Source organism: Bradyrhizobium sp. (genome assembly GCF_047605465.1).
In the GTDB taxonomy this organism is placed as follows: domain Bacteria; phylum Pseudomonadota; class Alphaproteobacteria; order Rhizobiales; family Xanthobacteraceae; genus Bradyrhizobium.
Genome location: NZ_JASGFS010000003.1, coordinates 1 through 56057 on the forward strand (window position 1 = coordinate 1; position 56057 = coordinate 56057).

Genomic DNA, 56057 nt, shown 5'->3' on the forward strand with positions numbered 1-56057 from the left:
CGGGCATGATGGACACGGTGCTGAACCTCGGCCTCAACGACAAGACGGTGCTGGGCCTCGCCAAGTCGTCCGGCGACGAGCGCTTCGCCTGGGACAGCTACCGCCGCTTCATCCAGATGTACTCCAACGTCGTGCTCGACGTCGGCCATCACTATTTCGAGGAAGCGCTCGAGATCAAGAAAGAGGATCTCGGCGTCCAGATGGACACCGACCTCAAGGCCGCCGACTGGCGGTCGGTCGTGGCCGAATACAAGAAGCTGGTCGAGAAGCGCACCGGCAAGCCGTTCCCGCAGGAGCCGCGGGAGCAGCTGTGGGGCGCCGTCGGCGCGGTGTTCGAATCGTGGATGAACCAGCGCGCGATCACCTATCGCCGCCTGCATTCGATCCCCGAGAGCTGGGGCACCGCGGTCAACGTGCAGGCCATGGTGTTCGGCAACATGGGCGAGACCTCGGCGACCGGAGTCGCGTTCACGCGCAACCCCTCGACCGGCGAGAGCAAGCTCTACGGCGAATTCCTGATCAACGCGCAGGGTGAGGACGTGGTGGCGGGCATCCGCACGCCGCAGGACATCACCGAGGACGCGCGGAAGGAGTCCGGCTCCGACAAGGCGTCGATGGAATCGGCGATGCCGGAGGCGTTCAAGGAGCTGACGCGCATCTACACGCTGCTCGAGAAGCACTACCGTGACATGCAGGACATGGAGTTCACGGTCGAGCAGGGCAAGCTCTGGATGCTCCAGACCCGCGGCGGCAAGCGCACCGCCAAGGCGGCGCTGCGCATCGCGGTCGAGCTCGCCAACGAGGGCCTGATCTCCAAGAAGGAAGCGGTGACGCGGATCGATCCCGCCTCGCTCGACCAGCTTCTGCATCCGACCATCGATCCCAACGCCAAGCGCGACGTGATCGCGACCGGCCTGCCGGCTTCGCCGGGCGCGGCCTCCGGCGAGATCGTGTTCTCCTCGGACGAAGCGGCCAAGCTCCAGGCCGACGGGCGCAAGGTCATCCTGGTCCGCATCGAGACCAGCCCGGAAGACATTCACGGCATGCACGCCGCCGAAGGCATCTTGACCACGCGCGGCGGCATGACGTCGCATGCCGCGGTGGTTGCGCGCGGCATGGGCAAGCCCTGCGTCTCCGGCTGCGGCACCATCCGTGTCGACTACGGCCGCGGCACCATGAGCATCGGCTCGCGCACCTTCAAGACCGGCGACGTCATCACCATCGACGGTTCGCTCGGCCAGGTGCTCGCCGGCCGCATGCCGATGATCGAGCCGGAGCTGTCCGGCGAATTCGGCACGCTGATGAACTGGGCCGATCAGGTCCGCAAGATCGGCGTGCGCGTCAACGCCGACACGCCGGAGGACGCGCGTACCGCGATCAAGTTCGGCGCTGAAGGCATCGGCCTCTGCCGCACCGAGCACATGTTCTTCGAGGAGACGCGCATCCGCACGGTGCGCGAGATGATCCTCTCCGAGGACGAGCAGTCGCGCCGTGCGGCGCTGGCGAAGCTGCTGCCGATGCAGCGCGCCGACTTCGTCGAGCTGTTCGAGATCATGAAGGGCCTTCCCGTCACGATCCGCCTGCTCGATCCGCCGCTGCACGAGTTCCTGCCGCACACCCATGCCGAGGTCGAGGAAGTGGCGCGTGCCATGAACACCGACCCGCGGCGCCTGGCTGACCGCGCGCGCGAACTGTCGGAGTTCAATCCGATGCTCGGCTTCCGCGGCTGCCGCATCGCGATCGCATACCCCGAGATCGCCGAGATGCAGGCGCGCGCGATCTTCGAGGCGGCGGTCGAGGCGCAGCGGCGCACCGGCAAGGCCATCGGCCTCGAGGTGATGGTGCCCCTGATCGCGACCAAGGCCGAGCTCGATCTCGTCAAGGCGCGCATCGATGCCACCGCGCAGGCGGTGATGCGCGACACCAACACCAAGCTGGCCTACCAGGTCGGCACCATGATCGAGCTGCCGCGCGCCTGCCTGCTCGCGGCCGAGATCGCGGAGAGCGCCGAGTTCTTCTCGTTCGGCACCAACGATCTCACCCAGACGACGTACGGCATCAGCCGCGACGACGCGGCGAGCTTCCTCGGTCCTTACGTCGCGAAGGGCATCCTCGCGGTCGATCCCTTCATCGCGCTCGACCAGGAAGGCGTCGGCGAGCTCGTCAAGATCGGCGTCGCGCGCGGCCGCAAGACGCGCGCTTCGCTCAAGGTCGGCATCTGCGGTGAGCACGGCGGCGATCCCGCCTCCGTGGCCTTCTGCCACAATATCGGCCTCGACTACGTCTCCTGCTCGCCCTATCGCGTGCCGATCGCTCGCCTTGCGGCGGCGCAGGCCGCGCTCGGCAAGGCCGTCGCCAGCCAGGCGTAGGCGAATCGAGATCGCGAGATGCGAGAGAGGCGGGGCCAAACCCCGCCTCTCTCTTTTCGTGCGCCGTTCGCTCAACGCCGTCATTGCGAGCGCAGCGACACAATCCCGAGTCTTTCCACCGTTGACGATCTGGATTGTCGAGCTTCGATCGCAATGACGAGACTACGGTGCGTACGCTTTATTCTCGCAATCATCGTGCGGTTTGACCGAGCGATCCAGCACGGCGAGACGCGAGCGATTGAATCGAGAAGCTGCGGCGTGCCGGATGCCCCCGCCTGTTGCGGGGCACGACAGCGCGGCCGCAAACAAGAGAATCACGCGCGTCCCGTAATGAGACGCGCCATCAAGGGTTCCTTCACCATTCCTGTTGACGGGATGTTTACCGCTTCGCGTGAGGCGGCATTTACCAACGATCCCGTTTGCAAGCGGAAACAGCGGCGATTGCTTGAGTGTGCCGCGCACGCAACGTCGATTAACGCCCCAGCAACCTAAATTAGATACTGACGGAAAGGATCGAATTGCACGGATGTACTGGGTTCGGTCAAACCAGCGTAAGCGTTGCGTGAGCGTATCGATGTTTGTGTTGCGTAACCATCCGAAGGGCGCGCGGTTCGCGTCCTTCGGACTCGGTCTCTGCATCTTCGCATTGATGCCGAGAGAGATCGGATATCAGGATATTGGGTCGCTGCTCGCGCGCCAGCCCGGCGTTGCCGAGCGCTGGCAGCGTCAGGTGTTCTCCGCGGCGTCCTCCATTCAGCTCGCCACCTACAGCTTCTCGCGTCCGATCGGAACCTCGGTTCCGCAGAGCGCGATGGTTCGCCTCGCAAGCCTCGACGGCCGCGACGTCACAGGCGCGATCACGCGCAATCCGGCGCTTCAGGCGCCGCCGCGCTACCAGGCCTCCGATTTTCCCAAGGTCGACCGCGCGCTGAAGGGCGATCGTCTCACCACCGTTACGCCTGCCGCGACGCCTGATGCGGTCGCACCCGCCGCCGCGCCGGCGCAGCAGGATCCCGCGACCTCGAACAGCTCCGTGTTCGGCGCCAAGACCGTCGCTCTGCCCCAGCCGATGTCGCCGGAGTCGGCGGCGGCGCTCGATCCCGAGCTTCAGGAGGCCATGCGCGCACCGCCGCTGCCGCAATATTCCGACGCGCCGAAGGCCGACGATGCCGCACTCTCGATGGCGGCCCAGCCGCTCAACGCGTTGAAGCAGGCCACGGAGGCCGCCGCGCCGCCGCGCGATCCCTTCAGCGTCAAGACCTCCAACCTGTTCTTCGGCAGCTCCTCGCTCGGCGGCAATCTCGAAAGCATCGAGAGCTGGCAGCCGGGGGCCGAGCCGCTGATCGTGACTCCGGATCCCGACATGAAGGTGACGGCGTCATTGGCGCCGGCGCTGGAGGATGCCGCCAAGGACACCGAAGGCGGCGAAAGCGTTGCGCCGAAGGGCGAGGTCAATGCCGACAACCAGCGTGCCAAGTCGCCCGCGGAGCGGCTCGCGCTCGACGACAAGGCGCGTTCGAAGTCCGAGAAGTGCCTCGCCGAAGCCGTCTACTTCGAGTCGCGCGGCGAAGCCGTGCGCGGGCAGATCGCGGTCGCGCAGGTGGTGATGAACCGCGTGTTCTCGGGCAAATATCCGGAGACCGTGTGCGGCGTCGTCTATCAGAACAAGTACCGCCACTTCGCCTGCCAGTTCACCTTCGCCTGCGACAACAATCCCGACGTGATCCGCGAGCCCGAGATGTGGGAGCGCGCCAGGAAGATCGCCAAGGCGATGCTCGACGGCCAGATCTGGCTGCCCGAAGTCGGCAAGTCCACGCATTATCATGCCTATTGGGTGCGTCCGTCCTGGGTCGCCGAGATGAAGAAGATGTACAAGTTCGGCGTGCACACCTTTTACCGGCCGCGCGCCTGGGGTGACGGTAGCGAGGAGCCGAGCTGGGGGACCCCGGCGCAGACCGCCGCGCTCTCCGCCGAACTCGCCCAGGAAGCGAAGAGCTCGGCCGAGATGGGCGTGACGGAGCGGCGGTAAGCGGTAGGGACGCCACGACGCGAGCCTGCTCCCTCGCCTCGCTTGCGGGGAGAGGGTTGGGGTGAGGGGGCCCTCCACGGGAAGGGTGAGACTTCAGTGTGCGGACACTCCCGCTCACCCGGAATCCGCGAGACGCGCACACCCGCCGCAAGTGGGGAGAGGCGAAGAGTTCACGCCGCGATATCAAGCGCGCAGTCGAAATTGGGCGCCGAATGCGTCAGTGCGCCGGACGAAACGTAGTCGACACCGGTCGCCCCGATCGCCGCGATCGTCTCCAGTGTGACGCCGCCCGATGCTTCCAGCGTGAGGCGGCCCTCGTTGAGTCTCACCGCTTCGCGCAGCGACGCGAGATCCATGTTGTCGAGCAGAACCGCATCGGCAAGCCCGGTGTCGAGCACCTCGCGCAATTGCGACAGCGTGTCGACCTCGATCTCGAGTTTGACGAGGTGGCCTGCATGGGCGCGGGCCCGCTCGAGCACCGGACGGATGCCGCCCGCCACCGCGATGTGGTTGTCCTTGATCAGGAACGCGTCGTCGAGCCCGAAGCGATGGTTGAAGCCGCCGCCGCAGCGCACGGCGTATTTCTCCAGCGCGCGCAACCCCGGCGTGGTCTTCCGCGTGCAGCAGATGCGCATCTTCGTGCCTTCGGTCCGGGCGACGTAATCGGCGGTCAGCGTCGCGATGCCCGACAGGCGTCCGACGAAGTTCAGCGCGGTCCGCTCCGCCGTGAGGATGGCGCGCGCAGGACCGGAGATCGTCAGGACGTGCTGCCCGCGGGCAACCCGCGCGGCATCGCGGACATGCGCCCGCACCTCGATGCCTAACGAAAGCTTTTGCAGGGTCGCCAGCGCCAGCGGTAAACCGGCGATGATGCCGGATTGGCGCGCGACCAGGATCGCCTGCGCCGTCGTGGCTTCCGGAATCGTCGCCAGCGAGGTGATGTCGCCGGCGCGGCCGAGATCCTCGTCCAGCGCGCGGTGCACGGCCTCATCGATTGCGAGCGGTGAGAGGAAAGCGTCGGGATTGAGCAGAGACGTCGGGATGATCATGGGAGCTCCTTAGGCGATCATGGATTGCGCGGTGCGCGGCAATGGGTGGTCGGTCAAGGTTTCCGCGACCTCGCGTGCGGCCGCGAGCGTGGTCGTCGTTCTCTGCGCCAGTGCGGGCACGGCCGCCGGATGATCGGACCGGAAATGCGCACCGCGGCTCTCGCGGCGGCTCCAGGCCGCGGTGGCCACGAGCAGGGCCGACGTCGCCATGTTGCGCAGTGCCGGACTTGAGGCCTCACGTTCCAGCGCGCCGAAGTGACGTACGGCTTCCGCAAGCCCGTCCTCGTCGCGGATCACGCCGACCTGCGAGCTCATCATCGCCCGCAGCTGATTCACGATCGCGGCGGCCGCAGCGCCATTGCGCGGCGTCACCAGTCCATCGGGAAGGCGGGCAGGCGAGGGGATCGCGCGGCCCGCAATGTCGTTGGCGATCCGTGCGGCATAGACCACGGCTTCGAGCAACGAATTCGACGCAAGGCGGTTGGCGCCGTGCGCGCCGGTGCACGACACCTCGCCGCCGGCCCACAAGCCGTCGATCGAGCTGCGGCCGTGCTCGTCCACCGCAACGCCGCCCATATGGTAGTGCGCGGCCGGTGCGATCGGGATGGCCTGCGTGACGGGATCGATACCGGCGGCGATGCAGCTTGCATGCACGGTCGGAAACCTGTCGGCGAAACGCGAGCCCAGGGCCTGACGCGCATCGAGAAAGGCGCCGCGCCCGGCCGCAATCTCGGCAAAGACGCCGCGAGCGACGATGTCGCGCGGCGCGAGTTCGGCGAGCGGATGGAGCGTCTCCATGAAGCGCTCGCCATTGCCATTGATCAGCGTCGCGCCTTCGCCGCGCAGCGCTTCCGTCGCGAGCGGAGCGGGGTCGCGGCCGGCCATGATGGCGGTCGGGTGAAACTGCACGAATTCGGGATCGGCGATCACCGCGCCGGCGCGCGCCGCAATCGCGAGGCCGGATCCGGCGGCCTCGTGCGGATTGGTGGTGACGGCATAGAGATGACCGATGCCGCCGGTCGCAAAAACCACCGCGCGGGAGGCCAGCAGCACAGGGCGAGTTGCCGCATTCCCGACCTCCCGCAACTGGAGTCCGGTGACCGAGCCATCCTCGGTCAGCAGGGTTTCGGCGACGAGGCCTTCGATCACGCGGATCGACGGCGTGCGGCGCACGGCCTCGCTCAGCGCGGCAATGATCGCCGCGCCGGCGCCGTCACCGCGCACATGCACGATGCGTCGTGCCGAGTGCGCGGCTTCGCGGCCGACTGCGAGCCGGCCTTCGAGATCGCGATCGAAAGGCACGCCGTAGGCGAGAAGGTCGTGGATGCGCGGGGCCGCCTCGCGCGCGATCCCGAGCGCGACCGTATCGTCGACGATGCCGCCGCCGACGGCGATGGTGTCCGCGGCATGCGCTTCGGGCGTGTCGCCCTCGGCCACCGCGGCCGCGATACCCCCTTGTGCCCAGGCGGAGGATGCTCCGTGTCCGAGCGGTGCCGCCGAGATCAGGGTGACCGGACGCGGCGCGAGCTTCAGCGCGCAGAAGAGGCCGGCGAGTCCGCCGCCGACGATGACGACGTCGTCGCTGGTACGGGTGAGGTTGTGGATGTTGTTTGTCATGATTGTTCCTTGTGCTCCGTCTTCGTCCCGGCAAATGCCGGGACGGTGGTGAGTCGTGGCTAGTTCTTGAGATTGATCATCCGTTCGACCGAGCGCCGGGCGCGCTCCGCAAGCGCGGGCTCGATCGTCACCTCCTCGCGAAGCGTCAGCAGGCTGTCGAGGATGTTGGGAAGCGTGATGCGTTTCATGTGCGGGCAGAGATTGCAGGGACGCAGCATCTCGACGTCCGGCAGCTCGGCCCGCACATTGTCAGCCATCGAGCATTCCGTGATCATGACGAGCCGCCGCGGCCGCTTTTCGCGCACCCAGTTGATCATGTGCGCGGTCGAGCCCGTGAAGTCGGCCTCCGCCAGCACGTCCGGCGGACATTCGGGATGCGCGATGATCTGCACGGACGGATCGGCCTCGCGGTAGCTGCGCAGCTCTTCTCCGGTGAAACGCTCATGCACTTCGCAGGCGCCCTTCCAGGCGATGATCTTCACGTCGGTCTTCGAGGCCACGTAGGTCGCGAGATAGCGGTCGGGCAGGAAGATCACGCTGGGCGCACCGAGGCTCTCGACCACCTGCACGGCATTGGACGAGGTGCAGCAGATGTCGACCTCGGCCTTCACCTCGGCCGATGTGTTGACGTAGGCGACGACGGGCACGCCGGGGAATTTCTCGCGGAGCAGCCGCACGTCGGCGCCGGTGATGCTGGCGGCCAGCGAACAGCCGGCGCGTGTATCGGGGATCAGCACTGTCTTGTCCGGGTTGAGCAGCTTCGAGGTCTCGGCCATGAAGTGCACGCCGCACTGAACGATGATGCCGGCCTTCACCCGGGTGGCTTCGACGGCGAGCTGGAGCGAGTCGCCGCCGATATCCGCGACGCAGTGGAAGATCTCCGGCGCCTGGTAGTTGTGCGCGAGGATCACCGCGCCACGTGCCGCCTTCAGCTCGTTGATGGCCTTGATGGTCGGTGCCATCAGCGGCCACTCGATCGGCGGGATGACGTGTTTCACGCGCTCATAGAGCGGCGCGGTGGCCCGCTCGACCTCGGCCGTCCATTCCAGCGGCGGCATCGGCAGCGCCGGCGCGAGTGCGGCAGCGGGTTTCCGCGGCGAGGGAGCGATATGATCGTGCGGGCGGAGGGCAAGGTCGTCGCGGCCGTAAATTCCGGTGATGGGCATGGGAGCCTCCCGTGCAAATCCATATATGCTCATATTGAGTATATATGGAGCCTGATAAATCCGGCCGTGAGGCCGGTGTTTGCTGCTGGCAGCCTGCCCGCATTCGCGAACAGGTCGGCCTCATCCATATATGCTCAGAATGAGTAAATCAAATCTATCATCTGCGGCGCGCCGTCGCCAGCTCGTCTCGGACACGTTTCCGTCAATCCATGCCGGTCGAACCGTGCGTGCTCGCGCCGCGGGACTCGCGGAAACGCAATGCTGCGCCGGCAGCTCTTCGTGGAACGCAATGATTTTTGACTTGGGATTTTCATGCAGTTGCATTAAACGGCTTGTTGCGGCTGCCTATTCCGGATCCGCCAGCGACAGATGAGGAAGCGCATGTCGACACAAGTGGGCGAGCTCGGTCCGGCCTCACGATCCTCCAGCTGGCGGACGCCGGGGATCATCATCCTGTGCGGCTGCGCGATCGCCATGCTGGGCTTCGGTCCGCGCTCCACGCTGGGCTTCTTCGTGCAGCCGATGAGCCACGAGTTCGCCTGGGGCCGCGACGTATTCGGTCTCGCGATCGCCGTGCAGAATCTGCTGTGGGGATTGGGCCAGCCTCTGGCCGGCGCGGTTGCCGATCGCTTCGGCCTGTTCCGCGTGATGTTCGTCGGGGCACTGCTTTATGCCGGCGGCCTGCTCTTGATGCGCTACTCGGCGACGCCGATGTCGCTGAACATCGGCGCCGGCGTCATGATGGGCTTTGGTCTGGCCGGCTGCTCGTTCAATCTGGTGCTGTCGGCATTCAGCAAGCTGCTGCCGCCCGAGAAGCGCGGCCTTGCGCTCGGCGCGGGCACCGCGGCGGGTTCGTTCGGGCAGTTCCTGTTCGCGCCGATCGGCGTGGCGCTGATCGACAATTTCGGCTGGCAGCAGGCGCTCACTGTGTTCGGCCTCCTGATGCTGCTGATCATCCCGCTGTCGCTGGCCCTGTCCACGCCGCGGGTCGAGAGCACGGTCAATGCCGCGCCGGCGGACCAGCTCTCATTCACCAGGGCGCTCACGGAAGCCTTCGGCCACCGCTCCTATGTGCTGCTGGTGCTCGGCTTCTTCACCTGCGGTTTCCAGCTCGCCTTCATCACGGTGCATCTGCCGGCCTTCCTCGTCGATCGCGGCATCTCGGCGCAAACCGGCGGCTGGGTCATCGCGGCGATCGGCCTGTTCAACATCGTGGGATCCCTGAGCGTCGGCTACCTCCAGAACTCGCTGCCGAAGCGCTACATCCTCTCGACCATCTATTTCACCCGCGCGCTCGCGACGCTGGCCTTCATCTCGTTCCCGATCACGCCGTTCTCGGCGATCGCGTTCGGCGCCGTCTCCGGGCTGGCCTGGCTGTCGACCGTGCCGCCGACCTCGGCGCTGGTGGCGCTGATGTTCGGGACGCGCTGGCTCGCCACGCTCTATGGCTTCGCCTTCGTCAGCCATCAGGTCGGCGGCTTCCTCGGCGTCTGGCTCGGCGGCATCGTGTTCGAACGTTTCGGTTCCTATACGCCGATCTGGTGGCTCTCGATCCTGTTCGGCGTGCTGTCTGCGCTGATCAATCTCCCGATCGTGGAAAAACCCGTTCAGCGGGCGGTTGCGCAGCCTGCCTGATCGGCTAAACATCCCCTGAAACAAGTCAGGGAGTTCAGCCGTGGCCACATTCAAGGCGATCCGGATCGACAAGGCGGACAAGGGCACCACCGCCGCGCTCACGCAGTTCGACGAAGCCGAACTGATGGAAGGCGACGTCACCATCCGCGTGGAATGGTCGACGCTGAACTACAAGGACGGTCTCGCGCTCACCGGCAAGGCGCCGGTGGTGCGCCGCTTCCCGATGATCGCCGGCATCGACTTCGCAGGCACTGTCGAGCAATCCTCGCATCCGCAATGGAAGGCGGGCGACAAGGTCATCTGCACCGGCTGGGGAATGGGCGAAACCCACCTCGGCGCCTATGCCGAGAAGGCGCGGGTGAAGGGGGACTGGCTGGTCGCATTGCCGCAGGGCCTGTCGGCGCGCGACGCCATGGCGATCGGCACGGCGGGCTTCACCGCGATGCTCTCGGTGCTGGCGCTGGAGAAGCATGGCCTGTCGCCGAAGAGCGGCCCCGTGGTGGTGACGGGCGCGGCCGGCGGCGTCGGCTCGGTCGCGACAGCCGTGCTGTCGAAGCTCGGCTATCACGTCATTGCTTCCACCGGCCGGGCCTCGGAAGCCGACTATCTCAAAGAGATCGGTGCGGCCGAGGTCATCGACCGCAATGAATTGTCGGGGGCGGCCAAGCCCCTTGCCAAGGAACGCTGGGCGGGCGGTGTGGACAGCGTCGGCTCGACAACGCTCGCCAACCTGCTGTCGATGACCAAGTATGGCGGCGCCATCGCGGCCTGTGGTCTGGCGGCTGGCATGGACCTGCCGTCATCAGTCGCCCCGTTCATTTTGCGCGGGGTGTGCCTTCTCGGCATCGATTCCGTGATGTGCCCGATCGAGCCGCGGAAGGCCGCCTGGCAGCGCCTGGCGTCCGATCTGGACCGGACCAAACTATCTGAAATCACTCAGGAAATTTCACTCGACCAAGTCTCGGATTGGGGCGCCAAAATCCTGGCGGGCCAGGTCCGCGGCCGCATCGTGGTAAAAATTGTCTAACGACGTTCAGACTTTACCAACCAAGCTGCTTCAATGTCGCCATGGTTAGTATGGTAAGCAGCGGGTAAAGAGATCAGGCATCGCCCGCCGCGGGGTTCGTTCGGAGTTTGAGCATGCTTGCGCGTATTGTGTTGGGGGCCGTCACGGCGGCAGCGGCAATTGTGCCGGCCGTCGCAGGAAGCATGAACGCCGATGAGGCGCGCCGCTTCGTTGCCGGCAAGGTATTCGCCTTCACCTGTTTCGATGGGACCCGCGGCGCAGGCCGTATCCTGGACGACCTCGGCGCAGCCGGCGCAGTGCAGTTCTCCGGCGCGGGCCCGGTCCGTCATCTCCGCCTGCCCGGGAACACTCTCCAGATTCGTGGCCAGAACGTTTGCGCCTCGATCAAGGGCATTCCGTTCGAGCCCTGCTTCAACCTCGAGAAGACCGACGACCGCAGCTTCCGCGGCTCGGTATCGGGCATGGGCTTCGCCTATTGCGACTTCCACCACCAGGGCGGCAACCAGATGCTGATGGCGCGTGCCGTTGCGCGGCCGCGCTCGCTGCGGGCGCCGGAGCGGACCGGCTCGGTCGGTCCGTCGAGCACCGAAGTCGCCGCGCGCGTCGAGACGCCTCGCGTCGAGAGCAGCCGGATCGAGCCGGTGAAGTCGGAAGCCAAGTCGGAAGCCAAGTCCGAGCCCGCCAAGAACGAGGGCGCGCTGGAATTGCGCCGCTCGACCGAGTGATCCGGCTGCGCGGAAGCTTCCGCGCATACCATCTCTGAAGACTGATTTCCGCGGCTTGCCGCCCGTGCTTGTTTTCGAGTGCGGGCGTGGCCGTCGTGCGCGCCGATGTTGCGGTGCCGCGACGAATGCCGCGCACGGTTAACTTTCCAGAAAAACGAAGCAGGCATGATCTGCCCAATTTCCCGGCACCGCCTCGTGCCGCCCTGACATTTTCATCGCAAGCACATTGGGAGCTCGTCAATGAGCGGCCTTTCCATCCGCCTCACCCACAAGGTCATGGCGATCGGACTTTTCGGCCTCGTCGGTCTCATTGCGTTCGGCGCGATCTACGAGATCGGCAATCTCTCGCAGGACAGCTCCCGCGCCGCCGCCAACCGCGCTCGCGCGATCGCCGATCTCAACAAGCAGCTCTCGATCGAGATGCTGGAAGCGCGCAGCAACGAGAAGAACTTCCAGCTGCGCCGGAACGAGAGTTACGCGAAGGCCCATGCCGAGCTGATGGGGCCGATCAATCGCGATTTCGACGAGGCCGGGCGGTTGATGTCGGCGGGCGGCATGAACGCCTTGTCCGACAGGATGAAGCAGGCCCAGGACGGCTTCAGGCGCTACGCGTCCGATTTCAACGCGCTGGTGGCGGCGGAGGTCAGGCTTGGCCTCAACGAGACGCTCGGCCTGTCCGGATCGCTTCGCGCTGCCGTGCACGACATCGAGGCCAAGCTGAAGGAGATCGACAATCCCAGGCTGACGAGCTGGATGCTGACCATGCGGCGGCACGAGAAGGATTTCATGCTGCGGCGTGATCCCAAATATGTCGCGGAGCTGAAGAAGGCCGCAGCCGAGTTCTCCAAGGCGATGGCGGGCGCGAGCGTATCCGCGGACGCGACGAGCGACATCGCGGCCAAGCTCCAGAAGTACCAGTCCGAATTCGCGGCGTGGGCGGAAACCGCGCAGCAGAGCGCGGCTCTCGATGCCGGCATGGTGAAGACCTTCCGCGAGCTCGAGCCGGTGATGGTCGAGGTGCGGAGCGCTGTCGAGGACCTCTACAAGCAGGCCGACGCCGCCGAGGCCGCGACGCGTGATGCCGTGCGTCTGTGGATGATGATCGCATTCGCCGTCACCGTCGTCGTGCTTGCGGTGGTGGGCTTCATGCTGGGCCGCTCGATCTCCAGGGCGCTGTCCGCGATGGTCGATGCGATGACGCGGCTCGCGCGCGGCGAGCTCTCGATTGCCGTTCCCGGCAGCGGACGCAACGACGAGATCGGCGAGATGGCCGGCGCGGTCGAGGTGTTCAGGAATAACATGGCGGAGGCCGAGCGGCTGCGCGCCGAGCAGTCGGAAGCGGACGCGCGCCGGCGCGCGCAGCGCAAGGCCGACATGCAGCGTCTCGCCGATGGTTTCGAGGGCGCGGTCGGCGAGATCATCGAGACCGTCTCGTCGGCGGCAACGGAGCTCGAGGCATCCTCCAACACCTTGACGCAGGCGGCCGAGCGTTCCAACGGCCTCGCCACCACGGTCGCGGCTGCGTCCGAGGAAGCCTCCACGAATGTGCAGTCGGTTTCGTCCGCAAGCGAGGAAATGACGACGTCGATCTCCGAGATCAGTCGCCAGGTGCAGGAATCGGCGCGCGTCGCCGACGTCGCGGTGGAACAGGCGCAGCGCACCAATGCGCGCGTCGCCCAATTGACGAAGGCGGCCGCACGCATCGGCGACGTGGTCGACCTGATCAACAGCATCGCCGGCCAGACCAACCTCCTGGCGCTGAACGCGACGATCGAAGCGGCGCGGGCCGGTGATGCCGGCAAGGGCTTTGCCGTGGTCGCGGCCGAAGTGAAGGCGCTCGCCGGGCAGACCGCGAAGGCCACCGGCGAGATCAGCCAGCATATCGACGCGATCCAGGCGGCGACCCAGGACTCCGCCGGCGCGATCAAGGAGATCGGCGACACCATCGCGCGCATGTCCGAAATTTCGTCGACCATCGCCGCCGCGGTGGAGGAGCAGGGCGCCGCGACGCTGGAGATCTCCCGCAACATCCAGCATGCGGCGCAGGGAACCTCCGAGGTCTCGGCCAACATCAACGATGTGCAGCGTGGCGCCGGTGAGACCGGGGCTGCTTCGGCGCAGGTGCATTCGGCCGCGCAATCGCTGTCCCGCGAGAGCAACCGGCTGAAGAGCGAAGTGAGCCGTTTCCTGGAGTCGGTACGGGCGGCCTAAGCCGCCAAGCATGCGCCTGCGGCGGCATGACGCGGCCGCGGTTCCCGCCCGGAGACGATTGCAATGTGTGGTTGCGACGAATTGTCGATGCCGACGATTCGGATATTCGTAGTTCTACCCAGTTCTTGTTAACGGCTGTTTGCAACAATGAGCGCAATCTTACCCGACAAGAACCAGCCAGCATTGTTGAACCGACCCCCGTCCCGTCATCCGTCGCGATGATGGCGGCGCGGGTGATTTTTGCGCGTTGCCAAGCATCTTCCATTGACCGGGGTTTTCGTGATGTCGAACTTGTCGATCCGATTCAAGATCTTGACCGTCCTCAGCATCCTCGTGCTCTCGCTCGCGGGCGTCGGCGTGATGGCGATCGGTACGATGCAGACCATCAATGCCCACACTGTCGAGATCGCACAGAGCTGGCTGCCGAGCGTGCGTGCGCTCGGCTCGCTCCGTGCCGACATCAACGAACTGCGCGTCGCGCTCCGCCTGCACCTGATGCAGGACGGTGCCGAAGGCAAGGACGCGGCCGAGAAGCGGCTGGCCTCGCTGCGCGACCGCATCGAGCAGACCCGCAAGGTCTACGAGCCGCTGATCACCTCGCCTGAAGAGCGCTCGCTGTACGAGCAGTGGGCGAAGGCGTGGGCGGAATACCTGAACGGCGTGCAGGACGTGATGGCGCTGTCGCGCAAGAGCCCGGGACGCTTCCCGACCGATGCCAACGAATTGCTGCAGACCAAGGTCGCGAAGATGGCCCAGGCGGCCGATCCGCTGCTGCTGAAGGATATCGAGCTCAACAACCAGGGCGCCGAGACCGAGACGAAGCAGGCCGCCGAGAGCTACACCACCATCTTCCGCGTGCTGGCCGGCGTCATCGTGCTTGCGATCCTGGTCGCGATCGGTGCAGCCTATTATCTCGTGCAGGACGTCTCGCGCGGCATCGCCTCGATCATCCATCCGATGCAGGCGCTCGGCGAAGGCGAACTCTCGGCCGAGGTGCCGCATCGCGGCGAGAAGACCGAGATCGGCTCGATGGCGGATGCGCTCCAGATCTTCAAGGAGGCGCTGATCGCGAAGAGGGCCGCCGACGAGGCCGCCGCGCGCGATGCCGAAGCCAAGATCGAACGCGCGCGCCGCGTCGATGCCATCACCGGCAAGTTCGAGGCCATGATCGGCGAGGTCGTCGGAACCGTGTCGGCGGCATCAACCGAACTCGAGGCATCCGCGACGACGCTGAGCAGCACCGCGCAGCGGGGACAGGAACTCGCGACCGTCGTTGCCGCGGCCTCCGAAGAAGCGTCCACCAACGTCCAGTCCGTGGCCTCCGCCTCGGAGGAGCTGTCGTCGTCGATCACGGAGATCAGCCGGCGTGTGCAGGATTCGGCACGGATGGCCGCTGAGGCCGTCGAGCAGGCCGCGCGGACCAACGACCGCGTCAATGCGCTGTCGCAGGCTGCGTCGCGGATCGGCGCCGTCGTCGAGCTCATCAACACGATCGCGGGCCAGACCAATCTCCTTGCGCTGAACGCGACCATCGAGGCGGCCCGTGCGGGCGAAGCCGGCCGCGGCTTCGCCGTCGTCGCCTCCGAGGTCAAGGCCCTGGCCGAGCAGACGGCGAGGGCGACCGGCGAGATCGGTCAGCAGGTCGCGGGCATCCAGGCGGCGACGGAAGAATCGGTCAGCGCCATCCAGGAGATCGGCGGCACCATCGAAAGGCTGTCGGAAGTGTCGTCAGCGATCGCCGCCGCGGTCGAGGAGCAGGGCGCGGCGACCCAGGAGATTTCGCGCAACGTGCAACAGGCCTCGGTCGGCACGCAGGAGGTCTCGTCGAACGTCACCGACGTGCAGCGCGGCGCGGTCGAGACCGGTTCGGCTTCGACCCAGGTGCTGTCGGCCGCGAAATCGCTCGCGAGCGACAGCACGCGTCTCAAGGTCGAAGTCGCGCAGTTCCTGGAGTCCGTCCGCGCGGCCTGATCCTTTACGCGCTCGTCTGCGGAGCCGGCGGCGGGACCTGCCGCCGGAACAGGATGCGCTGGTAGAGCCAGCCGATCGCGACGAGCACGATGCCGAGGCACATGAACGACAGTGCGCGGTAGACGCCGGTCAGCGTCGACATGTCGATCACGAAGGCCTTCAGGATCGTCAGCGCGATGACGGCGGCGGATGCCAGCCGGGCGCGTTCGGAGTTGACGAGGATGCCGACGCCGAGCAGCACCACGCCGAAGGCGAGCCAGCCGATCGAATAGGTGTACTGCTCCGCCCCCGAGGTCCCGCCGCTGGTCAGGATCGGGCCGTGATAGAAGCGGCGGATCTCCAGCGTCAGGTAGGTGAGCGCGAATACCAGTGCTCCGCCCGCGATCGCGTTCGCATAGGCTTTGCCGCGTCCGCCGACGGCCGCATAGGACAGCAGCAGCATCAGCACCGCCGGCAGCGCATAGCCGAGCAGCAGCAGATTGAACACCGCGCCGCCGACATCGATGCGCCAGAGCAGGGGGTTCTCCAGGAACAGCAAGCCGAACACGCAGATGACGCCGGCGATGGCGGTAAGCGCCACGGCGCCGACATTGTGCACGATGCTGCGGCTCCTCAGCTGAAGCCGCTCCAGTCCGATCGCCATGGCGAGCGTCACGCACACCTGGAGCGCGCATTCGAGCAGGGACGGCGGTGATGTCATGTTGCCGCCGGTCGCGAAGTGGCGAACCTCCATGAAGGCGAGAAGCGCAGTGAAGAGGATCGCGGCCGCTTCCACCATGCGCAGCGGTGCGTCATCGCCGCGGCGGCGCAGGAAACGGCTGGCCGTCCAGAACGAGAGCGCCGGCAGGCCGTAGCCCCACAACAGCCAGTTGAAGATCGGCGTGGTCCCGACGGCGTCGCCGACGATGCGGGGATCGTAGGCGATGCGTGCGGTGACGATGGCCGCGAAGATGGCGGCCAGCCAGCGCAGGAACGGGATCGGTCGCTGCATCGAGATCCAGGCGGTGCCGAGCGACATCAGCGCGAGCGCGATGGTGAGCCAGCCCTTCTCCAGAGCGAAAGTCAGCGCCAGAGCCAGCGCGCCGAGCGTGCCGGTCGCGAACAGCGCGGCGGAGATCGCAACGCCGGGCCGGGTCTCGCGCCGGGTCAGCGCTTCCGTCGCGGCGCCGAAGGCGGCGGCGAGCAGCACGGCGAGGATCGCGAACGGGATCGAGCGGTCGAGATGCGCGATGCGTGCGTAGAGCGCGACCAGGAGCGCGATCGGCGTCGCGACCGCGGTCGCGGACCACACCACCGGGATGATGGCGGAGTTCGAGCGACCCTGCGCGAGGAATCCGGCAATGCCGAAGCCTGCCGCAAAGACCGCTGCCGTCACGAGGTGCAGCGTCACGGAGCCGTCGGTTGCGGTCGGTCCGATGCCCGGCAGCGGACCGCCCGGCAGCACCAGCATGTCCGGATTGGCACGAACCGCCCATTCGGCGAAGACGATGAAGACGGTCGCCGCGGCCGCACCCAGCGCCCCCGTCGCAGCCGGAGCGCGCCAGGCGACGAACGGCGTTGCCGCGACCAGCAGCGTGAAGGCGATCAGCGCCAGGTCGGCATGCGCGCTCGACAGCACGATCAGCATGGCGCCGAACAGATAGGCCCCGAGCGCACTGGACGAGACCGGCTCGATCTCGCCGTCGTCGATGGTCGGGCCGAACATGAAGCCGCAGACGACGAGGAGCGCGGCGAGAACGAAACCCGCGATCGCATGGAAGGCGTGCGGAGCCACCAGCAACTCGCCGAGATCGAGCCCCGGGAAGATCCAGAGCACGGCGAAGACGATGGTGGTCACCGCGAGCCAGCGCCACAACCGGATGCGGGCGAGGCCGAAGCTCGCCGCCGTGACGATCGCAAGATAGATGTAGAGCGCCCAGTAGTCCGGCTTGTCGCTGGAGACGAGGATCGGCGTCACGAACGCGCCGGCCACCCCGAGGCCTGCGAGCGCGGGCCCGTGCAGCAACGCGGCCGCAAGCGTGCCGAGTGCGACGAGGCCGAGCAGCACGAATGCGGTCGCAGGCACCAGGAAGCCGTAGAGCGCGTAGGCCGCATAGACCGTCGCGAACGCGACGGCCGTGCCGGCAGCGGTGAGGATCGCGGGGATGTTGGCGATCGGCAGGGCCTGGATGCTGGACAGGCTCTCCTTGCGCCGGGTCCATTCGCCGGCGCCGAGCAGCGCGAGGGCGAACAGGCCGCCGAGGAATACGCGCACGCCGGGGCCGAGGAGGCCGGCTTCGATCGAATAGCGCACCATGAAGAAGCCGCCGAGCGCGAGCGCAAGGCCGCCGATCCACACCACCCATCGCGTGCCGAGACGCTCCTCGAAACCGGGGGCGGGCGCGGGCAGCGAAGGCGGCGTGACGGTCGCAGCCGCGCCCGTCTCGAGTCGTGGCTCGACCGGCTCCGGTGTGGGCGGCGGTGCGGCCTCGGGCGCGAGCGGGGGAGGCTCCACGGCTGTCGTGGCGGATGCCGCGGCCTGATCGGGCCCGGGCATCAGCGGCGGCGGCTGCACCTGCACCGGCTGCACCTGTGCCTGTCGCTGCGCGTACAGCATCGCCTCGAGCGAGCTCAGTCGTCGCCGCAGGTCGGCCGCCTGGCTGGAGGCCTTGATCGCGATCAGGAAAGCGACGATCGCGATGATCACCGCATAGACGTCAAACGGGCCGTCGAACATGAAGCCTCCAGGCAATCGGCGCGCGGGGTCCGATCGCATGTCATTTGGTTTAGCGCCGCGAGCGGACGCGCAAGCCGGGCGCCGGCCGCTCCTGCAGCACGTCGCGGCGGAAGCGGTAGAGCGCCGCCGGACGTCCACCCGTCTGTGTCGACGTCACCCCGGTCGGTTCGACCAGGGCTTCCGTTTCAACGAGGCGGCGGAAATTCTGTTTGTGCAAGTGCCGGCCGGAGATGGCCTCCACCGTGTACTGCAATTCGGTAAGTGTGAATTCGGCGGGCAAAAGTTCAAAGACCACAGGGCGATACTTCAGTTTCGCGCGCAGCCGCGCGATCGCCGTGGCGAGAATCCGGCGATGATCGAAGCGCATCGAGATGCCGAGCGCAGGCGGCGTCTTGCGCGCCAGGGCGGCAGGTCGGCCATCCCGCCGCGCTTCCTCGATCAGCCCGGCTTCGTACAACAGCTCGTAGCGATCGAGCACGCGTTCCTCGTCCCAGGGCGCGCCGTCGAGGCCGAAATAGAACCGCACGCGATCCTTGCGCGGCAGCGCGCGCGTGGTTTCCGGCGTTTCCTGCTCGGCCCATCTGGTCAGCGCGGGGATGATGTCGCGGGCGATGATCGCTGGCGGCTCCTCGCGCCGGTCCTCCCAGGGGAAGAAGCGATACCACGGCTCGAAGCTCGCCCCCGTCGCGGCGAGTTCGCCGTCGACCGCGCGCGTCAGCGCGAGATAGCCGATCGACACCATGTGCGCACCGGTGTCGCCGGCCTCGGCGTGGCGGCCGCGATCGCCGAACGTATAGAGCTGTTCGACATAGCCGAGCCGCAGGCCCGCCTGTTCCTCGACCCAGGCCCGCAAGCCGATCTCGAAGGTGCGGTGGGCGAGTGCATCGAATGGACCGAAGGGCAGGCCGGCAAGTCCGTCGTCGCCGCGAGCGGTGAGAATCAGGGGTTCATGGTCCTCGATCGCGACGATCGCGGCCGTCAGGCCGATCTCGATCGGCGTCAGCAGCGTCTCGCTCATGCGGTGCGGATCGCCGGTGTCATCATTCGAGCTCGATCACGAAGGGGCGTCCCTCGACCATCATCGAGCCGGGGCCCATTTCGTCGAGCGCACGCAACATGCGGCCGTTGCGTCCGAGCGCGCGGTCGGCGAGGCCGACGATGCGCCGGTTCGGCGAGGCGATCGGGGATGCCGCGCGAATTTTCCTGGCGATCTCGATCTCGTCGCGATCCGGATTGAGCGCGCATACGGCCGCGAACGCACTCGCGGTGGAGCGGCTGATGCCGGCATAGCAGTGCACCACCATCGGCGCGCTGCGGTTCCAGCCGCGCACGAAGTTCAGCACCTGATCGATATGCGCTTCGGACGGCGCGACGAAACCATCCATCTCCTCGGTGATGTCGTCCATCGACACCTTGAGATGATTGGCCGGCAGCACGGACACCGGCCGCGCCACCTGCTCGACATTGGCCATCACCGTCAGCACGTGGCTGGCCCCGGTGAGGCGGACGGTCTCAGGAAGTGCGGCAAGGGAACAGACGTGGATCATGATGGACCTTTTTCTTGATTATAGCCGTGGTCGCGGGGTCGGCAAAGCGCCTCTACGGCGTCGTCCCGGCGAAGGCGGGGCACCCATGACCACGGGCTCGATTGCTCGGGAGACGGCGAGGGAAGAGCGAAAGGCGCCACCGGCCCATCATGACGATCACGCAAACACGGCGTTGAACCGTTCCAGAAATTGCTTCTCGGCCCGCGCCGCCGTCCAGGGCGTCAGATAGTCGCGCCGGATGCTCTCGGACAGCCCGGGATCGCGGCCGAACAGGCGCCTGGCCTCGCTCTCGCCGAAACCGGCGAGGTCGGTCGCCTCCAGATAGGCCGCGCCGCGATCGGCGGCCTTGACGGCGAGGGTGATCTCGTCCGGCAGCACCGGCGGCAAGCCGAAGCGGACGTGGATCGCGCCGAGCAGGCGCTTCTCGACGGCCTTGTAGTGTCCGTCGAGCACGGCCTTGAACGGCGAGATCATGTCGCCGATCACGTATTCCGGAGCGTCGTGCAGCAGCGCCGCGAGCCGCATGCGGTCGTCGGCGCGTGGTGCTTCGTGCCGCATCACCGTCTCGACCAGCAGCGTGTGCTGCGCGACCGAGAAGATGTGCGCACCGGTGGTCTGGCCGTTCCAGCGTGCAACGCGCGCAAGGCCGTGCGCGATGTCGGCGATCTCGATGTCGAGCGGCGAGGGGTCGAGCAGGTCGAGGCGCCGGCCGGACAGCATCCGCTGCCAGGCGCGGGATTGCGCGTCGCGCGTCGTCTTCTTCGCGGTCATCTGGCCTTGAGGCGCGGCTTGCGCTGCGTCTTGCCGCAGGTCGCATGGCAGTGGCAGTCGACGAGATGATCGTTGACCATGCCGGTCGCCTGCATGAAGGCATAGACGATGGTCGGGCCGACGAACTTGAAGCCGCGCGAGGACAGCTCCTTGGAGACCTGCACGGAGAGCGGCGTCGAGGCCGGCACGCTCGCGCTGGTCTTGAAATGGTTGATCTTGGGACGGCCGTCGAGGAAGTCCCACAGCAGATTCGAGAAGCCGGGGCCCTTCTCCATGATCTCCAGATAGGACTTCGCACTGAGGATCGTGCCGTCGATCTTGGCGCGATTGCGCACGATGCCGACGTCGTTCATCAGCGCATGGACCTTCTTGGCATTGTAGCGCGCGATCTTCTCCGGCTGGAAATCGTCGAACGCCTTGCGGAAGTTGTCGCGCTTGCGCAGGATCGTGATCCAGGACAGGCCGGCCTGGAAACCATCGAGGATCAGCTTTTCATAGAGCGCACGGTCGTCATATTCCGGCACGCCCCATTCGGTGTCGTGATAGGCGACGTAGAACGGATCTTCGCCGGGCCAGGGGCAGCGCGTCAAACCGTCGGGATGCAGGCGGGGCGCGCGGCTCATGCGATGGGCTGCTTGGCTGGAATGCGCACGACCTCGGGTTCGGCGAGTTTCACGGCGAGGCCGCCGGCGGTGAGCGGCTGGCCGGCATCGAGCGCGTCGGCGACGCGGTCGATGCGCACCAGCGCGATGCCCTTGCCGCGCGCCGACGAACCCATCGTGCCGACCGGCTTGTCGCCGGCCAGAACGCCGATGCCCGGCTCCGGCGCGAGGTCATCGAGCAGCACCCTGACGCTGCGGGTGCGCGCGGTGCCGCGATGCTGCATGCGCGAGACGACCTCCTGGCCGACATAGCAGCCCTTGTCGAAATCGACACCGGCGAGACGATCCATGTTGGTCTCGTGCGGGAACGCATCGCTGTACATGAAATCGAGCCCGCCCCGCGGCACGCCGAGCGCGATGCGGTGCGCCTCATATTCGGTGGCATCGACCAGTTCGGCGCCGATGAGGTCGGAGAGCTTCTGCTTGAGATCTTCCGGAATCAGGATGCGATAGCCGAGCGCTTCGTTGCGCGGGTCGGCGAAGGCGAGATCGGGCTGAGCCGCAGGCTGGCCGTCCCAGGCCGCGAGCACGCCGAGATCGTCGGAGAGGTTTTCCACCGTCACCTTGGCGCGCAGCTTGTAGAACTTCAGCTTGGTGGCGAATGTGTCCGCCAGGGCCCTCGGGCAATCGATCAGGAACCCGCCGCCGTGGCCCGCGGGCGCCTCGGTGATCAGGAAATCCACGATGATCTTGCCCTGCGGCGTCAGCAACGCCCCGAATCGGCCAAGGCCCGGCTTCAGCCTGTCGACATCGGTCGTGATCAGGCCGTTGAGGAAGTTGCGCGCATCCTCGCCCGCGACCTTGACCACGCCCCGGTCGGGAAGAAACGCTGATTTCATGCGAAAATCTCTTGCGACATGTTGCTCCGGAACGTAAGCCCGCAAGGCAAAAACGACAAGACCTCGAGCCCTGCGCTTGGGGATGAGAGAGGCCCATAGCCATGACCCAGCGTTTCGATGTGATCCTCAAGGGCGGCACCGTGGTCAACCAGGACGGCGAGGGCCAGCGCGACATCGGAATCGCGGGGGGCCGCATCGCCGAGATCGGCGCGCTGTCGCAAGCCTCCGCGGCCGAGGTGATCGACTGCAAGGGCCTGCACATCCTTCCCGGCGTGATGGACACGCAGGTGCATTTCCGCGAGCCCGGGCTGGAACAGAAGGAAGATCTCGAGACCGGCTCGCGCAGCGCCGTGATGGGCGGCGTCACGGCCGTGTTCGAGATGCCGAACACATCTCCGCTGACGGTGACGGAGGCGACCTTCACCGACAAGGTGAAGCGCGCGCATCACCGCATGCATTGCGATTTCGCCTTCTTCATCGGCGGCACCCGCGAGAACGTGCAGGATCTGCCGGTGCTCGAACGCGCGCCCGGCTGTGCCGGCGTCAAGGTGTTCATCGGTTCGTCGACCGGCGCGCTGTTGGTGGAAGACGACGAGAGCCTGCGCCGCATCTTCCAGGTGATCCGCCGCCGGGCGGCGTTTCACGCCGAGGACGAGTATCGCCTCAACGACCGCAAATCGCTCCGCATCGAGGGCGATGCGCGCTCGCATCCGGTCTGGCGCGACGAGACCGCGGCGCTGATCGCGACGCAGCGGCTGGTGAAGCTCGCGCACGAGACCGGCAAGCGCATTCACGTGCTGCACATTTCGACCAAGGAAGAAATCGAGTTCCTGCGCGACCACAAGGACGTCGCCTCCTGCGAAGCGACGCCGCATCATCTCACGCTGGTCGCGCCCGATTGCTACGAGCGGCTCGGCACGCTGGCGCAGATGAATCCGCCGGTGCGCGGCGCCGATCACCGCGCCGGCATCTGGCGCGGCATCGAGCAGGGCATCGTCGATGTGCTCGGCTCCGACCACGCCCCGCATACGCTGGAGGAGAAGTCCAAGACCTATCCGGCGTCGCCCTCGGGCATGACCGGCGTGCAGACGCTGGTGCCCGTCATGCTCGATCACGTCAATGCCGGCCGGCTGTCGCTCGCCCGTTTCGTCGATCTCACCAGCGCCGGGCCCGCACGCCTCTACAACATGGCCTGCAAGGGCCGCATCGCCGCGGGCTACGACGCCGACTTCACCATCGTGGACCTGAAGCGCAGCGAGACCATCACCAACAAATGGGTCGCCTCCAAGGCCGGCTGGACGCCGTATGACGGCTTGCGCGTCACCGGCTGGCCCGTCGGCACCTTCATCCGCGGCCGTCGCGTGATGTGGCAGGGCGAACTCGTCACGGCCTCGCAGGGCGAGCCGGTGCGGTTCCTGGAGACGCTGAAGCAGTAGGGAGCTGCGGATTCGTCATTGCGAGGAGCAAAGCGACGACGCAATCCGGCATCCTTCAGCGGTGGAATTCGATTGTTTCGCTGCGCTCGCAATGACGAGGGGAGAGGTCTACACTTCCTCTCGAACGGAGTGCGATCCAATGTCTGAGCCGACGGCCCTCATCTCGACCGAGCAACTCGCGGCTCGTCTCGGCGATCCCGATCTACGCATCTACGATTGCACGACCTACAACGAGCCGGTGCCGCCGGGCAGCGACGTGCCTTATCGCGCGGTGCCCGGCGACAGGACCTTCGCGGCCGGCCACATCCCCGGTGCCGACTTCCTCGACCTGCAGGGCGAATTCTCCGATACGTCGGTGCAGCAGTTCTTCATGATGCCGGGCGTCGCTCAGTCGGAGGCTGCCTTCGGCCGCCATGGCCTCGATGCGTCCAAGACGATCGTGCTCTACAGCATCGGCACGATGATGTGGGCGACGCGGTTCTGGTGGATGCTGCGCTCGCTCGGCGTCGACGCGCAGGTGCTCGATGGTGGCTTCGACAAATGGAAGGCCGAGGGCAGGCCAATCGAGACCGGTGCGGCGAAGGGCTATCCGGCCACGACATTCAAGGCCGAGCCGCGCGCCGGTTTCTTCGTCGACAAGGATGCCGTCGCCGCGCGGATCGGTGATCCCTCGACCGTCATCGTCAACGCGCTGGGACCGCAATTTCACAGCGGCCTCGAGCCCAGTCGCTATGGACGGCCGGGCCGCATTCCCGGCAGCGTCAACGTGCCGGCTGCGATGCTGGCGAACGCCGACAAGACGCTGACGAGCCTTGCGGATGCCGAAGCGAAATTCGCAAGCCAGGGCCTCACGCGTGACAAGAGCATCATCTGCTATTGCGGTGGCGGCATCTCGGCGACGATCGATCTCTTCCTGCTGACGCAGCTCGGCTACGGCAAGCTCACGCTCTACGATGCCTCGATGGGCGAATGGGCGAAGGATCCGAAGCTTCCGATCGAGACGGACTAGGCCATTCCCGATCCTGACGGGAAATCGTCCCGGTCATGGGCCGACTAATGCTTGTCCACGGCCGATGGCATCCGTGCGATAAACGGGGGGAGGCTTGGCGACCTGTTCGCCTGGTCATTCATCCGTAGACTGGCCCCGTCCGCGAGGCGGGGTCATTTTCGGCGGGTTACTGTCTTGCGACCCCGACCGAGAATTCGCCGTTGCGGATGCGGCCGGGAAAGCCCTCGACGAATTTCGCCACCGCATCTTCGCCGTAGGTCCCGACGAGTTCGGCGAGCGCGGCGAACAGGCTGGCCTGCGCCAGACAATCGCCATCGACGCCGTCATGGCGCGCCTCGGCCCAAGCCTCGTTGAGATAGCTCAGCGCGGCCTGTTTTTGCTCGTGATCGGGCAGCGGCGCGCGGGCGGGGGCGTAAGACACTGAATGGCTCATGAAACTCGACAGGGCTGGGGCGCGATCCACGGCGATGCGCTGCACATGAGGTGTAGCACGCGTATTAACGCCCGCTAGGCCACATCTTTAAGAACGGTTAACGGGTGTGAACAAAGACGATGTCGTTGTTCCCGGTGAAAGGTCCGCCTCGGATGGCTCCGGCGCATCGGTTCGGCCGCATCCGCCGCGACGTGCGTTCCGCGCTCCTCGGGGCGAGGGGTTTGCAGGCGTTGAAAGCAGCTCAGTTCGCGTAGCGAGCCGTGAGGTCGCGCGAGATCTTCGAGCCTTCCTCGATGTAGCGGCGAATCGCGACGGTGGCCGCGGGCGTGCAGCTCCGATAGGTCTGCTGGAAGCCGTTATAGCCGCGGTTGAAGCCTGCGATCATGCGGGTGCGGCGTTCGCCGGCGGGGGTTTCGGCGTCGATCAGCGCCTGCATCTCGCTGCGCCATTTGTTGCCCTCGTTGGACCCGCAAATTCCGCGCAGGTAGTGCAGTCCACCGAGTATCTCGGCCAGCCGCTGCAGATCGGCGTCAAACGGGGCTGCGACGTCCTGGGCCCGGGCGGGCAGGGCGGCGCAGGCGAGAATCACGGCAAAAATGGCCAGAAATCGCTTCGACATCGGCCGGTGTATGCCCCCTCGGGGTGACGGACGCAAGGCGGACGGATCGGCCGTCAGGGACCGATCAGCCGGCCGGCCGACTGGATGACCTCCTCCAGCCCCCCGGTGAGCTTGAGGTCGCCGAGATTCGCCAGCGCCTCCGGGGCGATCCAGCGGTAATCGTCGAGCTCGTCGTTGAGAGCCGGTTCCCTGGCCACCCAGCGGCTGGCGAAGGACATGATCAGGTAGTGCCCGGTCCCGTCCGCCGTGGGCAGCACCTCGCGCCAGCCGGCGAGGCCGACGATCTCGATGGCGAGCCCCGTTTCCTCGTCGACCTCGCGCGCCAGCGCCTGGTGCAGCGATTCTCCGAACTCGACCCGGCCGCCGGGCAGCGAGTAGAACCCCTTGCCCGGCGAGCGGGCGCGGCGGACCAGCAGCACCTTGCCGTCGCGGAAGATCGCGGCACTGACGGCGAGCTGGGGATGGGTGGGCTGCACGACCGGGCTCAACGCTTCACCTGTCCGCGCTCAGTTCGCCATGATGGTGTCGACGTCGGCTTCGGGGCCGCCGTTGATGATGCCGCCGCAGGTCGCGATCAGCGGCTTGACCCAGAGCGCCGCCTGCTCGGCGAGGCGAACGCGGGTCTTGTCCTTCTCGACTTCGCGCATGGCCGAGCCGACCGCCGTCAGGATCGACGTCATGGTTTCGGTGACGTGGTCGAACTGGGCGCGCACGCCGGGATCGGCCTTCTCATAGGCCTCGATGGCAAGATCGCGCGCCTTGAAGTTCGAGGCGGTGAAATGCTCGGCATAGGACAGCGGCGTCCAGGTCAGGAAGTCCTCGGCGCATTCCGGCATGTCCGGCACCATTTCGAGCAGCATCACGGCTTCATTGAAATGGTTGAGATAGTCCGTGGCAAGTCCGGTTCGCGGGTTGATGTTGGCCACGCGCAGCCGCTCGGCCCAGGCGGCAGCCTCGGGGCCCGTCTGTACATGCGTCCGCGCGGGGTGGGAGGCCGTTGAGCTCATCTGTCGCAGTGTTAACGTTCGGGGTTAAAAGGACCTGAACGGACCCTATATAGGCCCCAGGATGTGTGGACGCTTCGTCATAACTTCGGCCCCCGCGGCTTTGCGGCAACTGTTCGGCTATATCGAGCAGCCGAACTTCCCACCGAGGTACAACGTGGCGCCGACGCAGCCGATTCCGGTCGTTCTGGCCGAGAAGGACGCGCGGCATTTCCGCTTGATGCGCTGGGGTCTCCTGCCGAGCTGGGTCAAGGACCCGCGCGGGTTCACGTTGCTGATCAACGCCCGCTCGGAGACGGTGCTGGAGAAGCCCGCCTTCAAGAACGCGATCCGCCGCCGTCGCGGCCTGATCCCGGCCGACGGCTATTACGAATGGAAGGCGACCGACGGCCGCAAGCAGCCGTTCTTCATCCATCGCGCCGACGGCGAGCCGCTCGGCTTCGCTGCATTGTTCGAGACCTGGGTCGGGCCGAACGGCGAGGAGGTCGACACGGTCGCGATCGTCACGGCGGCGGCGAGCGGGGATCTCGCCGGGCTGCATGACCGCGTGCCCGTGACCATCAGTCCCCGCGATTTCGAGCGCTGGCTCGACAGCCGCGGCGACGAGGTCGACGCGATCCTGCCGCTGATGATCGCCCCGCGCATCGGCGAATTCGCCTGGCGCCCGGTCTCCACCCGCGTCAATCGCGTCGTCAATGATGACGAACAATTGCTGCTGCCGATCAGCGCGGAGGAGATGGAGGCGGAGGCCGAAGCTGCAAGGCCGAAGAAATCGGCGCGGAAGGTCGCGGCGGGCGCAGGCGACGACGGACAGGGGTCGTTGTTCTGATCGCCCACACCGTCCCGCAGGGTGGCAAGGCATGCCCCGCCATCGCGAACGCAGCAGATGGTGAGCGCGCTGGGCTGCATCCAGCGGCAGCGAAGTTCTAAACGATCTCCCGCGCCCGCAGCGCCGCGATCTGCGCCGCGTCGAATCCCAGCTCGCCCAGCACCGCATCCGTGTCCGCGCCGAGCTCCGGCGCCATCCGGTCCAGACGGCCGCCGCCGTGGGCGAGCCTGAAGCCGCTGCCGGCGAAGCGCAGGTGGCCATAGGCCGTGTCCAGCTCCTGGATCGCGCCGCGCGCCTTGATCTGCGGATGATCGATGACCTCCTCGACCTTCCAGATGCTGGCGCAGGGCGCGCCGGCGTCCTCCAGAATTTGCTCCCATTCGCGCGCCGGCTTCGCCGCCAGTGCATCCTCGATGATGGCGCGGAGCGCCGGCTCGTTTTCGTTGCGCGAGAACCAGTCGGCGAAGCGCGGATCGGCGAGCGCATCTTCGCGCCCGAGCGCGGCCATGAGCGCGCGATACTGCTTCTCGTTGTTGACGGCGAGCAGGATGTGGCCGTCACCGCATTTGAACAGGTTCGCGGTGGTCCTGCGGCTGACCGCCTGGTTGCCCGAAAGCTGCTGGCGATGGCCGGCGACCGACCAGTCCGCGATCTGCCCCGAGAGGAACGCCATGGTTGCCTCCAGCATGGAGACGTCGACGAGCTGGCCCTTGCCGGTGCGGTCGCGCTGGTACAGCGCGCTCGAGACGCCGAACGCGGCCGTCGCGCCCGACAGCACGTCGCAGACCGCGAAGCCGGCGCGCGTCGGCCCCGTCTCGGCATGGCCGGTGATCGCCATGATGCCCGACAGCGCCTGCATCTTGCCGTCGTAGCCGGGCCGCAGGCGATCCGGGCCGGTCTGGCCGAAGCCGGACACCGCGCAATAGATCAGTTTCGGGTTGATCGCCGAAAGCGCCTCATAGCCGATGCCGAGCTTGTCCATCACGCCCGGGCGAAAGTTCTCCATGACCACGTCGACCGTCGCCGCGAGCTTCTTGACGATGGCGATCGCATCCGGCTTCTGCAGGTCGAGCGTCAGGCTGCGCTTGTTGCCGTTGACGGCCTGGAACGCCGGCGCGAGCCCGCGTTCGGCCCATTCGCGCGACAGCGGCGTGCGGCGCATGTCCTCGCCCTCGCGCCGCTCGACCTTGATGACATCGGCGCCCAGCAGCGCGAGCTGGTAGCTCGCATAGGGACCGGCCAGCACTTGCGTGAAATCCAGGATATTCACGCCCTCGAACGGTCGCGTCACGTCGCTCTCCCCTGTTGGTTATCGTTGCCGGAGGATGTCAGGCGGCGCGGTTGCCGCGCGCGATCTCCTTCTGCTTGTCGAATTCCGCGCGGCGGCGCGCGAGCTCCTCGGGCGAGAGTTGGGCGACGTTGTTGTAGTCGAGCTTCCAGGAGGCATCCGCGCTCCAGCGCAGCGGCGACTGCACCGTCGTCTGCGGACCGCTCGCGGTCTCCAGCAGCCTGAGCGCCAGTTCGAGCGTCTCGGCCTGCGACGCGCCATCGTGCGGTCGGCCGGCGGAGTTGCCGAGCGGGAAGTCGGAGAACAGGAAGCGCGGCACGGCGGCGTGCTCGATGATGTCCTTGGCGCAGCCCATGATCACGGTCGGAATGCCGTTGGCTTCCAGGTGCCGCGCCACCAGCGCCGTCGTCTGGTGGCAGACCGGGCAGTTCGGCAACAGCACGGCGGCATCGACCGCATCGGCGAGGCAGCGCGCCAGGATTTCCGGCGCATCGGTGTCCAGCGTGACCCGATGGCTGCGGTTGGTCGGCGCGCCGAAGAAGCGCGGCGCGACCTCGCCGATGCGGCCTGCCGCGCCTGCCTTCAGGAGCTGAGGCAGGGGAAACCAGGTGCCGTTGTCGGTCGCCGAGGTGTGCTTGCGGTCGTAGCCGATATGCGAGATGCGCAAATCGTGCTGCTTCGAGGTGTCGCCGTCATAGACCTGGTAGAACTTCGCGCTGCCGTTATAGGCCGCGCCCGGGCCCTGGTCGCCTTTGGCCGGGTCGTACGGCGCGGCGGTGGTGATGATCGTGACTCGCGATCGGGCCAGCGGCTTCTTCAGCGGCTGGAACGGCGCCTCGGTGTAGTGCGCCCAGCGATACGGCGTGGTGTAGCCGATCGCCGTGTAATAGTCGCGCGTGCGCTGCATATAGGGGACGGGGGAATCGTAGTCGGGCGCAAAGCCGAAATCGTCGTCGCGCGGGGCGGACATGGGCGCGTCTCCTGGTTCTTGGTTGGGGCCAGATTAGAGATAGTCGGCGGACAGCTCAACAGCGCGCATGGCGACGCAAGCCAGACCTGCGGCTCGCGGGCCGCAGCGTCGGCTGGTCGTTCTTGCCGCACGTGATTTTACGGAGCTTCGCGGCGTGCGGAGAGTCGAACTGTGGAAGTTCGGCAACAACCGTGAAGCGAAGTTGCAGAGCAACGGCTTTGCAGGAGTCGCTGTCTTGCATTGTCGTGTCGCGCTGGGCAGGGTCCGCCGCACTGCAGATTCGCCAAGAAGAAAATATCCAATCCTCATGATCTCCCTTCATCAACGTCTATCGTCTCGATCCTTCAAGATGACCACCGGTGCGGCCGCTGCGGCGCTGTTGGTTTCGGTCTCGACCCAGTTCGCCCACGCCGCGCCGGCGGCAACCGATCCGGTCGGCTTCGGTCCAGCCAGCAGCGCGAGCTGGCTCGCCAGCGCGGTCGCCGGCTACAACTGGCAGCGCGGCGGCGTCGTGTTCGGTCTGGAGAGCGATGTCTCCTGGACGAACCTCAAGAGCGTGACCTCCGGCCGCTTCGTCTCGGCCTATCCGTCCGCCTTCGTCTATCCGTCGGAAGTCACCAGCGCGCGTGTCGACTGGTACGGCACCGTCCGGGCGCGGCTTGGATGGACGACCGGCTCGTTCCTGTTCTACGGGACCGGCGGTCTCGCCTACGGCAATGTCAGCCTGAGCAACAGATATGATCTCGGCACTTCCGGTCAGACGGAAGGCATCGCGCCGCTGAGCTCGATCACGTCGGGCGTGAGGTTCGGGTGGACCGCCGGTGCCGGCGTCGACTACATGCTGAACCAGAATCTCATTCTCAATTTCGAATACCGGTACGTCGACCTCGGCACGTTGAATCTCGCCGCGGTGACCGCGCCCTCGCCGCTCGAGACGATGAGCTCGTCGAGCGCGAGCGTGCATGCCCGCTTCCAGACGGTCATGGTCGGCTTGAGCTACAAGTTCGGTCCGTCTGCGAGCCCGAGCGTCGCAAGTGCCGGCAAGAAGGGCCAGGCGGCTCCGCCGCCGCCATCCGATCCGTGGCAGGGCCTCTACATCGGCGGTCGCGCGGGCGGTGCGTGGGGCAACAATGTGAACGTCACCACGCCGGTCACACGTCAGATCGTCATGTAGAGCGTTTCCGGGCGAACCGGATATCGGTTCGCGTGAACGAAACGCGTCAAGACGCTGATCCGGAGCCTCGATCCGATCCGATCGGAACGAGGCTCCGGTCGACGCATGTCTTGCGCGATGTGAGCAGGGAAAGGCGCGGACGCCGGTCCGGGCCGGGCGCGGATCGGCCGAGTTGCTGCAGGCAGCTCTGCTAGCGGAAAATGTGCAGCGCCGCGTATTGCAGCAGCATGATCGCCTTGCCGTCGATGATGCGTCCGTCCGCGATCATCGCCAGCGCGTCGTCGATCGAAAGCTCCATCACTTCGATGTCCTCGCCCTCGTGCTCGAGGCCGCCGCCGTCGCTCACCCGCATCTCCGGCTCGTATTCGGCGACGAAGAAGTGCAGCTTCTCGGTCACGGAGCCCGGGCTCATGAACGCCTCGAACACCTTGTGGACGTGATGCAGGCGATAGCCGGTTTCCTCCTCGGCTTCGGCGCGGATCCGCACTTCGGGCGAGGCGTCGTCCAGCACGCCGGCGGCCGCCTCGATTAGGAGATCGTCGTAGCCGCGGATGAACGCCGGCAGACGGAACTGGCGCACCAGGATCACCGTGCGCCGCGTGCGATTGTAGGGCAGCACGGCCGCGGCATTGTCGCGCTCATAGGTTTCGCGGTGCTGCGTCTGCCATTCGCCGTTCGCGCGCCGGTATTCGAAGGTAGTCTCCCGCAGGGGCGTCCAGTTGTCCGAGAGCACGCGAACGTCCTTGATGCGGACGCGGTCGGAAATGGTCATGGCTGTCTTCCGATGAGGGGCTAAGGCGTCTGCTCGCGGCCGTCGAGCCATTTCTGGAACATCACGGAGGTCGATTCCTCGAAGCCCAGCGATTGGTAGAACGCGTTGGCCTGTGCATTCTCGCGGCGGACGAGAAGCTGGAGCTTGGCGATGCCGGCCCGGCGCAGCCAATCCTCGGCCGCGGCCATGATGACGCGGCCATGTCCACGCTTGCGGATGTCGGGATCGACCGCGACGTAATAGACCCAGCCGCGATGGCCGTCATGGCCGACCATGACGGTCGCGACGATCGCGCCGCCGTCGCGGCCGACGAGCACGGTGGAGTTCTCGCGTCGCCGCGCCAGCGCGATGTCGGCATGCGGATCGTTCCAGGGGCGCGTCAGGCCGCAGCGCTGCCACAGCGCCACCACCGGCTCGACGTCGGCATCCGCGACCGGCGCGATGCTGAGGGCAGGGGCGCTCACAGGACCTTCCCGGGGTTCATGATGCCGAGCGGATCGAGCATCGCCTTGATCGACCGCATCAGCTCGATCGCCGTCTTGTCCTTCACTTCCGGCAGTTCGTCGCGCTTGAGCACGCCGATGCCATGCTCGGCCGAGATCGAGCCGTCCATGCGCAGGACGATGTCGAACACCACGGCGTTCATGTCGTGCCAGCGGGCGAGATAATCCGCCGTGTTGGCGCCGATCGGCTGGCTGACATTGTAGTGCAGATTGCCGTCGCCGAGATGGCCGAACGGCACCGGCCGCGCGCCGGGGATCAGCTTGACCACCGCGGCATCCGCCTCCGCGATGAAGGCCGGCACGGCGGCAACGGGAACGGAGATGTCGTGCTTGATCGAGCCGCCTTCCGGCTTCTGCGCCGCCGACATCTCCTCGCGCAGTTTCCAGAAGCCTGCGCGCTGGGTGAGGTTGGCCGCGATCACGGCGTCGTCGACGATCTCCTCCTCCATGGCGCGCTCCAGGATCGATTCCAGCGGCGTGCGGGCGTCATCGCCCGGGGAGGACAGCTCCAGCAGCACGTACCAGGGATGCTTCTCCGCGAGCGGATCGCGTACGTCGATGCCGTGGCGGATCGAGAAATCCACCGCCATCTCCGACAGCAGTTCGAAACTCGTCAGCGCATTTGCGGCTTCGCCCTGCGCGATCGTGAGCAGTTTCAGCGCCGCCGCCGGCGATTTCAGGCCGACGAAAGCGGTCTCGATCGCCCGCGGCTTCGGAAACAGCTTGAGCGTCGCGGCGGTGATGATGCCGAGCGTGCCTTCGGCGCCGATGAAGAGGTTGTGCAGATTGTAGCCGGTGTTGTCCTTCTTCAGCTTGGACAGGACGTTGAGGATGCGCCCGTCAGCCAGCACCACTTCGAGGCCCAGCGCCATCTCGCGCGCGACACCATAGGCGAGGGCGGCCGTGCCGCCCGCATTGGTCGAGAGATTGCCGCCGATGGTGCAGCTTCCCTCGGCGCCGAGCGACAGCGGAAACAGCCGGTCCGCGTCGGACGCCTTCTGCTGTGCGATCTGCAGCACCACGCCGGCCTCGCAGGTCATGGTGTTCGAGTCGGTGTCGACCTCGCGGATCTTGTCGAGCCGGCGCAGCGACACCACGACCTCGCCATTGTGCGGCGTCTGTCCGCCGACGAGGCCGGTATTGCCGCCCTGCGGCACCAGGGCGATCCTGTGCTCTGAGGCGAGCTTGCAGATCGCGGAGACCTCGGCGGTCGAGCCCGGGCGCAGCACCAGCGGCGAGCGGCCGTGGAACAGATTGCGCTCCTCGGTGACGTAAGCCACGATGTCGGACGCGTCGGTGATCGCGTGCTTGTCGCCGACGATCTTGCGGAACTGGTCGATCAGCTCGGGCGCGAGCGGAGGGGTGGCCGACGTATTGATGTTCATCTCGTCTTCTTTCATTCAGCTTTCTAGCGCGCCACGGCCGCCCGGCGCAGCCGGTCGTTGATCGCTTCGCCCAGATCGTCTTCGGGGACCGTCATCACCGCGATGGCCCGTGGGCTTCTGGCATCGAGCGCCCGAAGATAGCCGAACAGATTGGCGGCGGCTTCATCGAGATCAGCTGCGGGCGACAAATTCATGACGGCGGCGGCGGCCTCCAGGCCGGGCAGGCGTGCGGGGCCGAATGCCAGCAGCGCTTCGCCCGGCGCCACGTCGCGCGCATTGAGCCGCACATTGGCGCGCGGCGCGTAATGCGAGGCGAGCATGCCCGGGGCCAGCGGCTGGCTGTCGTCGTTCTCCGCCTCCGCAGGCGGCCTCTCCAGCGCCATGCCGAGCGCGGCCTCGATCCGCTCGCGCGACAGCCCGCCCGGGCGGAGCAGCATCGGCGCCGCGAAGCAGCCGACAATCGTCGATTCGACGCCGACCGCGACCGGGCCGCCATCGACGATCAGGTCGATGCGTCCCGACAGGTCGGTTTCGACGTGGGCGGCCAGCGTCGGCGAGACGTGGCCGGAGATATTTGCGGACGGTGCCACCACCGCTCCGCCGAAAGCGCGCAGGATCGCCTGCGCCACCGGATGGTCGGGGATGCGGATGGCGACGGTGTCGAGGCCGGCGGTGGCGAGATCCGCGACCGGGCAGTCGTCCGTCTTCGGCACCACCAGCGTCAGCGGTCCCGGCCAGAATGCCTCCGCAAGGCGCAGGGCGCGTGAATCGAACCGGCCGATCCGCCGGGCCGCCGCGAGGTCAGCGACATGGGCGATCAGCGGATTGAAGGCCGGGCGGCCCTTGGCGGCATAGAGATGGGCAATCGCGGCGGCATTGGCGGCATCCGCCCCGAGGCCATAGACGGTCTCGGTCGGGAATGCGACCAGCCCGCCGGCACGGAGCGTCCGTGCGGCGGCCTCGGCGCCGGCCTGGCCGGCCGGCAAAATCAACGTTTCAAGACCCGTTTTCACTGGGACGAAATTCCTCAAACCGACCGCTTGCGGTGCGCTAAACCCGACGCTATAAGCCGCCTTCTTGTCGGAGTGTGGCTCAGCCCGGTAGAGCACTGCGTTCGGGACGCAGGGGTCGCAGGTTCGAATCCTGCCACTCCGACCAAGATTTCAAGGCCTTATAGTTATTGATGTTTCAGGGCGCAACGAAATGCGCCGAGAGGTTGGCATGCGCCAGCCTCGGGGGGGGGTCGCGTTATCCCTGAGCGCACGCGGTTTTCGCCTCGCCGAGTGAGGGGTCGCGAGCGCTGCGCGGACATGTCAGCCGCTCGATCGGCAGACCCGCTCATCCAGATGCAATCCAATTGGAGAAAAGGGCGTCCGATTTCGGCGGATGCCGTTGAGCGTCCTCATCGCTTGGCGGTTGCCGAGAGTCGTCCGTGCCGCCGCAGTTGCGGCCATGCCCGGACCGGCGTCGGTCAAATGTTTCTCACGAGGCGAAGTGGGATGCGATGGTGAACGCAGCGGCGGCGCAAAGGACCAGCGCGGAAACCGCGCCGGCAACTCCGCGCGCGAGGCTGGCCCGCGTCAGGTGCCTGGTCATGATTTGCTCCATGCTTTCCATGGAAATGGCGAACGCGGAGGTTGGTTCCTCGCCGTCCTGAAGCGCCGATTGCCGCCTATTTTCGCAGCAATTCGCTCAACGCCGCCGTCGCCTCGGCGCAGCGGATGTCGTCGATCTCGCGCGAAAGGCTGAGGGCACGCGATTTCAGCGTTTCGATCGTGCAGCTCTCGGGCTGCTGGTTCTCAAGCTCGCCAAGGCGCTTGTTCAGATCGTCCAGCCTGGACTGAAGCTGTCCGATGCTGGGGCCCCCATTGACCTTCCATACTCTTTGCGCGCGCATCGCCGTTCCCCTGCTCGTCTCACAGCGTTGTGAGCGGGGTTCGTGGCCGCAATGGGAGTTTCTTTTGTCCGCCTTCTGACGGCGGGGAACCGTTGCAGATCGGCAACGAAGTTCCTTTGGGTTGGAAGTGTCGGTTTTCCGAATTCTGGATATTTGTCTCCGCGATTATTCGGATTAGCCGTATCAAGGAGACGGTGTGTCGCGTTCCGTGTAAACGGCGAAGCACGGTGAGACCCGGATCGGCTCATGCGCCCCGACATCGACGGCCTCGTTCGTGGAGGCCGCGCGGGTGCGGCGATTGCCGATAGGTGGCGAACAGCGGCTCCTGCGGTATGATTGTGTGCTGCCGCTGTTTACCAAGCCGCCGGCTGCGCGATTTCCGCCTCGCGCTTCCTGTCCCATTGTTGTACTTTGGTCGCAAGCGAGCCTGGTCAACAGGTGGCAGGGGGAGGCCTATGAGGCGTGCGGGACTGTTTGGCGTACCGCGAGTACGGCCATGGTCGTGGCAGGCGTTTCTGCTCGGATTTGCGATCATTGCAGCTTCGGCTGCAGTTCAAGGCATATGCGTCGCGCTCGGCGCGCAGCTCTACTTCGCGGCGTTCCTGCCGAGCATTTTCGCCGTCGGCGTTCTTGCAGGCACGGCCGCGGCGTCGTTCGCGGCGTTGCTGACGATTCCGCTGGTGTGGTGGGCGTTCATGCCGCCCTTCTTCGAGTTCGTCCCGCTGACCAGGGCCTATGCGGATTCCATCAACCTGTTCTTCCTGCTTGCCGTGCTGCTGATCGGGCTTGCCGATCTCTGCCGCGAGACGATGGTGATCATCAGCCGAGGCGGGCTGAAGTCCGCGAGCGAGAACGCGGCAACGAATTCGCAATAGCCGCTTCTGCGCGTTGCGCAGGCGCAACAGTTCGGCAACCATCCGCGCGCTTGCCGCGCGCCGCTAACTTTTCGAAAATCGTTTGGCCGCAGGTTCTCTCCCGGGAATACGAGGGGAGTTCTTGACATGAACGGCAAGGCCATCTTGGAGAATGTGCGGCGCTACCGCGGGATCGCATCGCTCTATCGCCAGACCGCTGCATTCCGGCCGGGCCAGAGCTGGTCGCTCCTGGAGCAGGCGAGCGATTGGGAAGCGCGTGCGCTGGCGGAGCTGGAAGCCTATTTCGCCGCGCGCATGGATCATGCCGCTCCGCTTGCGGCCTGACCGTTAACCATCGCCGTGACGGCATGCCTGCCGTGACGTCTGCGAGTTCAACTGCGAGTTCAACGCCTGCGGACTTATCGCCCGCCGAGCTCCGGCACTTCCGGCAGATAATTCGATCCCTCTGAGCCCAGGAAATCGAACATCGCCTGCGCCGGCGGCAGCAGCACCTTGTCGCTGCGACGGATCACGTACCATTGCCGGACGATGGGAAGGCCCGCGACGTCGAGCACGACGAGGCGGCCTTCGGCGAGCTCATGCGCAACGGTGTGAGCCGAGATGAAGGCGATGCCCAGCCCCGCGATCACTGCCTGCTTGATGGTTTCGTTGCTGCTCATCTCCATGCCGATGATCGGTTCGAGATCGGAGCGCTGAAACATGCCCTCCATCAGCGTGCGCGTGCCTGATCCGGGTTCGCGGGTGAGGAAGGTCTCGTGCACGAGATCGGTCAGGCTGAGACCGGAATCCTTCTCGAGCCAGTGTCCCTTGCGCGCGACGATGATGTGCGGATTGCGCCCGAGCTGACGGACGTCGACGGTGACGTCGGCCGGTGGCCGACCCATCACCGCGAAGTCGAGGTCGTAGCCGTGCATGGCTCCGCGGATGTCTTCGCGATTGCCGATGGTGAGCTTGATCTCGATCTTCGGAAACCGCTTCGAGAACGCCGCGATCGCATGCGGCACGAAATACTTCGCGGTCGACACCGCGCCGAGATGCACGGTGCCGCCGGTGCGGCCCGCGAGCAGATCGAGCGCGCCCTGGCAATCCGCGATCGCGGCCTCGACCCGCCCGGCGAGCGACAGCACCTCCTTGCCGGCCTCCGTCAGCAGCATGCCGTCGCCGGTGCGCTGCACCAGCGGCAAGCCGGCGAGATCCTGAAGCTGCCTGAGTTGCTGGGTGACGGCCGGCTGCGTCAGGCCGAGCTGGCCCGAGGCCGCGGTGACGCTGCCCTTCGCCGCGAGCGCCGCCAGCGAGCGCAGCTGCCGGATCGTCAGGTGCCGGAGCTGCGCCGCGGTCGGAGCATTATAAGGAAAACCTTTGTCGCTCATTATGAATAGATATTTTTCTTATTAGGTGGGGCCTGTCAATCTCATCGTGCTGGGACCGACCGCGCCGAACCTCCGCCGGGGAGGGAACAGGGCACGGCGCCAGCCAAGGGATGGACGCAGATGACCGGGCAACCCAGGCTGGACGACCACCTCCAGAGGTATTCCGAGACCTCATCCCACGCGCCGGCGGTCGCGGCCGCCGTCGACGCCATCGCGATGGCGTCGATCGAGATCGCCGACCTCATCGGCACCGGAGAACTCGCGGACGCCGCGGGCGTGACGACCGGGCACAACAGCGACGGCGACCTTCAGCGCAACCTCGACGTCCAGGCCGATGCGATCCTGCGCCGATGTCTTGCCGGGCTGCCGATCGCGGCGCTCGCATCCGAGGAAATGCGCGAACCGCAGATCGGCGATCGCGAGGGGCGCATCTGCGTCGCGATCGATCCGCTCGACGGCTCCTCGAACATCGACGTCAACATGACCGTGGGCACGATCTTCTCGATCCTGCCGACACCGGATGATCCCGGCCTGGCCTTCCGCCAGCGCGGCTCGTCGCAACTGGCGGCGGGGTTCATCACCTACGGACCGCAGACCTCGCTGGTGCTGACGCTCGGCGACGGCGTGGACATCTTCGTCCTCGACCGCAGGTCCGGCTGCTTCCGTCTCGCACGCGGTGCCGTGCAGATCTCGGAGGCCTGCGAGGAGTTCGCGATCAACGCCGCCAACCGCCGGCATTGGGATCCGCCGGTGCGCGCCTTCGTCGACGAGTGCCTCGCCGGCGTCGAAGGGCCGGCCAATCACAATTTCAACATGCGCTGGATCGGGTCGCTGGTCGCCGAGATCTATCGCATCCTCACCCGCGGCGGCGTGTTCCTCTATCCCTCCGACGCGCGGCCCGGCTACGGCGATGGCCGTTTGCGGCTCACTTACGAGGCGCACCCGATGGCCTTCATCGTCGAGCAGGCCGGCGGCTCCGCCTCCACCGGACGCGAGCGCATTCTCGATCTGGCCGCGCAGACCCTGCACCAGCGCGTTCCCCTGGTGATGGGGTCGAGCAACGAGGTGCGCCGCGTCGAGGAATTGCATTGCGATCCGCTTCTGGCGGCCAGCGTGTCGGCGCCGCTGTTCGCGCGGCGCGGCTTCTTCCGGTTGTGAGGAGATTGCGCATGTCGAGGAAGCACCCGATCATCTCGATCACCGGCTCCTCCGGGGCCGGCACCACCTCGGTCAAGAAGACCTTCGAGCAGATCTTCTTCCGCGAGCGCGTCAACGCGGTCTACATCGAGGGCGATGCGTTCCATCGCTACGACCGCGCGGAGATGCGCACGCAGATGGCGAAGGAGGCCGAGCGCGGCAACAAGCATTTCAGCCATTTCAGTCCCGAGACCAATCTGTTCGAGGAGCTGGAGCGGGCGTTCCGCGACTATGGCGAGACCGGGACGGCGGTGCGGCGGCATTACGTCCACGACCCCGAAGAAGCCGCCCAGCACGCCACCCCACCCGGCACGTTCACCGAGTGGGAGCAGCTGCCGGAGAATTCGGATCTCTTGTTCTACGAGGGCCTGCACGGCGCTGTCGTGACCGACAAGGTCAACGTCGCGCGCTATGCCGACCTGAAGATCGGCGTCGTGCCTGTGATCAATCTCGAATGGATCCAGAAGCTGCACCGCGACCGCAGCGCGAGGGGCTATTCGACGGAGGCGGTCACCGACACGATCCTGCGGCGGATGCCGGACTACATCAATTACATCTGCCCACAATTCACCGAGACCGACATCAATTTCCAGCGTGTGCCCACGGTGGACACATCGAATCCATTCATCGCGCGCTGGATCCCGACGCCGGACGAATCGATGGTCGTGATCCGCTTCAAGAATCCGCGCGGCATCGACTTTCCCTATCTGCTGTCGATGCTGCCGCATAGCTTCATGTCGCGCGCGAACTCGATCGTGTGTCCGGGCGCAAAACTCGATCTCGCGATGCAGCTCATCCTGACGCCGCTGATCATGCAGCTCATCGAGCGCAAGCGAAACCTGAAGTGATCGCCAACGACAACGACGGAAGGGCCAAATGAACATCTCGGTTCATGCCGAAGCCGACCTTAACACGGTCTCGCACGGCGACCTCGCCAATGCCGTCCGCTTTCTCGCTGTCGATGCCATCGAGGTGTCGCAGTCCGGCCATCCCGGCCTGCCCATGGGCATGGCCGACGTCGCAACCGTGCTGTTCTCGCGTTTCCTCAAGTTCGACTCGGCTCATCCCAATTGGCCCGATCGCGATCGCTTCGTACTTTCGGCCGGCCACGGCTCGATGCTGCTCTATGCGTTGCTTCATCTCACCGGCGGCGACATCAGCCTCGACGACATCAAGGCGTTTCGGCAATGGGGCTCGAAGACGCCGGGACATCCCGAGTACGGCCACACGCTGGGCGTGGAAACCACGACGGGACCGCTGGGGCAGGGGATCGCAACTGCGGTCGGCATGGCGCTCGCGGAGCGTCTGGGCAATGCGCGTCACGGCGGCGGTCTCGTCGATCATTTTACCTATGTGATCGCCGGCGATGGCTGTCTCATGGAGGGCATCAGCCAGGAAGCGATCTCGCTGGCGGGTCATCTCCAACTCGGCCGCCTGATCGTCCTCTTCGATGACAACGGCATTTCCATCGACGGGCCGACATCACTTGCGACCTCCGATGACCAGCTCGCACGTTTCGCGGCCTCAGGCTGGTCGGTTCGCCGCGTCGATGGACACGATCCCGAGGCGATCGCGCTGGCGATTGCGGAAGAACGGGCGGCGGCGAAGCCGTCGCTGATCGCGTGTCGCACCATCATCGGTTTTGGCGCGCCGGAGCGTCAGGGCACCGAAAAGGCACATGGCGCGCCGCTCGGCGCCGACCAGGCCGCCGCCGCGCGCCGGACGCTCGGATGGGACTACCAGCCCTTCGTCGTGCCGATCCCCGTCATGAAGGCGTGGCGCATGATCGGGCAGCGCGGGCAGGTCGATCGTCTCGCCTGGCTCGATCGCTACGAATGCGCGACGCCAGAGCAGCGCGACCTGCTGGTCGAGGGGAAGGCCGTTGCCCTGCCGAACGCCTATGCCCAGGCTTCGAAAAAACTGCGCGAGCGCTTTGCCACCGAGCGCCCGAAGATCGCGACGCGGCAGGCCTCGCAACAGGTGCTCGATGCCATCGCCTCGTCGATTCCGGGATTTGTCGGCGGCTCGGCGGACCTGACGCACTCCAACCTGACGCACGGCAAGGGCCAGGTCGCGGTCCGGCGCGACGCATTCGCCGGCGACTACATCCATTATGGTATCCGCGAGCACGGCATGGCGGCTGCCATGAACGGCCTCGCCTTGCATGGCGGCTTCATCCCCTATGGTGGCACGTTTCTGGCGTTTTCCGATTATAGTCGGCCGGCGATCCGCCTCGCGGCGTTGATGCGTCTGCGCGTCATCCATGTCATGACGCACGACTCCATCGGGCTTGGCGAAGATGGCCCGACCCATCAACCGGTCGAGCATCTCGCGGCGCTGCGTGTCATTCCGAACCTGCTCGTGTTCAGACCCGCGGACGCGTTGGAGACGCTGGAGGCCTGGAACTGCGCGCTCGAGGCCGAAGACCGGCCATCGGTCTTGTGTCTGTTACGGCAGGCCCTGCCGACCTTCCGAAGTGACGCGCTCGACGAAAATCGCGTTGCGCGTGGTGCGTATCTCGTCGTTACGCCGGATGATGGCCGCGACGTGACGCTGGTTGCGACCGGCTCGGAGGTGTCGATTGCTCTGGACGCTGCCCGCCTGCTGGCAACCGAGCATATCCGTGCGGCTGTGGTTTCCGCGCCCTGCTTTGCGCTGTTCGAGGAGCAGGCGGAAGACTATCGCGCCGCCGTGCTCGGCACCGCGCCGCGCGTCGGCATCGAGGCGGCAGTGCTCGGCGACTGGCCGCGCTGGATCGGCGCTGACGGCGAGTTCGTCGGCATGCGCGGCTTCGGTGCCTCGGCGCCAGCGCCAATTCTCTATCGCGAGTTCGGCATCACGGCCCCAGGCATTGCCGAAGCCGCCCGACGGGCGATCGCCCGTGCTCGCAGGCAATAACAGGAGGATTTCGCCGTGGCCCGTATCACTCTTCGCCAATTGCTCGACCATGCTGCTGACCATGGTTACGCGGTTCCGGCCTTCAACATCAACAACATGGAGCAGGGGATCGCGATCATGCAGGCGGCAACCGAGGTCGACGCACCCGTCATCATCCAGGCTTCGCGCGGCGCGCGCAGTTATGCCGGCGACGTCATGCTGTCGCACATGATCGAAGCGCTGGAGCGGACTTATCCCGACATCCCGCTCTGCATGCACCAGGATCACGGCAACGACGAAGCAACCTGTGCTTCGGCCATCGCCCATGGCTTCACTTCGGTGATGATGGACGGCTCGCTCAGGGCCGACGCCAAGACGGCGGCTGACTACGACTACAATGTCGCGATCACGCGACGCGTTGTCGATCTCGCTCATTGGGTCGGCGCCTCCGTCGAAGGCGAGCTCGGCGTGCTCGGCTCGCTCGAACATGGCGGCGGCGAACAAGAGGATGGCCACGGCGTCGAAGGCAAGATCGGCCATGATGAGCTGCTCACCGATCCCGACCAGGCCGTCGATTTCGTCCGCGCGACGAAGGTGGACGCGCTGGCAATCGCGATGGGCACTTCGCACGGTGCCTACAAGTTCAGCCGAAAGCCGGATGGGGACATCCTGGCGATGCGGGTCGTCGAGGAGATCCACCGCCGGCTGCCGAACACTCACCTGGTGATGCACGGATCCTCTTCGGTGCCGCAGCCGCTGCAGGACATGTTCAACGAGTTCGGCGGCGAGATGCCGCAGACCTGGGGCGTACCAGTGGAGGAGATCGTCCGCGGGATCAAGAGCGGCGTGCGCAAGGTCAACATCGACACCGACTGTCGGCTGGCAATGGCGGCCGTATTCCGCAAGGTCGCGGCGCAAAGTCGAAGCGAGTTCGATCCGCGAAAATTCCTGAAGCCCGCGATGGATGCGATGCGCGATCTCTGTCGCGATCGCTTCGAGCAGTTCGGCGCCGCAGGCCACGCCTCCGGGATCAAGGTCATTCCGATAAGCGAGATGGCACGGCGTTACCGGGCAGGCGAATTCGATCCTCGCGTCGATGCCCAAGAACCTGTCGCCGCCTAATCATTCAGAGAGAAGAGAGGACAGAGCCATGAACGTGCACACGGGAACGGTCCGCGGCAAGGAACGCTATCGCTCGGGCGTGATGGAGTACAAGCGCATGGGCTATTGGGAGCCTGACTATGTGCCGAAGGACACAGACATCATCGCTCTGTTCCGTGTCACGCCTCAGGATGGTGTCGACCCGATCGAGGCGGCCGCCGCGGTGGCCGGTGAATCCTCGACCGCGACCTGGACCGTGGTGTGGACCGATCGGCTGACCGCTGCGGAGAAGTATCGCGCGAAGTGCTATCGCGTCGATCCGGTCCCGGGCTCGACCGGTTCCTACTTCGCCTACATCGCCTACGATCTCGACCTGTTTGAGCCGGGCTCGATCGCCAATCTCTCGGCTTCCATCATCGGCAACGTGTTCGGATTCAAGCCGCTGAAAGCACTTCGGCTGGAGGACATGCGCTTCCCGGTCGCCTATGTGAAGACGTTCCAAGGGCCCGCGACAGGCATCGTCGTCGAGCGTGAACGGCTCGACAAGTTCGGGCGGCCTCTGCTCGGGGCAACGGTGAAGCCGAAACTCGGCCTCTCGGGTCGTAATTACGGCAGGGTCGTTTACGAGGCCCTCAAAGGCGGACTGGATTTCACCAAGGACGACGAGAACATCAATTCGCAGCCCTTCATGCATTGGCGCGACCGCTTCCTCTATTGCATGGAAGCCGTCAATCGCGCCCAGGCGGCGTCCGGCGAGGTGAAGGGGACCTATCTCAACGTCACCGCCGGGACGATGGAAGACATGTACGAGCGAGCGGAGTTCGCCAAGGAACTCGGTTCTGTGATCGTCATGATCGACCTCGTGATCGGTTACACCGCGATCCAGTCGATGGCCAAATGGGCGCGCCGCAATGACATGATCCTGCATCTGCATCGCGCCGGCCATTCGACCTATACGCGGCAGAAGGGTCACGGCGTGTCGTTCCGCGTCATCGCCAAGTGGATGAGGCTCGCGGGCGTCGACCACATCCATGCCGGAACGGTGGTCGGCAAGCTCGAGGGCGATCCCAATACCACGCGCGGTTATTACGATGTCTGCCGCGAGGACTTCAATCCGACGAAGCTCGAGCATGGCCTGTTCTTCGACCAGTCCTGGGCGAGCCTCAACAAAATGATGCCGGTTGCCTCCGGCGGCATCCACGCAGGTCAGATGCATCAGCTTCTCAACCTGCTCGGCGAGGATGTGGTGCTGCAATTCGGCGGCGGGACGATCGGCCATCCCATGGGGATTGCCGCCGGCGCGACCGCCAACCGCGTAGCGCTAGAAGCGATGATTCTCGCCCGTAACGAGGGGTGCGACTACGTCCATGAAGGACCGGAGATCCTGGCCAAGGCGGCTTCGACCTGCACGCCGCTGAAAGCCGCGCTCGAAGTCTGGAAGGACGTCACCTTCAATTATCAGTCGACCGACACGCCGGACTTCGTGCCGACGGCGCTCGAAACCGTTTGAGGAGATTGCACATGAAGATGACTCAGGGCTGCTTCTCGTACTTGCCTGATCTCACCGATGACCAGATCACCAGGCAGGTTCAATACTGTCTGGCCAACGGCTGGGCGGTGAATATCGAGTTCACCGACGATCCGCATCCGCGCAACACCTATTGGGAGATGTGGGGCCTGCCGATGTTCGATCTCCAGGATGCCGCCGGCGTCATGATGGAGCTTGCCGAATGCCGCAGGGTCTATGGTGACCGCTACATACGGATCAGCGGCTTCGACGCCAGTCACGGCTGGGAGTCGGTGCGGCTCTCGTTCCTTGTCAACCGGCCGCCTCAGGAGGCCGAGTTCGACCTGGTGCGACAGGAGACGGCCGGACGCGCGATCCGCTACACCACCGTGCGCCGGCAGACGGAGCGCGCTTCACCCTAGCAGCCCGATTCCGCGCGGGGCGCTCCCTGCTCCGCATCCCTGGCGGACCACTGCTTCGCCGCTTTCCCGCCGCGGCGAGGCCCTTTTCTTCGAGGTGCCGATGCTCGATGTGTCACATGCGACGGTCGCCGACGGCGGCGAAACCACGTTCGATCTCCGCAAGGAAGCCGAGGCGGCCGGAATCACCGGCGCGCTGCAACAGCTCGATCAGGAATTGATCGGATTGAAGCCGGTCAAGAGCCGCGTGCGCCAGATCGCTTCGCTCCTGCTGATCGAGCGCATTCGTCAGCGCGCGGGTCTGGCGTCCGCCCCGCCGACACTGCACATGTCGTTCACCGGCAATCCCGGCACCGGCAAGACCACGGTGGCCCTGCGCATGGCTAAGATCCTCCACGGTCTCGGCTTCGTGCGTCGCGGGCAGGTGATCTCCGTGACGCGCGACGATCTCGTCGGCCAGTATATCGGCCACACCGCGCCGAAGACCAAGGAGATCCTGAAGAAGGCGATGGGCGGCGTCCTGTTCATCGACGAGGCCTACTATCTGCACCGTCCGGACAACGAGCGCGACTATGGCCAGGAGGCGATCGAGATCCTGCTCCAGGTAATGGAGAACCAGCGCGAGGATCTCGTCGTGATCCTCGCGGGTTATGGCGAGCGGATGACGAGCTTCTTTGCTTCCAACCCCGGCTTTCGTTCGCGCATCGCCCACCACATCGAATTTCCCGACTATTCGGAGGCCGAGCTTCTCGTCATCGCCGAGCTGATGTTGAGGGAACGCGGTTATCGTTTCTCGGGCGCGGCGCGCGAGGCATTCGAGAGATACATCGCATTGCGCCGGACCCAGCCGTTCTTCTCCAACGCGCGCTCGATCCGCAACGCGATCGATCGCATCCGCCTGCGGCAGGCGGATCGGCTGGTCTCTGATCTCGACCGCATGCTCGACATTGCCGAGCTTGAGACCATCGACCCCGCCGACGTGCTCGCCAGCCGGGTGTTCGACGGCGCCGTTGCCGGGAGTGCGACGCCGTGAACTTCGGGGTTGTCATCGCGCCGTCGATCCTGGCCGCGGATTTCGCGCGTCTCGGCGACGAGGTCGCGGCGATCGATGCAGCCGGCGCCGATTGGATACATTGCGACGTGATGGATGGGCATTTCGTGCCGAACATCAGTTTCGGGTCCGACGTCATCAAGGCGATCCGGCCGCGAACAGCAAAGACATTCGACGTCCATCTCATGATCGCGCCGGCCGATCCCTATCTGGAGACATTCGCGAACGCCGGGGCCGATATCATCACGGTCCACGCTGAAGCGGGTCCTCACCTCGACCGTTCGCTGCAGGTGATCCGGGCGCTCGGCAAGCAGGCCGGCGTCAGCCTGTGTCCGGCGACCCCGGAAGCCGCGATCGAACACGTGCTCGATCGCATCGATCTCGTCCTGGTAATGACGGTCAATCCGGGCTTTGGCGGGCAATCCTTTCTCGATTCCCAGATCGAGAAGATCAGGCGAATTCGGAAGCTGATCGGCAACCGGGCAATTCGGCTCGAGGTCGATGGCGGCATCACGCGGGACAATGCCGCAGCTGTCGCCGCCGCGGGCGCCGATACGCTGGTGGCGGGGTCGGCGGTCTTTCGCGGCAAGAGCAGCGCCGATTATGCCGGCAACATCGCTGCCATTCGCGAGGCTGCCCAGGCCGGCCAGGCTCGCCGGTAGTTTTGGGTTCGGCACAGCCACCAAGGCGACGTGTCGCGATCGCCTCGCATCGCTCAAGGCGTGGGGCGCGGCATAGGCAGGGCTGTTTCGCACCGATCAGCGTTGGAATGCAGCGTGGTCGCTCCATGGCACGGACTTGTGATCGGAATTCCTGATCCGGCTACCGGCGATAGGAACTTCAGATCACGTGCGGATTTCCCATGAGAACCATCCGAGTCGGCGGCGGCCAACGCAGCAAATGTTTTGCACAACCGCCATTGGCCTGACGCAAATCAGGACAATAAGGCCTGTGAATGCGAGGGAGGGTCTCATGGAGAACGTACGTCGCTACCGGGCGCTGGCGTCCCTCTGTCGTCAGCAAGCGGCCTATCGGCCGCTCCAGAACTGGCAGTTGCTCGGCCAGGCCGAACATTTCGAACATCTTGCCGAGATCGCGCTGAAGGCGCACTTCGACGCGTGCAATGCCCAACGCGAGGAAGAGGATATCGCGGCGGCGCAGGAGGTCCCGGCCGCGGCATAGCGGCGCGGGACCTGCAGGCGATTACAACAGTCCACGGCTCTCGGCGCTCTCGAGTTCGTCCATGAGCGGTTTGTTACCGTAGCGCGCCAGCGAGAGTACGTCCGCGAACGGAGGCGAGGGTGCGCCAACCACTGCCCGCGCGCAGAGATCGCCCGCAGCGCATGCCGACATCGTCCCATATCCGGACAGTGCCGCTGTCAGGAATACGCCCGGTGTTTTGGCCGCGCCGATCAGCGGCCAGTTTTCCTTGGTCATCGGATAGAAGCCGCCGTAGTGGATTCGGTCCCGCGGCAGCGCACCGAGATATTGCTTCAGCGCGGGCTGGAGCCGGCTCGCCGCGCGCAGCACGATTTCGGGGAAATAGGGATTGAGTTCCGGTTCACGGACGGGTTCGGACGGTTCCGAGTTGAACGCCCAGCCCAGCTTGATCCACTGGCCATGATCGCCGCCGTCGGGCCGGCAGTGGATGCTGCCCGGCATAGGCTCCAGCAGGCGAGACAATTCGGGGGCTGCCGCAAGCGCCTCGCGCTCCTCGGGTGACCAGTCGAGCGTCTGCCCGTCGAGATCGATCGTGAAAGGCATCTTGCGGTCGACCGCATGGCCGCGATCGACGAAGGCGATCTTCTGCTGAAGGACGTTCAGGATAGGCAGCTTTTCGCCATGCATCGCCGAAACCCGCGATGCAAACGGACCCGCGGCATTGACGATGATGTCGGCCTTGATCGTCTGGCGAGCGCCGTCGACGACGACATCGACCAGGAAGCGGTCGGCCTTCGCGATACCGATCACGTGCGCCTGCTGAAACTGCGCGCCCAGGGGACGCATCGCTTCCAGCATGTACTGGCCGAGCTGTTGCCCGCTGATGTCGCCGGCCCGGCGGATGTGAAGCGCGGTGGCCACCTCGGGGTCGAACGCCGGATGATAGCGCTGGATGAGCTCGCGGCCGCGGAGGACGTCGACGCCGTCGGGGGCGGCCTGCCAGTCCGCCGACAACGCCGGAGAATAGGTGCTGCTCGTGCCTTCGTGTGTGCGGATCAGCCTGGAGGCGGAAGCGCCGTAACCTGCATGCAATTGCCGGAGCAGCTCGTCCGGCTGATCGTCTCGCGTGACGAGGAGATAGCCGCGCCGCGTCATGTTGATGCGGTTGCCGGTGCGGCGCGCAATGTCCTCCATCAAATCGGTGCTGTGGTCTGTGAATGCCGCCATGGTCGGATGCGGCCACCAGTTGCGGTAGTTTTCGCCCGATTGCGCCGAGGTCAGTGCCATCGGCTGGCCCTCATCCACGATCAGCAGGCGTGACCGCTTGTGCTGAACGGCGAGATAATATGCCGTGGCGAGACCGGCCATGCCTGCGCCGATGACGAGGATTTCAACGTCGTTGGCCTTCAAACGCACTCTCCTTCAACCCGTTGGGACGACCGCTTCCGGGATCAGCCGGCGTCGCTCCGCGATGCATGTCGCTGTGCCGATCGCAGCGTCTTCTGCGTCTGCACGATGTGTTCGCGCAAGAGGCGCACGGCCTTTTCGACCTCGCCATCCCTGCAGCATTCGAGCAGCTGGTAGTGCTCGCGTTGCGGACGTTCCTTGCCGGTGGCACGCGATACCAACGCGCGCGTGAAACGTCCGACATGGCCGTAATTGGCCTCGATCATCGCCAGCAGGCGGGGACGATTGCATGGGACGTAAAGCGCCTTGTGGAAGCGCCAGTTGAACGCACCCCATTTTTCCGGATCAGGCTCTTCGTCGTAGGAGCGGAGAATGGTCTTGGCGTCGTCGAGGTCGATGTCGCCCATGGCTGGAATAGCCAGGCGCAGTGCGTGACATTCGAGCGCGATGCGGATCTCGAGAAGCTCCACGACCTCGTCGATGGAGAGGTCCGAAACCACCGCGCCACGGTTCGGCAGGAACGTCACGAAGCCTTCGGCTTCCAGCTGCCTCAGGGCCTCTCTGACGGGGATACGGCTGGTTCCGAATTTCTCAGCGAGCTCGTCTTGCCGTAGCTGAAGGCCGGGCGCCAGCTCGCCCGCGCTGATCGCGCGGCGAAGCGCCTCACGCACCGCGTCCGGCGTGGAGCCGTGGCTGCCGGCACCGCGATGTCTTGCCACTGTGTCCGATCCCATCTGGCGTCTTCCCGGCACTGGTCCGCGCGGCCTCGCGGCAGGTCACCACATTGTATAAAATCAGTTTGAACAATATGCAATCGTATGTATAAAATCTACCGTGATTGTATTCAAAATAGGAGTAAGTCCATGAAGGGGCTGTTATATTCGCTGATCTTTACGACCGCAGTCGCCGTTCCCGCCTGGGCTCAATCTCCCGCCGGGACTCTCGCCAAGATCAAGGCGACCGGTGAAATCCGGCTCGGACATCGCGACGTTTCGGTCCCGTTCTCCTATCTCGACGACAATCAAAAGCCGGTCGGCTTCGCGATGGATCTTTGCGCGCGGATCGTCGACGCGGTGAAGGACGAACTGAAGCTTCCAGCGCTGCAGACCAAGCTGCAACCGATTCAACTCAGCACCCAGATTCCCCTGATCGAGAACGGGACGATCGACATCGTCTGCGGTCCCGCCACCAACACGCTCGAGCGGCAGAAAGTGGTGGCCTTCAGCAACACCATCTTCGTATCGAGCATCCGCGCGGTCGTCAGGAAGGATGCTCCGATCAAGACGTTCGAGGACCTCAAGGACAAGCCGGTCGCGCTGACCACCGGATCGACGTCGATCGCGCTGCTGCTCGCGCGCGGCCAGGAGAAGAACTTCGCGATCAAGCAGGTGCTGTCGCCGGATCACGCCGCATCCTTCCTCGCGCTCACGACCGGCCGCAGCGAGGCTTTCGTCATGGACGACATCCTGCTCGCCGGTCTCATCGCCAACAGCCAGGCTCCGGACAATTGGCGGATCATCGACGACAGCCTCCGCACCGAGCCTTACGGGCTGATCATTCGCAAGGACGACCCCGAGTTCAAGGCGCTGGTCGACAGAACGCTGGTCGCGATGATGAAAGGCGGTCAGTTCGTCGAGCTCTATGCGAAATGGTTCACGAAGCCCATTCCGCCCAGGAACGTGAATCTCAACTTTCCGATGCCTGCACCGCTCAAGGACGCGGTTGCCAGCCCGAACGACAAGGGCGTCTGATCGCGCAAGCGTTCCGCCGCGATTCTTTGCCAAGATTTAATCGGGTGGACGGGACGCCGTAAGGTGACGATGTCCATGTTGGGTGCAAGGCGACTTACCCAACATGGACATTTCGACATGAACGATCACGTCAATTCCGAGACCACCACATCCCGCAAGATTCTGAAGCCGCGCCGGCTTGCGCTGCTCGGCACCGTGGCCGCGCTTGGCGTGGCCGTTCTGGCCGCATCTCCCGGTTCATCGCCGGTCAGCATGACGTCCCTCATCACTCCGGCACATGCTGCGGACGTCGCGGCGACGCCGCCCGGCTTCGGCGACCTCGTCGCCAAGGTCAAGCCCGCCGTCATCTCGGTGCGGGTGAAGATCGATCAGGACAATGACAAGAGCGCGATGCTCCAGCAGAACCGGATGGATTCCGACGAGGACTCGCCGTTCGACCAGTTTTCGCGACAGTTCGGCTTCCGCCTCCCGGGCGGCATGAACGGCATGCCCCGTCAGCGCCACCAGGTGATCACGGGCGAGGGCTCGGGATTCTTCATCTCGGCCGATGGTTACGCCGTGACCAATAACCACGTGGTCGATCACGCCGAGTCCGTGCAGGTGACGACGGACGACGGCACGATCTACACGGCGAAGGTGGTCGGCACCGACCCGAAGACCGATCTCGCGCTGATCAAGGTCGAGGGCAACAAGAAGGACCTTCCGTTCGTGAAGTTCTCCGACCAGAAGCCGCGGATCGGCGATTGGGTGGTTGCGGTCGGCAATCCCTTCGGCCTGGGCGGCACCGTGACCGCCGGCATCGTCTCGGCCAGCGGCCGTGACATCGGCAACGGCCCCTACGACGATTTCATCCAGATCGATGCCCCCATCAACAAGGGCAATTCCGGTGGTCCGGCCTTCGACATGAGCGGCAACGTGATCGGTGTGAACACCGCGATCTTCTCGCCCTCGGGCGGTTCGGTCGGCATCGGCTTCGACATTCCGGCCTCGACCGCAAAGCTCGTCGTCGCGCAGTTGAAGGACAAGGGCGCGGTGACCCGTGGCTGGCTCGGCGTGCAAGTGCAGCCGGTGAACGCTGATATCGCCGACAGCCTTGGTTTGAAGGACGCTCGCGGCGCGATCGTCGACAATCCGCAGGACGGCAGCCCGGCAGCGAAGGCCGGCATCGAGGCGGGAGACGTCATCACCGCCGTCAACGGCACCGCGATCAAGGACTCCCGCGATCTCGCCCGTACCATCGCGACGCTGACGCCGGGCAGCTCGGTGAAGCTCGACGTCTTCCACAAGGGTGAGAGCAAGACGGTGACGCTCGCGCTCGGAGAGGTGCCGAACGAACGGCAAGCCAAGGCCGATGACGGCAAGGCGCAGCAGAGCCCCGGCACGCCGCGCCTCGGTCTCAGCCTTGCTCCCGCGGGTGACGTCCAGGGGGCGGGCCAGAAGGGCGTTGTCGTCACGGAAGTCGATCCGCAGGGACCGGCCGCGCAGCACGGCATCCAGACCGGCGACGTCATCCTGAATGTCGGCGGCAAGGCCGTTGCCAATATCGGCGACGTCCGCTCCGAATTGGCGCAGGCCAAATCGTCGGGCAAGCGCAGCGTGCTGCTGCAGGTGAAGAGCGCGGAGGCGACCCGGTTCGTCGCGGTGCCTCTCGCCTGATCCCTAAACCTGCTGGTGGAAATCCGGAAAGGCGGCCCTCGGGCCGCCTTTCTCGTCTTCGCAATGCGGGATGCCGAGAGGCTGCCGATAACATTCTCGTTAACGGCAGGAATGGTGACAGGGTTCGTCCGAAAAAGCCGCGTTCACGCGGCAGGCTTCGGAATCACGTGTCGTTTCTCGGCGGCAACGAAAGACGCCGGGATGGAGTGAAGGAGTGGAACTTCGAACGCCCGGCTGCTCTTGAGTGAGCCGGTGGTTCGCATTTGATCGGTGCCGCGATGGATCGATTGAAGCTCTCGCTATGCAGTACGCTGCTCGTGGCGGCGTTCGTGATGTCGACCGGAAATGCGTTGGGACGCGATGACGGCCGCTACGCCGACTCGCCGCTCAAGCCATGGTTCGACAGTTTGCGCAGCCATCTTGGTCCCTGCTGTTCGGATGCGGACGGCTTTGCAGTGTCCGATCCCGACTGGGAGTCGCACAACGGACACTATCGGGTGCGCCTCGACGGGCAGTGGGTCGAGGTGCCCGACGAAGCCGTCATCACCGAGCCCAATCGCGCCGGCCGCACCATGGTGTGGCCGGTGAAGACCGCGTTCGGGATTTCAATTCGCTGCTTCATGCCGGGCAGCATGATCTGACGCAGGTCAGCGCGCTGCCGCGGCGGATTTGCGTTTCGACGCCTTCTTCGAATTCTCCCTGGCTGTCGTCTTCGCTGCTTTCCGCTTCGAGGCTTTCTTCGGGACCTTCTTGCCCTTCTTGCGTGCCTTCGACAGCCCGATTGCGATCGCCTGCTTGCGGCTCTTCACGCGACCGTCTCGACCGCCACGGCCGCTTTTCGCAGTGCCCTTCTTGTAGCGTCGCATCTCGCTCTCGACATCGCTGGCGGAGCTTGGCGCGTAGCGGCGTTTCTTTGCCTTGCGTGCCATGAATGGCCCTCCCTTGGCGGGAAGGAAAACCATCCGGCAAGGACATCGTTCCGAAAACGCGCCTGAAGCGCACCGGAGCGCCCCGTCGCAGCCTAGAAGGAATTTGCCAGTTCGATCTCTGCCTCGAGCACCTCGATGCGCCGCGCGGCCTCGGCGAAGGAGAGATCCCGCGCGTATTGAGCAGGCTGGTAGGCTTCTTCGCTCAACCGCCTGAGCCGCAATCCCTGTGCTCGGGTCATCTGCTCCGTGAGGAAAGCCCTGGCGTCGTATTTACCCTGAACCTGCATGTCGCCTCTCCATCCTGAAATCGTGACTTGACTATATGTTCTTATTTTGTTCTAACAAGCCATGGACAACAGAATTAATGAAATTCGACGTAAAATCAGCGCTTTGAGGCTAGAGATGGCCGACGTCGAGGCGGCTGTCCGCGAACTCGTCAACCGCGATCGTGACTGCACCGCGCAGGCGCTTTCGCAGATGGGGCTGCGCCGGAAAGTCACCCTGTTGCTCGCCGAATGGAAGGCGGCCGGCGGCGGTGACGTGCTGCCAGACATCCGGGACAAGGTCCGTCTTCGTGCGGTGAGACAGATCGGCAATCCCGTACGCATGGTCGGGCGCCGCTGAGACGTTTGGAGGCTCGCTGTGGAGGACGACCCGGACACGTACCGGATCCTGAAGCTGCGCGCCGAGATTCTCGAGTTGGGCTCAGCCATCCGTCAATTGCGGCGCGAGGGGCTTGATGATGCTGCGGCGCAAGTCCTGATCGCACGCAAGCGTGCCCGGCTCGAACAACTCGCGAAGACAAATCTCGCGAGCGATTCCGTCGATGCAGCCGGCTGCTGTGAGCCGCCAAAGCGCGGGTGACGGGAAGCCTGTTTACAAACATCCATAGCAAGAAGGCTCCGCGGGTCGCGGAGCCTTCCATGGATGTCGGGCAAACGCTTACTTGGTGTTGGTCGTGCCCTTGTTGTTCGACATGGTCCCGCCCTGATCCGAGCCGGGGCCGGAGCCGCCTTGGCCGGACGCATCGTTGCCCTTCGACTTCGTGTTCGCACCCGTCGTCTGCGAGGACGAGGTGGAGGAATCGTGTTTCGCCTTGTGCGACTTCGCCTGCGCGGCGAAGGGGGCGGCGGCGAGGCCAGTTGCCAACATTGCGGCGAGAGCGATCTTGGTCATTTTCATGCGCGGGAACTCCCTGAGTTGAATTGACGCAGGCAGCCAACCGCCATTCGCGGCGGGAGTTCCGAACGAAAACTCCGCGGGCGCTACGGATGCGCTTCAAAATTCCTTGTCTTCGGTGAGAATGAACACGACGCCCGTGAGAGTCGCGCCGATCGCGAACGTCGTCACCAATGTGATGATGAAGACAAAAAGGGCGGGGCTTCCGCCGTGATTCAGCAGCTTTGCGACGGCTGGATTGGACATCGTCAGGGCGAGACCGAAGACGAGCCCGAGCGCTGCGCCCATCATCGCCTGCGTCATCACTTTGATGGCGCCGGTGGGGGAGATCAGGCCCGACGACTTTCTTGCGCGCATGGAACCGACCTTCGATCTGGCATGCAAACGCGCCCGATGATCGCAGGTTCCATCCTCCATGAAGGATTTGTCATGCCCGGCTTCATCCGATGTTCATGCCCGCCTTGCGAGGATAAGCGCCATCAACACGGGAACATTCGATATGGCTAAGGTCGTCTTTCTCTACCGCTCGCTGGCCTATCGCCAGGCGGCCGCGGAAATGCTGCGCAAGGCGCGCAAGCTGCCGCCCGGCGCCGACCGCAGTGCGGCCCGACGTTATGCACGAGCATTGCGCGATCTCGCACAAACGGAGGCCTGGCTTGAAGGACGCATCGCCGATGAACCGCGCGCTGTACGGCGGATGAGGACGGCGGTGTCCTAACCTGAGGCGCGCTCGAGCGCCGCGCCGGATTTTTCCACGACGGGTACTGCAGTCTTGCGCTTCAGCGGCACCTCGAGGCGGCACAACAAGCCCTCGGCACGCCAGTCAAATTTTGCCTGTCCGCCAAGCTGGGATTCGACGCTGGCGAGCAGGCTTCGCGTACCGAAGCCGCGAGACTTCGGCGTCCTGACGAGAGGGCCGCCGGATTCCTCCCAGGTCAGACTGAGGAGGTCGTTCTCGACCTGCCAACCGATCGCAAGCCGCCCCGAGCGCGTCGACAACGCGCCGTATTTCGCCGAATTGGTGAATAGTTCATGCAGCGCGAGCGCGAGCGTTTGGGCGGTCGCCGGCAGCAACTGAACTTCCGGCCCGTCGAGTCCGATCTGGCCGCCGAGCGAATAGGGCGCAAGCTCCTCGTCAATGAGCTTGGAAAGCTCGGCCCCCTGCCAGCTCGACAGCGACAGGATGGTGTGCACGCGCGCCAGGGCATTGATGCGCCCCTCGACCGCGTTGACGTAGGTCTTCACTTCGTCGGCGCGGGTGAGGCGCACGATCGACTGCGCCAGCGCCAGCGCATTCTTGGCACGATGATCGACTTCGCGCGCGAGCAGATTCTGCCGCTCCTCGGCGCGCTTGCGCTCGGTGATGTCGACGGTGACGCCGCTCACGCGGACGACGTGGCCGCTCGCGTCCAAGGTTGCTGCCGCCGTGCCCACGCACCAGCGAACCTCGCCATCGGGCCGGCTGATGCGGAACTCGGCTTCGTAGGCGCGCGCGCCTGTATTGAAGGCGGAAATAGCCTCTCGAAACCGATCGACGTCATCGGAATGCAGCAGCGCCTGGATGTTGGCCGAAGTGACGTTGAAGGTCTCGGGTGTCACGCCGAAGATGCGGTACTGGCCTTCGTCCCACATCCAGTCGCCATTGATCCAGTCCCAATCCCAGGATCCCATCTTGCCCGCGGCGATCGCCATGCTGCGCCGCTGTTCGCTCTCGCGCAGTTTCGCGGTGGAATTCTCCAGCTCCGCCGTGCGCGCGCGAACGCGGTCCTCGAGTTCGTGATTCAGCCGCTCGAGCTGACGCGTCTTGCGGTAGAGCTCGGCGAACACCTTGATCTTCGCGCGCAGGACTTCCGGCACCACCGGCACGGGCACATAGTCGACCGCGCCCATCTCGTAGCCGCGCAGGCGGTCGATATCGCTCACC

The 56057-nt window shown here is 65.6% G+C and carries 56 protein-coding genes and 1 tRNA gene (1 of these 57 running past the window's edge); 29 read left to right on the forward strand and 28 right to left on the reverse strand.

The features are described from left to right. On the forward strand, positions 1 to 2369 hold a 2369-nt coding region (gene ppdK / locus QM712_RS03705), incomplete at its 5' end, for a pyruvate, phosphate dikinase (RefSeq protein ID WP_415021693.1). A gap of 574 nt (positions 2370 to 2943) precedes the next feature. Further along, positions 2944 to 4398 carry a cell wall hydrolase gene (locus QM712_RS03710; RefSeq protein ID WP_415021694.1) on the forward strand — a complete coding sequence of 485 codons (1455 nt, stop codon included), beginning with the start codon at positions 2944 to 2946 and terminating at the stop codon, positions 4396 to 4398. Between the two features lie 170 nt (positions 4399 to 4568). Here QM712_RS03710 and nadC read toward each other — a convergent pair whose 3' ends face one another. Genes nadC through nadA form a run of 3 tightly spaced genes read right to left on the reverse strand, consistent with a single transcriptional unit; the run spans position 4569 to position 8230 of the window. Then, the gene (nadC, locus tag QM712_RS03715) at positions 4569 to 5447 is read right to left on the reverse strand and encodes a carboxylating nicotinate-nucleotide diphosphorylase (protein WP_415021695.1); all 879 of its coding nucleotides are present in this window, start codon (positions 5445 to 5447) and stop codon (positions 4569 to 4571) included. A gap of 9 nt (positions 5448 to 5456) precedes the next feature. Next, the gene (locus tag QM712_RS03720; protein WP_415021696.1) at positions 5457 to 7064 is read right to left on the reverse strand and encodes an L-aspartate oxidase; all 1608 of its coding nucleotides are present in this window, start codon (positions 7062 to 7064) and stop codon (positions 5457 to 5459) included. A gap of 59 nt (positions 7065 to 7123) precedes the next feature. Then, positions 7124 to 8230 (reverse strand): quinolinate synthase NadA, encoded by a 1107-nt coding sequence (nadA, locus tag QM712_RS03725; RefSeq protein WP_415021697.1) that lies wholly within the window; start codon positions 8228 to 8230, stop codon positions 7124 to 7126. Between the two features lie 381 nt (positions 8231 to 8611). Between nadA and QM712_RS03730 the strand changes: the two genes are divergently transcribed. The 5 genes from QM712_RS03730 (at position 8612) to QM712_RS03750 (ending at position 15799) form a co-directional block, all read left to right on the forward strand. Continuing rightward, the gene (locus tag QM712_RS03730) at positions 8612 to 9865 is read left to right on the forward strand and encodes an MFS transporter (RefSeq protein WP_415021698.1); all 1254 of its coding nucleotides are present in this window, start codon (positions 8612 to 8614) and stop codon (positions 9863 to 9865) included. A 40-nt stretch (positions 9866 to 9905) separates the two neighbouring features. Next, on the forward strand, positions 9906 to 10892 hold the full coding sequence (locus tag QM712_RS03735; RefSeq protein ID WP_415021699.1) for an MDR family oxidoreductase: 987 nt from the start codon (positions 9906 to 9908) through the stop codon (positions 10890 to 10892). Between the two features lie 113 nt (positions 10893 to 11005). Then, positions 11006 to 11617, forward strand: coding sequence for a hypothetical protein (locus tag QM712_RS03740; protein WP_415021700.1), 612 nt, complete (start codon positions 11006 to 11008; stop codon positions 11615 to 11617). Between the two features lie 240 nt (positions 11618 to 11857). Beyond that, entirely contained in the window at positions 11858 to 13828 is a 1971-nt protein-coding gene (locus QM712_RS03745; protein WP_415021701.1) for a methyl-accepting chemotaxis protein, read from the forward strand. A 282-nt stretch (positions 13829 to 14110) separates the two neighbouring features. Next, positions 14111 to 15799, forward strand: a complete 1689-nt coding sequence (locus tag QM712_RS03750) for a methyl-accepting chemotaxis protein (protein ID WP_415021702.1) — start codon at positions 14111 to 14113, stop codon at positions 15797 to 15799. Between the two features lie 4 nt (positions 15800 to 15803). On the opposite strand, the gene QM712_RS03755 is transcribed toward QM712_RS03750, so the two are convergent. The 6 genes from QM712_RS03755 to QM712_RS03780 form a co-directional block, all read right to left on the reverse strand. After that, entirely contained in the window at positions 15804 to 18515 is a 2712-nt protein-coding gene (locus QM712_RS03755; RefSeq protein ID WP_415021703.1) for a DUF2339 domain-containing protein, read from the reverse strand. A 49-nt stretch (positions 18516 to 18564) separates the two neighbouring features. Then, on the reverse strand, positions 18565 to 19533 hold the full coding sequence (locus tag QM712_RS03760) for an NUDIX hydrolase (protein WP_415021704.1): 969 nt from the start codon (positions 19531 to 19533) through the stop codon (positions 18565 to 18567). Between the two features lie 22 nt (positions 19534 to 19555). Further along, positions 19556 to 20062: a tyrosine phosphatase family protein gene (locus tag QM712_RS03765; protein ID WP_415021705.1), complete on the reverse strand. Its 507-nt coding sequence runs from the start codon at positions 20060 to 20062 to the stop codon at positions 19556 to 19558. Positions 20063 to 20218: 156 nt separating this feature from the next. Further along, the gene (locus tag QM712_RS03770) at positions 20219 to 20833 is read right to left on the reverse strand and encodes a YfbR-like 5'-deoxynucleotidase (protein WP_415021706.1); all 615 of its coding nucleotides are present in this window, start codon (positions 20831 to 20833) and stop codon (positions 20219 to 20221) included. Further along, positions 20830 to 21456 carry a DNA-3-methyladenine glycosylase I gene (locus tag QM712_RS03775; RefSeq protein WP_415021707.1) on the reverse strand — a complete coding sequence of 209 codons (627 nt, stop codon included), beginning with the start codon at positions 21454 to 21456 and terminating at the stop codon, positions 20830 to 20832. The genes QM712_RS03770 and QM712_RS03775 overlap by 4 nt, the downstream gene beginning before the upstream one ends. Further along, positions 21453 to 22334 (reverse strand): YgfZ/GcvT domain-containing protein, encoded by an 882-nt coding sequence (locus QM712_RS03780; RefSeq protein ID WP_415021708.1) that lies wholly within the window; start codon positions 22332 to 22334, stop codon positions 21453 to 21455. Before QM712_RS03780 ends, QM712_RS03775 begins: the two co-directional genes overlap by 4 nt. 101 nt (positions 22335 to 22435) lie before the next feature. Here QM712_RS03780 and QM712_RS03785 point away from each other — a divergent pair, with 101 nt between their 5' ends. After that, positions 22436 to 23770 (forward strand): dihydroorotase, encoded by a 1335-nt coding sequence (locus QM712_RS03785; RefSeq protein WP_415021709.1) that lies wholly within the window; start codon positions 22436 to 22438, stop codon positions 23768 to 23770. A 139-nt stretch (positions 23771 to 23909) separates the two neighbouring features. Continuing rightward, positions 23910 to 24779, forward strand: a complete 870-nt coding sequence (locus tag QM712_RS03790) for a sulfurtransferase (RefSeq protein WP_415021710.1) — start codon at positions 23910 to 23912, stop codon at positions 24777 to 24779. Between the two features lie 166 nt (positions 24780 to 24945). On the opposite strand, the gene QM712_RS03795 is transcribed toward QM712_RS03790, so the two are convergent. From QM712_RS03795 to QM712_RS03810, 4 genes are all read right to left on the reverse strand, one after another. Then, positions 24946 to 25212 carry a hypothetical protein gene (locus tag QM712_RS03795; RefSeq protein WP_415021711.1) on the reverse strand — a complete coding sequence of 89 codons (267 nt, stop codon included), beginning with the start codon at positions 25210 to 25212 and terminating at the stop codon, positions 24946 to 24948. A gap of 241 nt (positions 25213 to 25453) precedes the next feature. Further along, complete coding sequence (locus tag QM712_RS03800; RefSeq protein WP_415021712.1) at positions 25454 to 25831, reverse strand: TIGR02301 family protein; 378 nt, start codon at positions 25829 to 25831, stop codon at positions 25454 to 25456. A gap of 53 nt (positions 25832 to 25884) precedes the next feature. Further along, positions 25885 to 26319 (reverse strand): NUDIX hydrolase, encoded by a 435-nt coding sequence (locus QM712_RS03805; RefSeq protein WP_415021713.1) that lies wholly within the window; start codon positions 26317 to 26319, stop codon positions 25885 to 25887. Between the two features lie 18 nt (positions 26320 to 26337). After that, on the reverse strand, positions 26338 to 26838 hold the full coding sequence (locus QM712_RS03810; protein WP_415021714.1) for a hypothetical protein: 501 nt from the start codon (positions 26836 to 26838) through the stop codon (positions 26338 to 26340). Positions 26839 to 26899: 61 nt separating this feature from the next. Here QM712_RS03810 and QM712_RS03815 point away from each other — a divergent pair, with 61 nt between their 5' ends. Further along, complete coding sequence (locus QM712_RS03815; protein WP_415021715.1) at positions 26900 to 27664, forward strand: SOS response-associated peptidase; 765 nt, start codon at positions 26900 to 26902, stop codon at positions 27662 to 27664. A gap of 97 nt (positions 27665 to 27761) precedes the next feature. On the opposite strand, the gene QM712_RS03820 is transcribed toward QM712_RS03815, so the two are convergent. After that, positions 27762 to 28955 carry a CaiB/BaiF CoA transferase family protein gene (locus QM712_RS03820; RefSeq protein ID WP_415021716.1) on the reverse strand — a complete coding sequence of 398 codons (1194 nt, stop codon included), beginning with the start codon at positions 28953 to 28955 and terminating at the stop codon, positions 27762 to 27764. A 37-nt stretch (positions 28956 to 28992) separates the two neighbouring features. Next, positions 28993 to 29922 carry a glycine reductase gene (locus QM712_RS03825; RefSeq protein WP_415021717.1) on the reverse strand — a complete coding sequence of 310 codons (930 nt, stop codon included), beginning with the start codon at positions 29920 to 29922 and terminating at the stop codon, positions 28993 to 28995. A gap of 349 nt (positions 29923 to 30271) precedes the next feature. Between QM712_RS03825 and QM712_RS03830 the strand changes: the two genes are divergently transcribed. Next, positions 30272 to 31096: an outer membrane protein gene (locus QM712_RS03830; protein ID WP_415021718.1), complete on the forward strand. Its 825-nt coding sequence runs from the start codon at positions 30272 to 30274 to the stop codon at positions 31094 to 31096. 190 nt (positions 31097 to 31286) lie between these two features. Here the strand turns inward: QM712_RS03830 and QM712_RS03835 are convergent, their stop codons facing one another. The 4 genes from QM712_RS03835 to QM712_RS03850 are packed head-to-tail and all read right to left on the reverse strand — an operon-like array spanning position 31287 to position 34769. Next, on the reverse strand, positions 31287 to 31868 hold the full coding sequence (locus QM712_RS03835; RefSeq protein ID WP_415021719.1) for an NUDIX domain-containing protein: 582 nt from the start codon (positions 31866 to 31868) through the stop codon (positions 31287 to 31289). Positions 31869 to 31888: 20 nt separating this feature from the next. Continuing rightward, positions 31889 to 32332: a GNAT family acetyltransferase gene (locus QM712_RS03840; RefSeq protein ID WP_415021720.1), complete on the reverse strand. Its 444-nt coding sequence runs from the start codon at positions 32330 to 32332 to the stop codon at positions 31889 to 31891. After that, a complete protein-coding gene (locus QM712_RS03845; protein WP_415022036.1) occupies positions 32329 to 33756 on the reverse strand; it encodes an FAD-binding oxidoreductase in 1428 nt (475 codons plus the stop codon). The genes QM712_RS03840 and QM712_RS03845 overlap by 4 nt, the downstream gene beginning before the upstream one ends. Before the next feature lie 23 nt (positions 33757 to 33779). After that, positions 33780 to 34769 (reverse strand): L-threonylcarbamoyladenylate synthase, encoded by a 990-nt coding sequence (locus QM712_RS03850; RefSeq protein WP_415021721.1) that lies wholly within the window; start codon positions 34767 to 34769, stop codon positions 33780 to 33782. Positions 34770 to 34837: 68 nt separating this feature from the next. Here QM712_RS03850 and QM712_RS03855 point away from each other — a divergent pair. Continuing rightward, positions 34838 to 34914, forward strand: a tRNA-Pro gene (locus QM712_RS03855). 514 nt (positions 34915 to 35428) lie between these two features. Here the strand turns inward: QM712_RS03855 and QM712_RS03860 are convergent. Beyond that, positions 35429 to 35653, reverse strand: coding sequence for a hypothetical protein (locus QM712_RS03860; protein WP_415021722.1), 225 nt, complete (start codon positions 35651 to 35653; stop codon positions 35429 to 35431). Between the two features lie 455 nt (positions 35654 to 36108). Between QM712_RS03860 and QM712_RS03865 the strand changes: the two genes are divergently transcribed. Continuing rightward, positions 36109 to 36528: a DUF4118 domain-containing protein gene (locus tag QM712_RS03865; protein WP_415021723.1), complete on the forward strand. Its 420-nt coding sequence runs from the start codon at positions 36109 to 36111 to the stop codon at positions 36526 to 36528. 126 nt (positions 36529 to 36654) lie between these two features. Then, complete coding sequence (locus QM712_RS03870) at positions 36655 to 36852, forward strand: hypothetical protein (RefSeq protein WP_415021724.1); 198 nt, start codon at positions 36655 to 36657, stop codon at positions 36850 to 36852. 74 nt (positions 36853 to 36926) lie between these two features. Here the strand turns inward: QM712_RS03870 and QM712_RS03875 are convergent, their stop codons facing one another. Beyond that, a complete protein-coding gene (locus tag QM712_RS03875; RefSeq protein WP_415021725.1) occupies positions 36927 to 37898 on the reverse strand; it encodes a LysR family transcriptional regulator in 972 nt (323 codons plus the stop codon). A 120-nt stretch (positions 37899 to 38018) separates the two neighbouring features. Here QM712_RS03875 and QM712_RS03880 point away from each other — a divergent pair, with 120 nt between their 5' ends. From QM712_RS03880 to QM712_RS03920, 9 genes are all read left to right on the forward strand, one after another. Then, complete coding sequence (locus QM712_RS03880) at positions 38019 to 39056, forward strand: class 1 fructose-bisphosphatase (RefSeq protein ID WP_415021726.1); 1038 nt, start codon at positions 38019 to 38021, stop codon at positions 39054 to 39056. A gap of 11 nt (positions 39057 to 39067) precedes the next feature. Beyond that, positions 39068 to 39943, forward strand: coding sequence for a phosphoribulokinase (locus tag QM712_RS03885; RefSeq protein ID WP_415021727.1), 876 nt, complete (start codon positions 39068 to 39070; stop codon positions 39941 to 39943). 28 nt (positions 39944 to 39971) lie between these two features. After that, a complete protein-coding gene (tkt, locus tag QM712_RS03890) occupies positions 39972 to 41993 on the forward strand; it encodes a transketolase (protein ID WP_415021728.1) in 2022 nt (673 codons plus the stop codon). A 15-nt stretch (positions 41994 to 42008) separates the two neighbouring features. Beyond that, positions 42009 to 43094 carry a class II fructose-bisphosphate aldolase gene (gene fba / locus QM712_RS03895; protein ID WP_415021729.1) on the forward strand — a complete coding sequence of 362 codons (1086 nt, stop codon included), beginning with the start codon at positions 42009 to 42011 and terminating at the stop codon, positions 43092 to 43094. Positions 43095 to 43122: 28 nt separating this feature from the next. Further along, on the forward strand, positions 43123 to 44583 hold the full coding sequence (locus QM712_RS03900) for a form I ribulose bisphosphate carboxylase large subunit (RefSeq protein WP_415021730.1): 1461 nt from the start codon (positions 43123 to 43125) through the stop codon (positions 44581 to 44583). Between the two features lie 11 nt (positions 44584 to 44594). Continuing rightward, positions 44595 to 45002 carry a ribulose bisphosphate carboxylase small subunit gene (locus tag QM712_RS03905; protein ID WP_415021731.1) on the forward strand — a complete coding sequence of 136 codons (408 nt, stop codon included), beginning with the start codon at positions 44595 to 44597 and terminating at the stop codon, positions 45000 to 45002. A 100-nt stretch (positions 45003 to 45102) separates the two neighbouring features. Beyond that, complete coding sequence (gene cbbX / locus QM712_RS03910) at positions 45103 to 46032, forward strand: CbbX protein (protein WP_415021732.1); 930 nt, start codon at positions 45103 to 45105, stop codon at positions 46030 to 46032. Beyond that, entirely contained in the window at positions 46029 to 46712 is a 684-nt protein-coding gene (gene rpe / locus QM712_RS03915; RefSeq protein ID WP_415021733.1) for a ribulose-phosphate 3-epimerase, read from the forward strand. Before cbbX ends, rpe begins: the two co-directional genes overlap by 4 nt. Positions 46713 to 47022: 310 nt before the next feature. Next, a complete protein-coding gene (locus QM712_RS03920; protein ID WP_415021734.1) occupies positions 47023 to 47232 on the forward strand; it encodes a hypothetical protein in 210 nt (69 codons plus the stop codon). Between the two features lie 21 nt (positions 47233 to 47253). On the opposite strand, the gene QM712_RS03925 is transcribed toward QM712_RS03920, so the two are convergent. Both QM712_RS03925 and QM712_RS03930 read right to left on the reverse strand, forming a co-directional pair. Continuing rightward, a complete protein-coding gene (locus QM712_RS03925) occupies positions 47254 to 48621 on the reverse strand; it encodes an NAD(P)/FAD-dependent oxidoreductase (protein WP_415021735.1) in 1368 nt (455 codons plus the stop codon). Positions 48622 to 48662: 41 nt separating this feature from the next. Continuing rightward, on the reverse strand, positions 48663 to 49352 hold the full coding sequence (locus tag QM712_RS03930; RefSeq protein ID WP_415021736.1) for a GntR family transcriptional regulator: 690 nt from the start codon (positions 49350 to 49352) through the stop codon (positions 48663 to 48665). 129 nt (positions 49353 to 49481) lie between these two features. Between QM712_RS03930 and QM712_RS03935 the strand changes: the two genes are divergently transcribed. From QM712_RS03935 to QM712_RS03945, 3 genes are all read left to right on the forward strand, one after another. After that, entirely contained in the window at positions 49482 to 50369 is an 888-nt protein-coding gene (locus tag QM712_RS03935) for an amino acid ABC transporter substrate-binding protein (RefSeq protein ID WP_415021737.1), read from the forward strand. A 117-nt stretch (positions 50370 to 50486) separates the two neighbouring features. Continuing rightward, positions 50487 to 52025: a Do family serine endopeptidase gene (locus QM712_RS03940; protein ID WP_415021738.1), complete on the forward strand. Its 1539-nt coding sequence runs from the start codon at positions 50487 to 50489 to the stop codon at positions 52023 to 52025. A 278-nt stretch (positions 52026 to 52303) separates the two neighbouring features. Next, entirely contained in the window at positions 52304 to 52666 is a 363-nt protein-coding gene (locus QM712_RS03945; protein ID WP_415021739.1) for a hypothetical protein, read from the forward strand. Positions 52667 to 52672: 6 nt separating this feature from the next. Here the strand turns inward: QM712_RS03945 and QM712_RS03950 are convergent, their stop codons facing one another. Then, positions 52673 to 52954: a DUF6496 domain-containing protein gene (locus QM712_RS03950; RefSeq protein WP_415021740.1), complete on the reverse strand. Its 282-nt coding sequence runs from the start codon at positions 52952 to 52954 to the stop codon at positions 52673 to 52675. Between the two features lie 92 nt (positions 52955 to 53046). Further along, the gene (locus tag QM712_RS03955) at positions 53047 to 53241 is read right to left on the reverse strand and encodes a DUF3072 domain-containing protein (protein WP_415021741.1); all 195 of its coding nucleotides are present in this window, start codon (positions 53239 to 53241) and stop codon (positions 53047 to 53049) included. A gap of 115 nt (positions 53242 to 53356) precedes the next feature. Here QM712_RS03955 and QM712_RS03960 point away from each other — a divergent pair, with 115 nt between their 5' ends. Beyond that, the gene (locus tag QM712_RS03960; RefSeq protein ID WP_415021742.1) at positions 53357 to 53578 is read left to right on the forward strand and encodes a hypothetical protein; all 222 of its coding nucleotides are present in this window, start codon (positions 53357 to 53359) and stop codon (positions 53576 to 53578) included. Between the two features lie 18 nt (positions 53579 to 53596). Continuing rightward, the gene (locus QM712_RS03965) at positions 53597 to 53818 is read left to right on the forward strand and encodes a hypothetical protein (protein WP_415021743.1); all 222 of its coding nucleotides are present in this window, start codon (positions 53597 to 53599) and stop codon (positions 53816 to 53818) included. Between the two features lie 78 nt (positions 53819 to 53896). On the opposite strand, the gene QM712_RS03970 is transcribed toward QM712_RS03965, so the two are convergent. Together QM712_RS03970 and QM712_RS03975 are read right to left on the reverse strand one after the other, a co-directional pair. After that, positions 53897 to 54136: a hypothetical protein gene (locus QM712_RS03970; RefSeq protein ID WP_415021744.1), complete on the reverse strand. Its 240-nt coding sequence runs from the start codon at positions 54134 to 54136 to the stop codon at positions 53897 to 53899. Positions 54137 to 54232: 96 nt separating this feature from the next. Continuing rightward, the gene (locus tag QM712_RS03975; protein ID WP_415021745.1) at positions 54233 to 54490 is read right to left on the reverse strand and encodes a hypothetical protein; all 258 of its coding nucleotides are present in this window, start codon (positions 54488 to 54490) and stop codon (positions 54233 to 54235) included. A gap of 58 nt (positions 54491 to 54548) precedes the next feature. Here QM712_RS03975 and QM712_RS03980 point away from each other — a divergent pair, with 58 nt between their 5' ends. Continuing rightward, complete coding sequence (locus tag QM712_RS03980) at positions 54549 to 54851, forward strand: hypothetical protein (RefSeq protein ID WP_415021746.1); 303 nt, start codon at positions 54549 to 54551, stop codon at positions 54849 to 54851. On the opposite strand, the gene QM712_RS03985 is transcribed toward QM712_RS03980, so the two are convergent. Continuing rightward, positions 54848 to 56057, reverse strand: the 3' portion of a protein-coding gene (locus tag QM712_RS03985; protein WP_415021747.1) for an HWE histidine kinase domain-containing protein. It continues 266 nt past the right edge of the window; 1210 of the gene's 1476 nt are visible here — the last part of the coding sequence; its start codon lies off the right edge, out of view; it ends in the stop codon at positions 54848 to 54850. The two genes, QM712_RS03980 and QM712_RS03985, sit on opposite strands and share 4 nt — an antisense overlap.

Bases quoted from the DNA above. Each gene is read 5' to 3' on its own strand.
- tkt (WP_415021728.1), top strand. From the start codon at position 39,972: ATGAACATCTCGGTTCATGCCGAAGCCGACCTTAACACGGTCTCGCAC.
- QM712_RS03960 (WP_415021742.1), top strand. From the start codon at position 53,357: ATGGCCGACGTCGAGGCGGCTGTCCGCGAACTCGTCAACCGCGATCGT.
- QM712_RS03950 (WP_415021740.1), bottom strand. From the start codon at position 52,954: ATGGCACGCAAGGCAAAGAAACGCCGCTACGCGCCAAGCTCCGCCAGC.
- QM712_RS03845 (WP_415022036.1), bottom strand. From the start codon at position 33,756: ATGAACATCAATACGTCGGCCACCCCTCCGCTCGCGCCCGAGCTGATC.
- QM712_RS03775 (WP_415021707.1), bottom strand. From the start codon at position 21,456: ATGAGCCGCGCGCCCCGCCTGCATCCCGACGGTTTGACGCGCTGCCCC.
- QM712_RS03970 (WP_415021744.1), bottom strand. From the start codon at position 54,136: ATGAAAATGACCAAGATCGCTCTCGCCGCAATGTTGGCAACTGGCCTC.
- QM712_RS03870 (WP_415021724.1), top strand. From the start codon at position 36,655: ATGAACGGCAAGGCCATCTTGGAGAATGTGCGGCGCTACCGCGGGATC.
- QM712_RS03785 (WP_415021709.1), top strand. From the start codon at position 22,436: ATGACCCAGCGTTTCGATGTGATCCTCAAGGGCGGCACCGTGGTCAAC.
- QM712_RS03750 (WP_415021702.1), top strand. From the start codon at position 14,111: ATGTCGAACTTGTCGATCCGATTCAAGATCTTGACCGTCCTCAGCATC.
- QM712_RS03920 (WP_415021734.1), top strand. From the start codon at position 47,023: ATGGAGAACGTACGTCGCTACCGGGCGCTGGCGTCCCTCTGTCGTCAG.
- QM712_RS03835 (WP_415021719.1), bottom strand. From the start codon at position 31,868: ATGACCATTTCCGACCGCGTCCGCATCAAGGACGTTCGCGTGCTCTCG.
- QM712_RS03930 (WP_415021736.1), bottom strand. From the start codon at position 49,352: ATGGGATCGGACACAGTGGCAAGACATCGCGGTGCCGGCAGCCACGGC.
- cbbX (WP_415021732.1), top strand. From the start codon at position 45,103: ATGCTCGATGTGTCACATGCGACGGTCGCCGACGGCGGCGAAACCACG.
- QM712_RS03795 (WP_415021711.1), bottom strand. From the start codon at position 25,212: ATGAGCCATTCAGTGTCTTACGCCCCCGCCCGCGCGCCGCTGCCCGAT.
- QM712_RS03880 (WP_415021726.1), top strand. From the start codon at position 38,019: ATGACCGGGCAACCCAGGCTGGACGACCACCTCCAGAGGTATTCCGAG.
- QM712_RS03810 (WP_415021714.1), bottom strand. From the start codon at position 26,838: ATGAGCTCAACGGCCTCCCACCCCGCGCGGACGCATGTACAGACGGGC.
- QM712_RS03900 (WP_415021730.1), top strand. From the start codon at position 43,123: ATGAACGTGCACACGGGAACGGTCCGCGGCAAGGAACGCTATCGCTCG.
- QM712_RS03875 (WP_415021725.1), bottom strand. From the start codon at position 37,898: ATGAGCGACAAAGGTTTTCCTTATAATGCTCCGACCGCGGCGCAGCTC.
- nadC (WP_415021695.1), bottom strand. From the start codon at position 5,447: ATGATCATCCCGACGTCTCTGCTCAATCCCGACGCTTTCCTCTCACCG.
- QM712_RS03940 (WP_415021738.1), top strand. From the start codon at position 50,487: ATGAACGATCACGTCAATTCCGAGACCACCACATCCCGCAAGATTCTG.
- QM712_RS03945 (WP_415021739.1), top strand. From the start codon at position 52,304: ATGGATCGATTGAAGCTCTCGCTATGCAGTACGCTGCTCGTGGCGGCG.
- QM712_RS03720 (WP_415021696.1), bottom strand. From the start codon at position 7,064: ATGACAAACAACATCCACAACCTCACCCGTACCAGCGACGACGTCGTC.
- QM712_RS03865 (WP_415021723.1), top strand. From the start codon at position 36,109: ATGAGGCGTGCGGGACTGTTTGGCGTACCGCGAGTACGGCCATGGTCG.
- QM712_RS03815 (WP_415021715.1), top strand. From the start codon at position 26,900: ATGTGTGGACGCTTCGTCATAACTTCGGCCCCCGCGGCTTTGCGGCAA.
- QM712_RS03745 (WP_415021701.1), top strand. From the start codon at position 11,858: ATGAGCGGCCTTTCCATCCGCCTCACCCACAAGGTCATGGCGATCGGA.
- QM712_RS03790 (WP_415021710.1), top strand. From the start codon at position 23,910: ATGTCTGAGCCGACGGCCCTCATCTCGACCGAGCAACTCGCGGCTCGT.
- QM712_RS03825 (WP_415021717.1), bottom strand. From the start codon at position 29,922: ATGTCCGCCCCGCGCGACGACGATTTCGGCTTTGCGCCCGACTACGAT.
- QM712_RS03830 (WP_415021718.1), top strand. From the start codon at position 30,272: ATGACCACCGGTGCGGCCGCTGCGGCGCTGTTGGTTTCGGTCTCGACC.
- QM712_RS03980 (WP_415021746.1), top strand. From the start codon at position 54,549: ATGAAGGATTTGTCATGCCCGGCTTCATCCGATGTTCATGCCCGCCTT.
- QM712_RS03905 (WP_415021731.1), top strand. From the start codon at position 44,595: ATGAAGATGACTCAGGGCTGCTTCTCGTACTTGCCTGATCTCACCGAT.
- QM712_RS03755 (WP_415021703.1), bottom strand. From the start codon at position 18,515: ATGTTCGACGGCCCGTTTGACGTCTATGCGGTGATCATCGCGATCGTC.
- QM712_RS03885 (WP_415021727.1), top strand. From the start codon at position 39,068: ATGTCGAGGAAGCACCCGATCATCTCGATCACCGGCTCCTCCGGGGCC.
- QM712_RS03955 (WP_415021741.1), bottom strand. From the start codon at position 53,241: ATGCAGGTTCAGGGTAAATACGACGCCAGGGCTTTCCTCACGGAGCAG.
- QM712_RS03770 (WP_415021706.1), bottom strand. From the start codon at position 20,833: ATGACCGCGAAGAAGACGACGCGCGACGCGCAATCCCGCGCCTGGCAG.
- QM712_RS03740 (WP_415021700.1), top strand. From the start codon at position 11,006: ATGCTTGCGCGTATTGTGTTGGGGGCCGTCACGGCGGCAGCGGCAATT.
- QM712_RS03800 (WP_415021712.1), bottom strand. From the start codon at position 25,831: ATGTCGAAGCGATTTCTGGCCATTTTTGCCGTGATTCTCGCCTGCGCC.
- QM712_RS03710 (WP_415021694.1), top strand. From the start codon at position 2,944: ATGTTTGTGTTGCGTAACCATCCGAAGGGCGCGCGGTTCGCGTCCTTC.
- QM712_RS03765 (WP_415021705.1), bottom strand. From the start codon at position 20,062: ATGATCCACGTCTGTTCCCTTGCCGCACTTCCTGAGACCGTCCGCCTC.
- QM712_RS03780 (WP_415021708.1), bottom strand. From the start codon at position 22,334: ATGAAATCAGCGTTTCTTCCCGACCGGGGCGTGGTCAAGGTCGCGGGC.
- nadA (WP_415021697.1), bottom strand. From the start codon at position 8,230: ATGCCCATCACCGGAATTTACGGCCGCGACGACCTTGCCCTCCGCCCG.
- QM712_RS03730 (WP_415021698.1), top strand. From the start codon at position 8,612: ATGTCGACACAAGTGGGCGAGCTCGGTCCGGCCTCACGATCCTCCAGC.
- QM712_RS03860 (WP_415021722.1), bottom strand. From the start codon at position 35,653: ATGCGCGCGCAAAGAGTATGGAAGGTCAATGGGGGCCCCAGCATCGGA.
- QM712_RS03975 (WP_415021745.1), bottom strand. From the start codon at position 54,490: ATGCGCGCAAGAAAGTCGTCGGGCCTGATCTCCCCCACCGGCGCCATC.
- QM712_RS03760 (WP_415021704.1), bottom strand. From the start codon at position 19,533: ATGAGCGAGACGCTGCTGACGCCGATCGAGATCGGCCTGACGGCCGCG.
- QM712_RS03935 (WP_415021737.1), top strand. From the start codon at position 49,482: ATGAAGGGGCTGTTATATTCGCTGATCTTTACGACCGCAGTCGCCGTT.